59 protein-coding genes, 1 tRNA gene and 3 pseudogenes (2 of these 63 only partly in view) are annotated in these 54,094 nt (G+C 62.7%); 40 read left to right on the top strand and 23 right to left on the bottom strand.

Annotated elements, in window-relative coordinates:
* From AC3CCE_RS28205 to AC3CCE_RS28225, 5 genes are all read right to left on the bottom strand, one after another.
* Positions 1-362 carry the beginning of a hypothetical protein gene (locus AC3CCE_RS28205; protein ID WP_155922473.1) on the bottom strand. 544 nt of this gene lie to the left of the window's left edge, so the window shows 362 of its 906 coding nt (coding positions 1-362); its start codon is at positions 360-362; its stop codon lies off the left edge, out of view.
* Between the two features lie 9 nt (positions 363-371).
* A complete protein-coding gene (locus AC3CCE_RS28210) occupies positions 372-1,535 on the bottom strand; it encodes an isovaleryl-CoA dehydrogenase (protein ID WP_352625974.1) in 1,164 nt (387 codons plus the stop codon).
* Positions 1,504-2,148 carry a TetR/AcrR family transcriptional regulator gene (locus tag AC3CCE_RS28215; protein ID WP_352512344.1) on the bottom strand — a complete coding sequence of 215 codons (645 nt, stop codon included), beginning with the start codon at positions 2,146-2,148 and terminating at the stop codon, positions 1,504-1,506. Before AC3CCE_RS28215 ends, AC3CCE_RS28210 begins: the two co-directional genes overlap by 32 nt.
* 69 nt (positions 2,149-2,217) lie before the next feature.
* On the bottom strand, positions 2,218-2,502 hold the full coding sequence (locus tag AC3CCE_RS28220; RefSeq protein WP_352625975.1) for an acylphosphatase: 285 nt from the start codon (positions 2,500-2,502) through the stop codon (positions 2,218-2,220).
* Positions 2,503-2,658: 156 nt separating this feature from the next.
* Positions 2,659-3,771, bottom strand: coding sequence for a pyridoxal phosphate-dependent aminotransferase (locus AC3CCE_RS28225; protein ID WP_023832462.1), 1,113 nt, complete (start codon positions 3,769-3,771; stop codon positions 2,659-2,661).
* Here AC3CCE_RS28225 and AC3CCE_RS28230 point away from each other — a divergent pair.
* Positions 3,770-3,952, top strand: coding sequence for a hypothetical protein (locus tag AC3CCE_RS28230; RefSeq protein ID WP_352512340.1), 183 nt, complete (start codon positions 3,770-3,772; stop codon positions 3,950-3,952). The genes AC3CCE_RS28225 and AC3CCE_RS28230 overlap by 2 nt on opposite strands.
* Before the next feature lie 76 nt (positions 3,953-4,028).
* On the opposite strand, the gene AC3CCE_RS28235 is transcribed toward AC3CCE_RS28230, so the two are convergent.
* Positions 4,029-5,204, bottom strand: coding sequence for a porin (locus AC3CCE_RS28235; protein ID WP_023743754.1), 1,176 nt, complete (start codon positions 5,202-5,204; stop codon positions 4,029-4,031).
* Between the two features lie 464 nt (positions 5,205-5,668).
* On the opposite strand from AC3CCE_RS28235, the gene AC3CCE_RS28240 reads away from it, so the two are divergent.
* The 4 genes from AC3CCE_RS28240 (at position 5,669) to AC3CCE_RS28255 (ending at position 8,881) form a co-directional block, all read left to right on the top strand.
* Positions 5,669-5,759 (top strand) — tRNA-Ser (locus tag AC3CCE_RS28240).
* Positions 5,760-6,027: 268 nt separating this feature from the next.
* Positions 6,028-6,270, top strand: coding sequence for a GIY-YIG nuclease family protein (locus AC3CCE_RS28245; protein ID WP_023747471.1), 243 nt, complete (start codon positions 6,028-6,030; stop codon positions 6,268-6,270).
* Between the two features lie 122 nt (positions 6,271-6,392).
* Positions 6,393-7,565 carry a porin gene (locus AC3CCE_RS28250; protein WP_352625976.1) on the top strand — a complete coding sequence of 391 codons (1,173 nt, stop codon included), beginning with the start codon at positions 6,393-6,395 and terminating at the stop codon, positions 7,563-7,565.
* A gap of 239 nt (positions 7,566-7,804) precedes the next feature.
* On the top strand, positions 7,805-8,881 hold the full coding sequence (locus AC3CCE_RS28255) for a tyrosine-type recombinase/integrase (protein WP_352625977.1): 1,077 nt from the start codon (positions 7,805-7,807) through the stop codon (positions 8,879-8,881).
* A gap of 59 nt (positions 8,882-8,940) precedes the next feature.
* Here the strand turns inward: AC3CCE_RS28255 and AC3CCE_RS28260 are convergent, their stop codons facing one another.
* Positions 8,941-9,843, bottom strand: a complete 903-nt coding sequence (locus AC3CCE_RS28260; protein WP_352625978.1) for an alpha/beta fold hydrolase — start codon at positions 9,841-9,843, stop codon at positions 8,941-8,943.
* Between the two features lie 311 nt (positions 9,844-10,154).
* Positions 10,155-12,188, bottom strand: coding sequence for a lytic transglycosylase domain-containing protein (locus AC3CCE_RS28265; protein ID WP_352625979.1), 2,034 nt, complete (start codon positions 12,186-12,188; stop codon positions 10,155-10,157).
* A 278-nt stretch (positions 12,189-12,466) separates the two neighbouring features.
* Between AC3CCE_RS28265 and dapA the strand changes: the two genes are divergently transcribed.
* From dapA to AC3CCE_RS28280, 3 genes are all read left to right on the top strand, one after another.
* The gene (gene dapA, locus AC3CCE_RS28270) at positions 12,467-13,348 is read left to right on the top strand and encodes a 4-hydroxy-tetrahydrodipicolinate synthase (protein WP_023832471.1); all 882 of its coding nucleotides are present in this window, start codon (positions 12,467-12,469) and stop codon (positions 13,346-13,348) included.
* A gap of 25 nt (positions 13,349-13,373) precedes the next feature.
* Positions 13,374-13,853: an SsrA-binding protein SmpB gene (smpB, locus tag AC3CCE_RS28275; protein WP_023670226.1), complete on the top strand. Its 480-nt coding sequence runs from the start codon at positions 13,374-13,376 to the stop codon at positions 13,851-13,853.
* A 72-nt stretch (positions 13,854-13,925) separates the two neighbouring features.
* The gene (locus AC3CCE_RS28280; RefSeq protein ID WP_352625980.1) at positions 13,926-14,666 is read left to right on the top strand and encodes a glycoside hydrolase family 25 protein; all 741 of its coding nucleotides are present in this window, start codon (positions 13,926-13,928) and stop codon (positions 14,664-14,666) included.
* Positions 14,667-14,702: 36 nt separating this feature from the next.
* Here the strand turns inward: AC3CCE_RS28280 and AC3CCE_RS28285 are convergent, their stop codons facing one another.
* Positions 14,703-15,602 (bottom strand): DMT family transporter, encoded by a 900-nt coding sequence (locus tag AC3CCE_RS28285; protein WP_245274224.1) that lies wholly within the window; start codon positions 15,600-15,602, stop codon positions 14,703-14,705.
* Between the two features lie 146 nt (positions 15,603-15,748).
* On the opposite strand from AC3CCE_RS28285, the gene AC3CCE_RS28290 reads away from it, so the two are divergent.
* Positions 15,749-16,228 (top strand): Lrp/AsnC family transcriptional regulator, encoded by a 480-nt coding sequence (locus AC3CCE_RS28290; protein ID WP_031246857.1) that lies wholly within the window; start codon positions 15,749-15,751, stop codon positions 16,226-16,228.
* 40 nt (positions 16,229-16,268) lie between these two features.
* Here AC3CCE_RS28290 and AC3CCE_RS28295 read toward each other — a convergent pair.
* Positions 16,269-16,424: pseudogene (locus tag AC3CCE_RS28295) on the bottom strand (winged helix-turn-helix transcriptional regulator); the annotation flags it as partial.
* An 8-nt stretch (positions 16,425-16,432) separates the two neighbouring features.
* On the opposite strand from AC3CCE_RS28295, the pseudogene AC3CCE_RS28300 reads away from it, so the two are divergent.
* Positions 16,433-16,896, top strand: a pseudogene (locus AC3CCE_RS28300) (zinc-binding dehydrogenase); the annotation flags it as partial.
* Between the two features lie 10 nt (positions 16,897-16,906).
* Here the strand turns inward: AC3CCE_RS28300 and AC3CCE_RS28305 are convergent.
* Both AC3CCE_RS28305 and AC3CCE_RS28310 read right to left on the bottom strand, forming a co-directional pair.
* Complete coding sequence (locus tag AC3CCE_RS28305) at positions 16,907-17,572, bottom strand: uracil-DNA glycosylase (protein ID WP_023731417.1); 666 nt, start codon at positions 17,570-17,572, stop codon at positions 16,907-16,909.
* The gene (locus AC3CCE_RS28310) at positions 17,569-18,150 is read right to left on the bottom strand and encodes a LabA-like NYN domain-containing protein (RefSeq protein ID WP_023670234.1); all 582 of its coding nucleotides are present in this window, start codon (positions 18,148-18,150) and stop codon (positions 17,569-17,571) included. The genes AC3CCE_RS28305 and AC3CCE_RS28310 overlap by 4 nt, the downstream gene beginning before the upstream one ends.
* Positions 18,151-18,479: 329 nt before the next feature.
* Between AC3CCE_RS28310 and rpoZ the strand changes: the two genes are divergently transcribed.
* From rpoZ to recO, 11 genes are all read left to right on the top strand, one after another.
* A complete protein-coding gene (gene rpoZ, locus AC3CCE_RS28315) occupies positions 18,480-18,881 on the top strand; it encodes a DNA-directed RNA polymerase subunit omega (RefSeq protein WP_023670235.1) in 402 nt (133 codons plus the stop codon).
* Positions 18,882-19,008: 127 nt separating this feature from the next.
* Positions 19,009-21,240: a RelA/SpoT family protein gene (locus AC3CCE_RS28320; protein ID WP_023743763.1), complete on the top strand. Its 2,232-nt coding sequence runs from the start codon at positions 19,009-19,011 to the stop codon at positions 21,238-21,240.
* Positions 21,241-21,355: 115 nt separating this feature from the next.
* A complete protein-coding gene (gene pyrE / locus AC3CCE_RS28325) occupies positions 21,356-21,934 on the top strand; it encodes an orotate phosphoribosyltransferase (RefSeq protein WP_352625981.1) in 579 nt (192 codons plus the stop codon).
* A gap of 11 nt (positions 21,935-21,945) precedes the next feature.
* Positions 21,946-22,326 (top strand): VOC family protein, encoded by a 381-nt coding sequence (locus tag AC3CCE_RS28330; protein WP_023731419.1) that lies wholly within the window; start codon positions 21,946-21,948, stop codon positions 22,324-22,326.
* Between the two features lie 274 nt (positions 22,327-22,600).
* Positions 22,601-23,185 carry a DUF2062 domain-containing protein gene (locus tag AC3CCE_RS28335; protein ID WP_023670239.1) on the top strand — a complete coding sequence of 195 codons (585 nt, stop codon included), beginning with the start codon at positions 22,601-22,603 and terminating at the stop codon, positions 23,183-23,185.
* Positions 23,182-23,595 (top strand): holo-ACP synthase, encoded by a 414-nt coding sequence (acpS, locus tag AC3CCE_RS28340; protein ID WP_023670240.1) that lies wholly within the window; start codon positions 23,182-23,184, stop codon positions 23,593-23,595. The genes AC3CCE_RS28335 and acpS overlap by 4 nt, the downstream gene beginning before the upstream one ends.
* Before the next feature lie 90 nt (positions 23,596-23,685).
* On the top strand, positions 23,686-24,435 hold the full coding sequence (gene lepB, locus AC3CCE_RS28345) for a signal peptidase I (RefSeq protein ID WP_023670241.1): 750 nt from the start codon (positions 23,686-23,688) through the stop codon (positions 24,433-24,435).
* A complete protein-coding gene (gene rnc, locus AC3CCE_RS28350) occupies positions 24,435-25,151 on the top strand; it encodes a ribonuclease III (protein ID WP_023692856.1) in 717 nt (238 codons plus the stop codon). Before lepB ends, rnc begins: the two co-directional genes overlap by 1 nt.
* Positions 25,148-26,074, top strand: a complete 927-nt coding sequence (gene era, locus AC3CCE_RS28355; RefSeq protein WP_023670243.1) for a GTPase Era — start codon at positions 25,148-25,150, stop codon at positions 26,072-26,074. Before rnc ends, era begins: the two co-directional genes overlap by 4 nt.
* Before the next feature lie 44 nt (positions 26,075-26,118).
* Positions 26,119-27,012, top strand: a complete 894-nt coding sequence (locus AC3CCE_RS28360; protein WP_352625982.1) for an aminoglycoside phosphotransferase family protein — start codon at positions 26,119-26,121, stop codon at positions 27,010-27,012.
* A 102-nt stretch (positions 27,013-27,114) separates the two neighbouring features.
* Positions 27,115-27,906 (top strand): DNA repair protein RecO, encoded by a 792-nt coding sequence (gene recO / locus AC3CCE_RS28365; RefSeq protein ID WP_352512328.1) that lies wholly within the window; start codon positions 27,115-27,117, stop codon positions 27,904-27,906.
* Positions 27,907-28,007: 101 nt separating this feature from the next.
* Here the strand turns inward: recO and AC3CCE_RS28370 are convergent, their stop codons facing one another.
* Complete coding sequence (locus AC3CCE_RS28370) at positions 28,008-28,472, bottom strand: NUDIX hydrolase (protein ID WP_023687287.1); 465 nt, start codon at positions 28,470-28,472, stop codon at positions 28,008-28,010.
* Positions 28,473-28,718: 246 nt separating this feature from the next.
* Here AC3CCE_RS28370 and AC3CCE_RS28375 point away from each other — a divergent pair, with 246 nt between their 5' ends.
* From AC3CCE_RS28375 to AC3CCE_RS28410, 8 genes are all read left to right on the top strand, one after another.
* On the top strand, positions 28,719-31,493 hold the full coding sequence (locus AC3CCE_RS28375) for a DUF2339 domain-containing protein (protein WP_352512326.1): 2,775 nt from the start codon (positions 28,719-28,721) through the stop codon (positions 31,491-31,493).
* 47 nt (positions 31,494-31,540) lie between these two features.
* A complete protein-coding gene (locus tag AC3CCE_RS28380) occupies positions 31,541-31,783 on the top strand; it encodes a type II toxin-antitoxin system VapB family antitoxin (protein WP_023705392.1) in 243 nt (80 codons plus the stop codon).
* Positions 31,783-32,199: a type II toxin-antitoxin system VapC family toxin gene (locus tag AC3CCE_RS28385; RefSeq protein ID WP_023692861.1), complete on the top strand. Its 417-nt coding sequence runs from the start codon at positions 31,783-31,785 to the stop codon at positions 32,197-32,199. The genes AC3CCE_RS28380 and AC3CCE_RS28385 overlap by 1 nt, the downstream gene beginning before the upstream one ends.
* A 162-nt stretch (positions 32,200-32,361) precedes the next feature.
* Positions 32,362-32,880, top strand: coding sequence for a sigma-70 family RNA polymerase sigma factor (locus AC3CCE_RS28390; protein ID WP_352512324.1), 519 nt, complete (start codon positions 32,362-32,364; stop codon positions 32,878-32,880).
* Positions 32,877-33,668, top strand: a complete 792-nt coding sequence (locus AC3CCE_RS28395; RefSeq protein ID WP_023709777.1) for an anti-sigma factor family protein — start codon at positions 32,877-32,879, stop codon at positions 33,666-33,668. Before AC3CCE_RS28390 ends, AC3CCE_RS28395 begins: the two co-directional genes overlap by 4 nt.
* A 159-nt stretch (positions 33,669-33,827) precedes the next feature.
* Entirely contained in the window at positions 33,828-34,925 is a 1,098-nt protein-coding gene (locus tag AC3CCE_RS28400) for a peptidase C39 family protein (protein ID WP_352512323.1), read from the top strand.
* 5 nt (positions 34,926-34,930) lie between these two features.
* The gene (locus AC3CCE_RS28405) at positions 34,931-36,394 is read left to right on the top strand and encodes a RimK family ATP-grasp domain-containing protein (RefSeq protein ID WP_352512321.1); all 1,464 of its coding nucleotides are present in this window, start codon (positions 34,931-34,933) and stop codon (positions 36,392-36,394) included.
* 38 nt (positions 36,395-36,432) lie between these two features.
* Positions 36,433-36,705, top strand: a complete 273-nt coding sequence (locus AC3CCE_RS28410; RefSeq protein ID WP_352512320.1) for a DUF3303 domain-containing protein — start codon at positions 36,433-36,435, stop codon at positions 36,703-36,705.
* A 13-nt stretch (positions 36,706-36,718) separates the two neighbouring features.
* Here AC3CCE_RS28410 and AC3CCE_RS28415 read toward each other — a convergent pair whose 3' ends face one another.
* Positions 36,719-37,618, bottom strand: a complete 900-nt coding sequence (locus AC3CCE_RS28415; RefSeq protein ID WP_352625983.1) for a LysR substrate-binding domain-containing protein — start codon at positions 37,616-37,618, stop codon at positions 36,719-36,721.
* Between the two features lie 313 nt (positions 37,619-37,931).
* On the opposite strand from AC3CCE_RS28415, the pseudogene AC3CCE_RS28420 reads away from it, so the two are divergent.
* Positions 37,932-38,620, top strand: a pseudogene (locus tag AC3CCE_RS28420) (fatty acid desaturase).
* 12 nt (positions 38,621-38,632) lie between these two features.
* Here the strand turns inward: AC3CCE_RS28420 and AC3CCE_RS28425 are convergent.
* Positions 38,633-39,799 carry an amidohydrolase gene (locus tag AC3CCE_RS28425; RefSeq protein WP_023827494.1) on the bottom strand — a complete coding sequence of 389 codons (1,167 nt, stop codon included), beginning with the start codon at positions 39,797-39,799 and terminating at the stop codon, positions 38,633-38,635.
* Between the two features lie 91 nt (positions 39,800-39,890).
* Here AC3CCE_RS28425 and AC3CCE_RS28430 point away from each other — a divergent pair, with 91 nt between their 5' ends.
* The gene (locus tag AC3CCE_RS28430; RefSeq protein ID WP_031197387.1) at positions 39,891-40,739 is read left to right on the top strand and encodes an AraC family transcriptional regulator; all 849 of its coding nucleotides are present in this window, start codon (positions 39,891-39,893) and stop codon (positions 40,737-40,739) included.
* Here the strand turns inward: AC3CCE_RS28430 and AC3CCE_RS28435 are convergent.
* The 3 genes from AC3CCE_RS28435 to ygfZ form a co-directional block, all read right to left on the bottom strand.
* Positions 40,708-42,840, bottom strand: coding sequence for an EAL domain-containing protein (locus AC3CCE_RS28435; protein WP_031197386.1), 2,133 nt, complete (start codon positions 42,838-42,840; stop codon positions 40,708-40,710). The two genes, AC3CCE_RS28430 and AC3CCE_RS28435, sit on opposite strands and share 32 nt — an antisense overlap.
* Before the next feature lie 67 nt (positions 42,841-42,907).
* A complete protein-coding gene (locus AC3CCE_RS28440) occupies positions 42,908-43,546 on the bottom strand; it encodes an HD domain-containing protein (protein WP_023670260.1) in 639 nt (212 codons plus the stop codon).
* Positions 43,546-44,406, bottom strand: a complete 861-nt coding sequence (gene ygfZ, locus AC3CCE_RS28445) for a CAF17-like 4Fe-4S cluster assembly/insertion protein YgfZ (protein WP_352625984.1) — start codon at positions 44,404-44,406, stop codon at positions 43,546-43,548. Before ygfZ ends, AC3CCE_RS28440 begins: the two co-directional genes overlap by 1 nt.
* An 82-nt stretch (positions 44,407-44,488) precedes the next feature.
* Here ygfZ and AC3CCE_RS28450 point away from each other — a divergent pair, with 82 nt between their 5' ends.
* The 3 genes from AC3CCE_RS28450 to AC3CCE_RS28460 all read left to right on the top strand — a co-directional run bounded on the left by AC3CCE_RS28450 (position 44,489) and on the right by AC3CCE_RS28460 (position 46,893).
* Positions 44,489-45,820 (top strand): dihydroorotase, encoded by a 1,332-nt coding sequence (locus AC3CCE_RS28450; protein WP_023673560.1) that lies wholly within the window; start codon positions 44,489-44,491, stop codon positions 45,818-45,820.
* A 54-nt stretch (positions 45,821-45,874) separates the two neighbouring features.
* On the top strand, positions 45,875-46,102 hold the full coding sequence (locus AC3CCE_RS28455; RefSeq protein ID WP_027049982.1) for a hypothetical protein: 228 nt from the start codon (positions 45,875-45,877) through the stop codon (positions 46,100-46,102).
* Between the two features lie 62 nt (positions 46,103-46,164).
* A complete protein-coding gene (locus AC3CCE_RS28460) occupies positions 46,165-46,893 on the top strand; it encodes a nucleotidyl transferase AbiEii/AbiGii toxin family protein (protein ID WP_023684480.1) in 729 nt (242 codons plus the stop codon).
* Between the two features lie 21 nt (positions 46,894-46,914).
* On the opposite strand, the gene AC3CCE_RS28465 is transcribed toward AC3CCE_RS28460, so the two are convergent.
* From AC3CCE_RS28465 to AC3CCE_RS28480, 4 genes are all read right to left on the bottom strand, one after another.
* Positions 46,915-47,718, bottom strand: a complete 804-nt coding sequence (locus tag AC3CCE_RS28465; protein WP_352625985.1) for a hypothetical protein — start codon at positions 47,716-47,718, stop codon at positions 46,915-46,917.
* A 106-nt stretch (positions 47,719-47,824) separates the two neighbouring features.
* Complete coding sequence (locus AC3CCE_RS28470) at positions 47,825-48,082, bottom strand: hypothetical protein (protein WP_023673564.1); 258 nt, start codon at positions 48,080-48,082, stop codon at positions 47,825-47,827.
* A 328-nt stretch (positions 48,083-48,410) separates the two neighbouring features.
* Entirely contained in the window at positions 48,411-48,788 is a 378-nt protein-coding gene (locus AC3CCE_RS28475) for a TIGR02301 family protein (RefSeq protein ID WP_023698666.1), read from the bottom strand.
* A 67-nt stretch (positions 48,789-48,855) separates the two neighbouring features.
* Positions 48,856-49,263 carry an NUDIX hydrolase gene (locus tag AC3CCE_RS28480; protein ID WP_023698665.1) on the bottom strand — a complete coding sequence of 136 codons (408 nt, stop codon included), beginning with the start codon at positions 49,261-49,263 and terminating at the stop codon, positions 48,856-48,858.
* Between the two features lie 123 nt (positions 49,264-49,386).
* On the opposite strand from AC3CCE_RS28480, the gene AC3CCE_RS28485 reads away from it, so the two are divergent.
* Positions 49,387-50,145: an SOS response-associated peptidase gene (locus AC3CCE_RS28485; protein ID WP_023698664.1), complete on the top strand. Its 759-nt coding sequence runs from the start codon at positions 49,387-49,389 to the stop codon at positions 50,143-50,145.
* Positions 50,146-50,283: 138 nt separating this feature from the next.
* On the opposite strand, the gene AC3CCE_RS28490 is transcribed toward AC3CCE_RS28485, so the two are convergent.
* The gene (locus tag AC3CCE_RS28490) at positions 50,284-50,439 is read right to left on the bottom strand and encodes a hypothetical protein (protein ID WP_023673568.1); all 156 of its coding nucleotides are present in this window, start codon (positions 50,437-50,439) and stop codon (positions 50,284-50,286) included.
* A 390-nt stretch (positions 50,440-50,829) separates the two neighbouring features.
* On the opposite strand from AC3CCE_RS28490, the gene cysS reads away from it, so the two are divergent.
* From cysS to AC3CCE_RS28515, 5 genes are all read left to right on the top strand, one after another.
* Positions 50,830-52,263, top strand: coding sequence for a cysteine--tRNA ligase (gene cysS, locus AC3CCE_RS28495; RefSeq protein ID WP_023673570.1), 1,434 nt, complete (start codon positions 50,830-50,832; stop codon positions 52,261-52,263).
* Positions 52,264-52,546: 283 nt separating this feature from the next.
* Positions 52,547-52,951: an endonuclease domain-containing protein gene (locus AC3CCE_RS28500; RefSeq protein ID WP_023673571.1), complete on the top strand. Its 405-nt coding sequence runs from the start codon at positions 52,547-52,549 to the stop codon at positions 52,949-52,951.
* Positions 52,948-53,334, top strand: a complete 387-nt coding sequence (locus tag AC3CCE_RS28505) for a VOC family protein (protein WP_023673572.1) — start codon at positions 52,948-52,950, stop codon at positions 53,332-53,334. The genes AC3CCE_RS28500 and AC3CCE_RS28505 overlap by 4 nt, the downstream gene beginning before the upstream one ends.
* Before the next feature lie 22 nt (positions 53,335-53,356).
* The gene (locus AC3CCE_RS28510; protein WP_023705379.1) at positions 53,357-53,863 is read left to right on the top strand and encodes a GFA family protein; all 507 of its coding nucleotides are present in this window, start codon (positions 53,357-53,359) and stop codon (positions 53,861-53,863) included.
* On the top strand, positions 53,860-54,094 hold the beginning of the coding sequence (locus AC3CCE_RS28515) for a GFA family protein (RefSeq protein ID WP_023684470.1). 242 nt of this gene lie beyond the right edge of the window; the window shows 235 of its 477 coding nt (coding positions 1-235); its start codon is at positions 53,860-53,862; its stop codon lies off the right edge, out of view. The genes AC3CCE_RS28510 and AC3CCE_RS28515 overlap by 4 nt, the downstream gene beginning before the upstream one ends.

The following is a 54,094-nucleotide window of genomic DNA, read 5'->3' on the forward strand; positions in this document are numbered from 1 at the left end:
AAGCCGCTTTCGCTATCGCTGAGCACGAGCGTGGTTAGAAAACGTTCGATTTCGGTTTCCGCCTCTCCCGCCGGCAGGTCGCGAATGCGGCCTAGCAGGTTCGTAACGTCCACCTGAAGATGAATATCCTTGCCGGTAGAACCGACCCTGGTTACGTCAAGACGCGCCGGATCGGCGGGGTTGGGAATTGCTTGCTTGACTCGGCTGTCAGCCTTCAGGCGGGAAATGACTTCAACCCGCAGTGCTGCAACGTCTCGAAATTGCGGCATATCTGAAGAGGCGGCATTCGCAAATCCCGACAATGGGATCAATGCGACGATAGTCCGTGCTAATACTCCAAGGTATTTTGGCAAACCAGGCATTGAAATCGCTCACACCCCTTCCGCCATGATCTCGCGCCCGATCAGCCAGCGGCGGATTTCGCTGGTCCCGGCGCCGATCTCGTAGAGCTTGGCGTCGCGCAACAGCCGGCCGGTCGGATACTCGTTGGTATAGCCGTTGCCGCCAAGCAGCTGGATGGCGTCGAGCGCCATCAGCGTCGCTTTTTCGGCGGCAAACAGCACGCAGCCGGCGGCATCCTTGCGTGTCGTCTGGCCGCGATCGCAGGCAGCCGCGACAGCATAAACGTAAGCGCGCGCGGCATTCGTCGTCGAATACATATCGGCAAGTTTACCCTGCACGAGCTGGAACTCGCCGATCGGCTGGCCGAACTGCTTGCGCTCATGCACATAGGGGATCGCCACGTCGAGACAGGCCGCCATGAGCCCGAGCGGGCCGCCGGCGAGCACGGTGCGCTCGTAGTCGAGGCCCGACATCAGGACCTCGACGCCGCGGCCCTCCTCATGCAGCACATTGTCATAGGGCACCTCGACATTGTCGAACACCAGTTCGCCGGTGTTGGAGCCGCGCATGCCGAGCTTGTCGAGCTTTGGCGATGCCGAGAAGCCGGCCATGGTCTTTTCGACGATGAAGGCGGTGATGCCGCGCGATTTCCGCTCCGGATCGGTCTTGGCGTAGACCACCAGCGTTTCGGCGTCGGGGCCGTTGGTGATCCACATTTTCGAGCCGTTGAGCACATAGCGGTCGTTGCGCTTTTCGGCGCGCAGCTTGAGCGAGACGACGTCGGAGCCGGCGCCCGATTCCGACATGGCCAGCGCACCTGCCCTTTCGCCCGAGCACAATGCCGGCAGGAATTTCTCCTTCTGCGCCGGCGTCGCCCAGCGGTTGATCTGGTTGACGCAGAGGTTCGAATGGGCGCCGTAGGAGAGACCAACCGAGGCCGAGGCGCGCGAAATCTCTTCCACCGCAATGACGTGGGCAAGATAGCCCATGCCGCTGCCGCCGAAATCGGGATCGGCGGTGATGCCGAGAAGGCCGAGCGCGCCGAGCTCTTTCCACAGATGCGTGGGGAATTGATTGCTGCGGTCGATCTCGGCAGCGATCGGCGCTATTTTCTCCTGGGCAAAGCGGCGCACCAGATCGCGCAGCGCCTCGATGTCCTCGTCATGCCCGAAGCTGAGTGTGTTCGTGTACATGCCGTTCCTCCCCGATTTCGATCTTCGCGCCAACCAGGCGCATTGTCATTGAAAGATATGTCGCCGTGACTTTAGCCATCGACAGCCGCTCGCCCGGCCGGAACCAGACGATGACGCCGGTCATCATCTGGATCAGGGCCATGGCAGTGAGCCCCGTGTCATCGACACTGAAGGCGCCGGCCTCCGCGCCGTCGCGCAGGATGGCGCGCAACTCCTTCTCATAGGCGGTGCGCATGCGCAGTATCTGCGTCAGCCGGTCATGCGACAGGCTGCGCAATTCCATGTTCGAGACATGGGTGGAGTGGCGGCGCTCGATGTGGAAAGCGATGTGGTTTTCGACATAGGCGGCAAGCCGCGTTGCCGGATCGGCAGCGTCGGGGCGTGCGGCGTCCCACGCTTCGATCAGCCCTTCCATATGTTCGCGCATCAGCGTGAACAGCAGGTCTTCCTTGGTCGGAAAATAGCGGTAGAGCGCGGCGGCCTGGACGCCGACCTCGGCGGCAAGCTGCCGCATCGACATTGCCTCGTAGCCGAAGCGGGCGATCAGGCTGACCGCAGCCTCCCGGACGGCCGCTTCAGTTTTTTCGCCGTCGGATCCCGTTGTGCGTGCCATGAACGTCTCCCGATACCTAGTAATAAAACGAACGTTCAATTAATTCAAGCGGCAATAAAGTGGTTCCGTCTAGACGATGATCCGAAAGTCGATGGGCGCGTCGAGGAGTTCGAATTCCTCGGTCTCCACCTTCGAAACCGAAGCTCCCCTTGGCTCTTGCCGGAGCTGTTCGATCATTGTGGAAACCGCAGCATCGGCACCGGCAATCCAGGCCGTCACGGTGCCGTCTCGTTCATTGCGTACCCAACCTACGAGGCCAAGCCCTGTCGCTTCGCCTCGCGCCCACATCCGGTAGCCGACGCCTTGCACCTTGCCATGCACACGCGCCTGCACTGCCCTTTGCCGGTTATCCATCGTTGCCTCCCATGCACAGAAACTGGCGCGGAATCGGACGAAAGCAACAGGCTTGAGTGTCGGATTGCTGCTGGATCGACGGAGTCGGGGTCGCGGCTGATTCTGTTTTGGCCTTGGCGGCCTCGGCAGGCTCTGTTGCGATGGCAATTGGCGGGGCTAGTTTCCCCGCGCAGCGGCGAGTGCGCCGGGCAGTTCCTCGGCAAAGATGTCGAGTTCATGATCGAGGCCGACGCTGACCCTTATGCAACGTTCGAGCCTTGGCGCCATCGGCTTGCGGATGAAAACGTCGCGCGACAAAAGGTTTTGCAGCACTTTCAGCGCGAAGGCGCCGTCCTGGCCGCAGTCGATGGTGACGAAATTGGTCGCCGATGGCAGCGGCTTCAGCCCGTTCGTCTCCGCAATCCCGGCTATACGTGTGCGGCCGGCAGCAACTCGCGCCACCACGCTGTGCAGCCAGTCCTGGTCGGCCAGCGCCTCGACGCCGGCGATCTGCGCCATGCGGCTGACGCCGTAATGGTTGCGGATCTTCTCGAAATCGCGGATCACCTCAGCCTCGGCCACCGCGTAGCCGCAGCGTATGCCGGCCAGCCCGTATGCCTTGGAGAAGGTGCGCATGCGGATGACGTTGGGCCGCGCGACATCGATCGGCGGCAGCGCCGAGGCCGGCCCCAATTCGCCATAGGCCTCGTCGAGCACCAGCATGGTGGTTTCCGGCAACGCTTCGACGAAGCGGGTGATATCTCCTGCTTCCCACCAGCTGCCCATCGGATTGTCCGGATTGGAGAGATAGACCAGCGGCGCCTTCTCCTTGATGACTGCCTTGAGCAGGCCGTCCAGGCTTTCCTTGTCGTTCTCGTAAGGCACCGTGACCAGCCGGCCGCCGACGCCGGCAATGTGGAAGTTGAAGGTCGGATAGGCGCCGAGCGAGGTGACCACTGCGTCGCCCGGCGCGACATACATGCGCGCCACCAGGCTGAGCAGCCCGTCTATGCCTTCGCCGACCACGACGTTTTCGGCGCCGACGCCGAGATGGCGGGCCGCAGCCTGCTTCAGATCGTAATTGTCGGGATCGCAATACATCCATTGGTCACGCGCGACGCGCTCCATACGGGCGATAACGCGCGGCGAAGGCCCGAAGCTGCTTTCATTGGCGCCGATGCGGGCGCGAAAAGCACGTCCGCGCTCGCGCTCCTGCGCTTCCGGTCCGACAAACGGCACCGTCGAGGGAAGCGCGCCGACAAGCGGCGTGAGGGCAGGGCGCTGGCGCATGGCAAAGGCTCACGAGAAGATGGGCCTTCTTGCTAGCGTGCCCGATAGGACGGCGCAAGTTCTGGCGCGGCTGGAAATAGTGGCCATGACGCCCGTGATGAAATCGGCGCGGGTGGCCACGCTCTACGGCCTGACCGCCGGTAGGCGGCAGCCTTTTGAAGGCCAGCACTGCAGCCAATGACTATGGCGACGGATGCTTCAAAAAGAAAAACCCGGCGGTTGCCCGCCGGGTTCGATTTTCAGCCAGGCTCTGCCGGTTAGAACGAGCGCTGGAAGCGGAGGAGACCGCCAATGCTGCTCTTCTTGTCGGCGTTGGTGAAGTTGGAGAAGTTGGCGTCGTCGAACTTGCCTGCGTTGAGGTAGTCGACTTCGGCCGTGACCGTGAAGCCGGGAACAACGTCGTAGGCGATGTTCGCAGCGACGCCGAGGTTCTTCCATTCGTCATACGAGACCTGAGCATTGAACGAGGTCTTCTCGTTGATGGTGTAGGTGCCACCACCCCAGAAAGCCCAGTTGCCGCCCCACTGCTTGTAGAAGCCGCGGCCGCCAGCGTCGATCGCATAGCTCGAGTCCGTCAAATTGTCGTCGGTGCCGTAGCCGCCCATGATGAAGAGCGACAGGTTCTGCATCGGGGTGATGTCCAAACGAACTTTGCCGGCGACTTCTTCGTAGTTGCTGTCATAAGCGACGACGCCGGTGATGGCGCCCCAGCCCTGCGTGTACTTCACGCCGCCGACGACATGCGGAACGTAGCTGTCGATGGTGCCAACGGTTCCGGAGCCTTCTTCGAGAGAGACCACGGCCGAGAAGCCGTTGCCCGCATCGAAGTAGTACTGGACGACGTTGGTATCGAAATCGCCGTAGGGAACGAGCGTATCCTGGAGGACGTTGCCGGCGTAGCCGATGAACGTGTCGAAGGCCGATTCGTCCTTACCGACGCGCAGGCCACCGAGCTGGATCCAGGCGAAGTTCAGCGAAACGTTCTTGTTGCCGGCAGGGTTGGAGTTGAACTCGTCTGCTTCGGTCGTCGGATCGTCTGCCGAGGGGTAGCCGTTGCGGTTGCCGAAGTTGAAGCGGGTCTCGGTGTAGGTCTTCAAGGTGCCGAGTTCGGTTTCCTGGCCGGTCCAGGTCTTCAGCGTGAAACGGGCGTTCTTGTAGAAGGTATCCTGCTCGTCGCCATCCTTATGGTCGAAGGACCTCGCACCATCGAACGAACCCACGTCGCCGGCACCGATGTCGTAACGGACATAGCCGCCGATGCGCAGGCAGGTTTCGGTGCCGGGAATGTAGAAGTAGCCGGCGCCGTAGACGTCGCAAATCTTGACGTATTCAGCCGGTTCCGGCTCGGCGACGACGACGGCGTCGGCGGCACGCGCACCGGAAACTGCGATCAGGGCCGCAGCGGAGCCGAGGAGAAGGCTCTTAATGTTCATTTTCTGACCTCCAGTCAAAAGTTAAAAAACGGGTCTGGGTATTCTTTGCTGAAGGACAGCGTTCCCTGCCCCATCCCCACTACCGAAAAAGATGCGCACCGCGCCGCTCCTTCGAAATCGACATTACCCATGAGGCGGCGGCGTTCAACCACGATCGTACCGGCGAAAGGGCTATGCGGGCGCTATCCCCATGCGTTGTTGCACAAATGACACGATTTGGCCTCAGTCAGAAAGCTCTCATTAACTATCGAAGGGCCCGCAAGCCTTATCCAGCGCCGCGCAATGCGGCCGAATCCGGCGATGGCCGGCCAGAATTGCGGCCATGTCGCCGACTCGCCAGCCAGGGAACTGCCGTAGAATCGCCGCATGCAAAAGGCGCCGCTGCGGCCGAATGCGGATTTTTCAACGATTATCGCGCCGGCTTGTTGATTGTGCCGGCGCTTTTCTCTATCCAGCGGCGCAACGGAGAGGTGGCCGAGTGGTCGAAGGCGCTCCCCTGCTAAGGGAGTAGAGGTCAAAAGCTTCTCGTGGGTTCGAATCCCATCCTCTCCGCCATCCTGCTTCGCTCTTCGAGCTTCGCAGGACAAGCCCAACCCTCAGCGCGAAGCAGGATGGCGGAGAGGATGCCCTCCGAAGCCTTGGCGTAGAAGGGCCGGACCGTGTGGTGTGCTACGTGCCGCACAGCGTAAGCCCAGACAATCCCTTGCAAAATTCGATTGGCAGTCCTGCTTCGCTCTTCGAGCTTCGCAGGACAAGCCCACCTCAGCGCGAAGCAGGATGGCGGAGAGGATGCCCTTCGACGCCCGGCAAAGGAGAGCAGCTCATGTGGTATGTGTATCTTCTGGAGAGTGCGGCTGCCGAACGCGAACGCTATATCGGCATAACGACGGACCTGAAACGACGGCTTGTCGAGCACAATGCGGGGAAATCCAGCCATACATCCAAGTTTCTGCCGTGGCGGATCGTCACCTATATGGCCTTTTCGAACCAGGGCAAGGCAGCTTCATTCGAGCGCTATCTCAAATCCGGTTCAGGGCATGCTTCCGCAAACAAGCGCCTGTGGTGATGGCCGCATCACCCGCAGCAAAGTTCCATTTTTCAATAGACCTCAACAAAAACAACTGATTACAGCGAAAACGCCTGTCGCCGGCTTCACTGTCTTGTTCGATTCTGACTGGAGGTCAGAAAATGAACATTAAGAGCCTTCTCCTCGGCTCCGCTGCGGCCCTGATCGCAGTTTCCGGTGCGCGCGCCGCCGACGCCGTCGTCGTCGCCGAGCCGGAACCGGCTGAATACGTCAAGATTTGCGACGTTTACGGCTCGGGCTACTTCTACATTCCCGGCACCGAAACCTGCCTGCGCATCGGCGGCTATGTCCGCTACGATATCGGCGCCGGCGACGTCGGCGCATTCACGGGTGCGGAGTCGCTCGACCACGAAGATGGTGACGCGCAGGACACCTGGTACAAGAATGCCCGCGCCACCTTCAAGACCTGGACCGGCCAGGAAACCGAACTTGGCACCTTGAAGACCTACACCGAGACCCGCTTCAACTTCGGCAACAACAATCGGTACGCCACCAACATCGCTGATGATCCGGCCACACCCCTCGTCGATGAAACCGCTTTCGATAGCAATCCGGCCGGCATGAAGAGCGTTTCGCTGAACTTCGCCTGGATCCAGCTCGGTGGCTTGCGCGTTGGTAAGGACGAATCGGCCTTCAATACGTTCATCGGCTATGCCGGCAACGTCATCCAGGATACGCTGGTCCCCTACGGCGGCTTCGACACCAACGTCATCCAGTACTATTTCGATGCGGGCAACGGCTTCTCCGCCGTCCTCTCGCTCGAAGAAGGCGCTGGCGTCGTCGGCACCATCGACAGCTATGTTCCGCATGTCGTCGGCGGTCTGAAGTATACGCAGGGCTGGGGCGCCATCACCGGCGTCATTGCTTACGACAGCAACTATGAAGAAGTAGCCGGCAAGGTGCGTTTGGACGTCACCCCGATGCAGAACCTGTCGCTGTTCATCATTGGCGGCTACGGCACCGACGACAATCTGTCGGATCCGACCTGGGCAATCCCGGCCGGCGGCCGCGGCTTCTACAAGCAGTGGGGCGGCAACTGGGCAGTCTGGGGTGGTGGCACCTACACCATCAACGAGAAGACCTCGTTCAACGTCCAGCTTTCGTATGACGAGGACAAGAACTTCGGCGCCGCGGCGAACATCGCCTATGACGTCGTCCCCGGCTTCACGGTCACGGCCGAAGTCGACTACATCAACGTTGGCGACTCCGATTGGACCGATGCCCGCGATGACGACGCCATTGGCGGCATGCTCCGCTTCCAGCGCTCGTTCTAAGGGCTAGCTTTAAACAGGTGAATACCAGCCCGGGCGATTCAACGCCCGGGCTGTTTTGTTTCGTGACTGGGTCAAGACAAGCAGAAGGAACAGGGGGAATCGGCAGCTGAACAGTCCGTAGGGTGAGTTCGTGGGATCCGCTGATGGTGGATGAATTCACAACTGCGTGATTAAATCTCTTGAAAGGACGCTTCCAAGCGGGTAGGTCTGACTCTATCCACTCGGGGGTGTGGCAATTTATGACCATCGAAGCGATACAAGAGGGCGACCCCTCCGAACATTTCTCAATGTTCTCTTCTCAAAATGCGAAGATAAAATACAGCTACAACAAGATCAGAGAAGTAAAGTCGCACCGGGTCGGAGAGCTTTTTTCAGCGTACCGAGACATACTCTGGGATGATGGGCGACATAAGTACAATGTCAGCTCCTTCATCGGCGAAATAGACGAGATTCTCCTCGGAGAACGGTTCAGCGCCTTCGACCAGAGCACCCTTGACAACCTTATCGGCACCTTGCGCCAGCGCGGCAACAGCAACGCAACCATCAATCGAAAGATGGCTGCCCTCAGCAAACTGCTGCGCAAGGCTTACAAGATGGGGGATATCCACAGCCTGCCCGAGTTCCGCCGCCAGAAGGAGCGGGCGGGACGGATACGTTTCCTCGAAAGGGACGAAGAAGCAAGGCTGTTCGCCGCCATCAGGACCCGCAGCGAGGATGCCTACCGTCTTTCATGCTTTCTCGTGGACACCGGATGCCGTCTCGGCGAGGCGCTCGGACTGATCTGGAACGACATCCAGGAACACCGCGTCTCGTTCTGGATCACCAAATCCGGCCGCAGCCGCACCATCCCGATGACCGAGCGGGTCAAAGAGGTGATCAAACTGCCGCCCTCAGAGGGCCGCCGGCCCAAAGGTCCGTTCACCAAACTCAGCCAGGCGCAGTTTCGCGCCATCTGGAACGATGCCAAGGCCGAGGTCGGCCTCGGCGCCGACGACCAGGTGGTGCCGCACATCTTGCGTCACACCTGCGCCTCACGTCTGGTCCAGGGCGGCATCGACATCCGGCGCGTGCAGATGTGGCTCGGCCACCAGACGCTTTCGATGACCATGCGCTATGCGCATCTGGCCACCAACGATCTCGACGGCTGCGTCGTCGTGCTGGAAACGCCCCGCGGCGAAGGGCTGTCCGGTGATGGAAAAAACTCCGCCTTCGCATCGCCGCTGACCACGGCCTCAGTGCCAACGCCTGCCCAAAAGAGCAAAACGGCAGCGGCGAAGGCACCCAAGACGCCCCGGAAAAGCTCGAAAGCCAAATAGTTACCCAAGGCTTTCATATACTGCCATGGCAACCCCAGGATCATATTTGATCTTGAGGTTTACTTATCCTGGGCCGTATTTAGTACTCCATCAAGGAAGGCCGCGATAGCGCCCGGCAGGTTGCCTGTCTCCAGGAAGGGGGCATGGCCTTGGCCCTCGACGGTGGTCGCTTCCATGCCGGGATGACGCTTTTGCATCTCGTCGAGTGTGTCGGCCGACAAGAGTTTCGAGTTGGCGCCGCGAATGGCAAGCAAAGGTATCGCCGCCAGCGCCTCGAACTGTGGCCACAGATCCGGCAACGGCTTGCTGAGGTCGAGGCCCGCCACCGTCTCGACCAGTTGGGGGTCGAAATCCGGCAACAGGAGGCCTTCGTCCGTCTCGCGGTAGAGGGCCGACACCATCCGCTCCCAATCCGCCGCGGTCAGAGCGGGAAAATCCGCGCCGTGCGCGACGCGTTGCGCATCGATCGCCTCATGGCGGCTCTTCGGTTTCGGTGCCGGGTCGAGACAGGTTTGGATATGGGCCAGCCCCGCGGCCTCGATCACGGGTCCGATGTCGTTCAGCACTATGGCTTTCAGTATGGCTGGCCGCAGCGCGCCGAGCACGTGGATGATCAGTCCGCCACGCGATGTGCCGATGAAGGCCGCTTCCTCGACGTCCAGGGCAGCCAGCCCGGCGAGGACATCGCCGGCCTCGATGCCGATAGTGTAGTGGCCGATATCAGGGTCGTAAGCGGACTGGCCGCGGCCACGGTAGTCGAAGGCGATGACCTTGCGCGGATTGTCGGCCCGCTGTGACAAATAAAGCGCCAACTCATGAAAGTCGCGCGCGTTGCGGGTCAGGCCGGGCAGGCAGACCACCGGCCAGTTTCCCGAGTTTGTCTCACCGTAGATGCGAGCGTGAAGTCTGAGGCCGTCCGGCGCTGTGTAGAAGAAATCGGAAAAGCCGTCGGTGCTCGACATATTGAAAGGACTCCCTGGCCGGATTGTCTCCGTCTGCTACAGGCGAGGGTGGGAGCGGTCAAATCGAGGGTTGTCGGCAAGCTGACACTCTTGGAAATGTCGGAGGGACAGCGCCCCCCTCTGTCCTGCCGGACATCTCCCCCACGAGGGGGGAGATTGGCGGTTCAGGCGCTACGCCCTTCCTTCGACGTTGGAGATTGGCGAAATCGGCAACGACAGCTGATCTCCCCACTCGTGGGGGAGATGGCCGGCAGGCCAGAAGGGGGCGCGAATGATCGCCAACGTCTGCCCATGGCGACAGCTCTGCCGCCTCAACCCCGCCCGTTCACCAAATCCCCAACGATGTCGTACTTCCCCGAAATACGCATCTTGTAGACCTCGTAATTCTCCATCACGCGCTGCACGTAACTTCTTGTTTCGGTGTAGGGAATCCGCTCGATCCAGTCGACGACGGCGTCGATGCCCTTGCCGCGCGGGTCGCCGTACTTGGCTACCCATTGGCTGGCGCGGTTGGGGCCGGCATTGTAGCCGGCGAAGGTCAGCACATAGGAGCCGCCGAAGCGGTCGAGCTGCTCGCCGAGGAAGGCAGCCCCCAACGTCGCATTGTAGCCGGCATCGCTGGTCAGCCGATCCTGGGAAAAGCTCAGTCCTGCCTTCTTCGCCAATTGCTTGGCGGTGCCCGGCATCAGCTGCAGCAGGCCGCGCGCGCCGGCGCTGGAGACGGCGCCGACATTGAATTCGCTTTCCTGGCGGGCGATCGCATAGGCCAGCGCCTTGCCCGAGCCGGATATGTCGGCGGTGTCGGGAATGACGCCCAGCGGATGCGACAGCGCGCCGACATCGATGCCGCGCGCGCCGGCGATCTTGCCGATCTTCAGCGCCATGAAATGATTGCCCTGCTTTTCCGCCAGCACCGCAAGCAGCGCCAGCTCGCCGGGGCTGGTCAACTGCCCGGCGAGGTCGCGGTAAAGCGTCTCGGCATAGCGGTCGTAGCCCGCCTCCTGCAGCCGCTTGATGGCGCTGACGGCTTCGCGGCCGTCAAAGCTTTGGCGGTCGGCAGTGCTTGGCTCGGGATAGACGATGTTCAGCGTGCGCAAGCCAACCCGTTCCGCCGCCAACTGCCCGTAGAAAGTGGTGCCATAGGCTGCCGCCTTGGTGAAATAATCCTTCGCATTGCCGGGACCGCCGACTTCCGCCGCGCGGCCAAGCCAGTAATAGGCGCGTGACAGCGACATCGGTCCCTGCGCGAGATCGGCGATGCGGGCAAAATGGGTCGAGGCCGTCGCAGGATCGTTGAGGCCGCGCAACGCATACCAGCCGGCGTGGAATTCGGCCTCGGCGGCGCTGGCGGGGCTTTCGGCGGCATGCGCGGCAACGATCTTGTAGGCGGTCTTCCAGTCGCCCTGGTCGACCAGTGCGCGCGACAGCACGCGGCGCTCGACCCACCAGGCATCGGGATCGACCAGCGCGTCGCGGCTCGTTGGCGCTTTCATCATCACCGCGGCGGCGTCCGCAAACTTCCGCTGCTTGCGCAGATATTCGGCTTGCGCGAAGAAATAGCCGGCCGATTGCTGCGCGGCAGGCACCGCTTTCAACAGCTTGGCCGCGTTCTTGTCGCCACGCGAGGCGGCGGCCCAGGCATCGGCCAGCGGTTGCCCGCCGGCAAGTGCTGCGACCCGCAGTGCCGAATTCTCCCGGTCGGCATAAAACATCCGTTCCATGCGGAAACGATGGTCGGCAGCCGGAATGATGGCGCCAAACTCCTTGCTGACGGCCGCCTCGTCCCTGGCTTCCAGCTTCTCGGTGCGCCAGAATGGCGACAGCACGGAAAGCGCAGCCTTGGTGTTGCCAAGAGCTACATAAGAACGGGCAAGGATGACCACGCCTTGAAAGGTCAGCGGCTGGCTGCCGTCAAAGGCTTTCACCACGGTCTGCGGCGAGGGGTTTTCGCGATAAAGCGCGCGCTCGCTGTTCTTGCGCAGAGCGATGGTGCCCGGCCAATTCGGCAACATCTTTGCGGTATCGGCAATCTCGCTGCTCGGCACACGGTCGCCGCCATAGAGCGCGATCGCCCAGGCCAGGATATGGCGGTCCAGCGAACTGGCCGGCAATGTTTCGCGCACCGCTCGTGCCGCGGCGATATCGCCGGTCGCCAACGCGTCGAGACTGCCTTTCAACACGGCGATATTGGCGGAGGGCGCATCGGTCTGCGCTCCATCTTGCATGTCAGGCATCGGGATCGATGAGGTCGTCTGCTCGTCGACGCTCTCGTTTGCCGCCGTTCCCACTATCAGCAGGGCAACGGCGCCAAGCAATATGAAGCGGAGTGGCCGACTGGCCGGCATGATCCTGATCTTTCCCTGTTGCGGCACTTTAGATGGCAAGCCCAGGTGCCCGAGAGCCTAGACTTAGGTCGTGAAGAGCTCGTAAACAAAGGGTTATCGAGGCCGTTCGAATTGCGCTTGCTGGCACCATCGGCATGCTTGCCGCGCAACAGTGTCGAGACTATGGTGCGCGGCTTCGCTTTCGGCTAGAAGGCGCCCGATGCATGTCGCCCAAAAGCGGGAACCGGTTTTGGGACGATGACACGCATAAACAAACAAGTTCCAAGGAGTTGGACGACATGCTGAGAGGCTCGCTTACTGCGCTCGTGACGCCGTTCGAAAAGAGCGGACGTTTCGACGAGAAAGCCTTTCGCGCCTTCGTCGAATGGCAACTTGGCGAGGGCACGACGGGCCTCGTCCCGGTCGGCACCACCGGAGAGTCGCCGACGCTGTCGCATGACGAGCATCGCCATGTCGTCAAGGTCTGCATCGATGTGGCCAAGGGCCGCGCTCCGGTCGTCGCCGGCGCCGGCTCCAACAACACCGCTGAAGCGGTCGGTCTGGTGCAGTACGCCGAGCAGGCGGGCGCCGACGCCGCTCTGGTCGTCACGCCTTATTACAACAAGCCAACACAGCGCGGCTTGTACGAGCATTTCGCTGCCGTCGCCAGGGCGACCAAGCTGCCGATCATCATTTACAACATCCCGCCGCGCTCGGTGATCGACATGATGCCGGAGACGATGGGCAGGCTGGCGCACGACTTCAAGAACATCGTCGGCGTCAAGGATGCCACCGGCAAGGTCGAGCGCGTGTCCGAACAGCGCGCCACCTGCGGCAAGGATTTCATCCAGCTTTCAGGGGAGGATGCCTCGGCGCTCGGCTTCAACGCCCATGGCGGCGTCGGCTGCATCTCGGTGACGTCGAATGTCGCGCCGCGGCTGTGCGCCGAATTCCAGGAAGCCACACTGTCCGGTGACAGCGCCAAGGCGCTGGAATTGCAGGACCGTCTGCTGCCGCTGCACAAGGCGATCTTCCTTGAGCCCGGCCTGTGCGGCGTCAAATACGCGCTGTCGAAGATTGGCAAGGTCGAGAACGTGGTGCGCTCGCCGCTGGTGACCATCGAGGCGTCGACCGCCGAGAAGATCGATGCGGCGATGAAACACGCCGGCTTGATAAATTAAGGATGAGGCGCCACCTCTCCGCATCATGAACCAGGTCAGAAAAGCCGATCCCAACAACAAGACCGTTGCGGAAAACCGCAAGGCGCGGTTCTCCTATGAGGTGCTCGACACGGTCGAGGCCGGCCTTGTGCTGACCGGCACCGAGGTCAAGTCGCTGCGCCAGGGCCAGGCCAACATCCAGGACAGCTACGCCTCGGTGGAGGGCGGCGAGATCTGGCTGATCAATTCCTATCTGCCGGAATACCTGCAGGCCAACCGCTTCAACCATGAGCCCAGACGGCGCCGCAAGCTGCTGCTCAACAAGCGCGAGATGGCAAAACTGGCGCAGAGCATCGACCGCGAAGGCATGACGCTGGTGCCGCTGAAAATCTACTTCAACGACCAGGGCCGTGCCAAGCTGCTGCTCGCCGTCGGCCGCGGCAAGAAACTGCACGACAAGCGCGAGACAGAAAAGCAGCGCGACTGGTCGCGCGAAAAGGGCCGGCTCATGAAGGAACGGGGCTAAGAACCTCGAGCCACAGCCCCAGAAAAGCCACATCGGCTTTCAAGTTTCCAGCGACATACGATGGGGAAAGGCTTGAAGAACCGGATCATTCTCTGGGGTGCGGCCAGTCTGGTCTTCCCCGGCATCGTCGCCGCAGGTGGCATCTTCTATTTCCGGACGTTCTCGCCGGATCGTGACAGCTATCCGGTCAGGGGTATCGACGTTTCCCATCATCAGGGTGAGATCGACTGGCGGCGCGTTGCCGCCGACGATGTCGCCTTCGCGGTCATCAAGGCGACCGAGGGCGGCGACCATGTCGACGATGCCTTCGCCAAAAACCTGCGCGAGGCGCGCGCGGCCGGGCTTGCGGTCGGCGCCTATCACTTCTTCACCTTCTGCCGGCCGGGCGCCGACCAGGCGAAAAATTTCATCGCGGTGGTGCCGCACGACCAGCCGCTGCTGCCACCGGTCGTCGACATCGAATTCGGCGGCAACTGCCCGCAACGCCCGTCGCCGGAGCAGCTGAGCGCGGAACTCCAGGCCTTCCTCGGACCGGTTGAAGCTGCGTTCGGCAAGCCGGCGATCATCTACCTGACCGACGAGGCCGAGGACGCCTATGCCGGGAAAATCGACGTTCGCCCGCTCTGGCGTCGCTCGTTGCTCCTGGAGCCAGGTCGCAACGACTGGATCTACTGGCAGTACCACAATATGGGCCGCGTCGACGGGATCGAGGGCGATGTCGATCTCAACGTCCTGCAGGGTGGGCAGCAAACGCTGGCCGAGCTATTTGCTGCACCCGCATCGCTCTCTTCGCAAAAGCCTCCATCGCCTTGAACGAATCAGCTGGCCTTGAGTTTGGCATCCGCAGTCTTACGCAGGCTTGGGAACAGGCCTGGAAAGAGCCGAAAAAGCCATCCCCGCGGCCATGATCAGTACGGCGGCGAACTGGGCGCCGGTCGGCGTCTCGCCGAGCACCGTCATCGCGATCAGCACGGTTGCGATCGGCACGCATGGCATGAACAGCGATGCCGCCTGCGACCCCAGCTGCCGGACGATATAGGTGTACAGGAACATGGCGGCCGCACCCGCCAAAAACCCTTGAATGACGATCTGGCTGGCAATCTCGGCCACTGATGCCGCGCGGAGGCCGCTTGGGGCAAAGAAATAGAGCAACGGCAGCGGCACGCATGACAGCAGCACCACCGTTGCGGTCGCCGCAACCGGATCGACGCGCCAGCGCCGCACGAGAACGGCATAGGCGGCAAACATCGCGCCGGATCCGACGAACAGAAGATCGCCGAAGAGGACATCCTTCATGCCGCCGCCAGTGCGCACGGGTGCAATGAACAGGATCAGCCCGGCGATGATGGCTGCGACGCCGATGGTTCGCTGGTGCGAGGTTTTCTCCCTCGTGGCGATGCGCGACAGCACGAATGAGAAGAACACGATCGAGGCAGGGCAAAGTGCGGCACCATGCGCTGCCGGCGCATAGGTCAGTCCCCAATTGATGATGATAGGGTAGGGCAGTCCGGCCAGTGCCGCCAGCGTCAAGGCACGCCGCCAGCCCAACGCTTTGCTGGCTGACAGGCCGCCGCGCCAGACAACCGGCAGCATGACCAGTCCGGCACCGACAAAGCGCAAGGTCGCGACATCCGTCGCCGTAAGATGCTCCCGCAGGCTAAAGCGGGCTGCGACGAACTGCACGGCGTAAATGCCGATCATGGCGAGGCCCGCAAGAATTGCCGGCTTTGTGTTTCGGTCCTCTGTCACGCGCATTCTTGTCCCGCTCGATTCTGCCAGCGGAGGATTCCTCCTCCAGACGGCTCTCGTTGAAAGCGCAGCCTATTGTTGAGAATGGTGCGACAAAATAGGCTGCTTTCGCGAGCTGGGCGTGAATCTCACACAATAGAGGAGCCATGAACGTGAATCATGAATCCGACCAACTTGATGCCATCGACCGCAGCCTGCTGCGGTTGTTGCAGGAGGATGGGCGTCGCACCACACTCGATCTCGCCGCCCGTGTCGGCCTGTCGCCGACCGGCACCAGCCAGCGCGTGAAGCGCCTTTTCCGTGAGGGTTTCATCACCGCGGTCCGGGCCGTGCTCAATCCGCAAAAGATCGGCCGTGGCACGCTTGTCTTCATCGAAGTCAGGCTCGACCAGGCGGCGCCGCATGTGTTCGACCGTTTCGCCGAAGCGGTAGCAAAGGCCCCCGAAGTGCTGGAGTGCCATATGGTCGTGGGCGGCTTCGACTATCTGGTGAAAGCGCGCATTTCGGAAATGGCCGCCTATCAGGATTTTTTGAAGCGCGTGATCCTGCCGCTGCCGGGTGTCAGGGAAACGCACACCTATGCGTCGATATCGGACGTGAAGCCGGACGCGCTGCTGCCGGTGTGAGACGGGCCGGACCAACGCAAGCCGTTGCCACGCCTCCGCTTCAAGCGGCCTGGGAAACCTCCGGCGCCAGCGTCACATTCGCATCGCCCCAGACCTTCAGCGCGGTGATCACGGGCTCCAGGCTTCGGCCACGAGGCGTCGGGCTGTACTCGACCTTCGGCGGCATCTGCGCATAGACCTTGCGGGCGATGAGCCCAGTCTGGCTCGCTCGGCTATGCGCAGGCGGCAGCACTGCCGACGACGGCGATCACCGCCTTTGAGGCGCTGTTCGACCGCCTCGATGTGAAGAAGCTAGTCATCGGCGCCGCGAACACCATCCTGATCGTCGGCGGCGCCGGCGGCGTCGGGTCGATCGCGGTCCAGCTCGCGCGCCAGCTGACCGATCTGACGGTGATCGCCACCGCATCGCGGCCCGAAACCCGCGACTGGGTCGCAAGAGCGTTTCGGTCCACTGGGAGCCGATGTTCACCCGCTCGCTGTATGAAACGCCCGATATGGCCGCGCAGGGCGAACATCTCAACGAACTGGCGCGCCTTGTCGACGCCGGCACCATCCGCACCACGCTGGGCGAGACGTTCGGCCCAATCAATGCCGCCAATCTGAAGCGCGCCCATGCGCTGATCGAGACCGGCAAGGCCAAGGGCAAGATCGTGCTCGAGGGATTTTGAGAGGCAGCGTCTAGTTCCGCAGGAACGACGCGATCTCGCTGAATACCTTGACGAACATCGCTTCGGTCAGCACCCCAGTGTTGGTGTTGTAGCGCGAGCAGTGATAGCTGGAAAACAGCGTGACGCCGCCGGCCGGCAACTGACCGCCGTGCTTGAACGGATAGGCGGCGACGCGCTGGCCCAGCGCCCTGACGGTCGACTGGTGGGCGATGGAGCCCAGCGCCAGCAGGGCGCGCAGTTTGGGAAAGCGTGCAATCGTCGGCACCAGAAAGCTGCGGCAAGTGGCGATCTCGGCGCCGACCGGCTTGTTTTCAGGCGGCACGCAGCGCACCGCATTGGTGATCGCGGTGCCGATCAGTTCGAGCCCGTCATCCGGCCGCGCCTTGAACTCGCCGCGGGCAAGACCGTGAGCGATCATCGTTGAGTAGAGCAGGTCGCCGGCATAGTCGCCGGTGAACGGTCGCCCGGTGCGGTTGGCGCCGCGCAGGCCGGGCGCCAGCCCGACGATCAGCAGCTCGACGGCGTCCTCGCCATCAGGCGGCAGGAAAGTCGGCACCGGCGCATTGAACCACGACGGCTCGCGCTGCCGCCAGTCTGCGATGAAATCATGCAGGCGCGGGCAGAGCGGGCAGTCGCGGTCGGGTTCGGGAGCGGCGTCCAAGGCCGCCGCCGTCAATAGTCTTCCTCTTCGACTTCGGCCGGCTCGGGCCTGCGCACCGGCCGTTCGGAGGGATCGCGGCCGACCTCGTTCTTCAGCGAGGTCAAATCGATGAAATGGTCGGCCTGGCGGCGCAGATCGTCCGAGATCATCGGTGGTTGCGAGGCCATGGTGGAGACGATCGAGACCTTGCGGCCGCGCCGCTGCAGCGCTTCGACCAGTGTGCGGAAGTCGCCGTCGCCGGAGAAGATGACATAGTGATCGACAACATCGGCAAGTTCGAGCGCATCGACGGTCAGTTCGATGTCCATATTGCCCTTGATCTTGCGGCGGCCGGTCGAGTCGGTGAATTCCTTGGCCGGCTTGGTCACCACCTTGAAGCCATTGTAGTCGAGCCAGTCGATCAAAGGGCGGATCGAAGAGTATTCCTGATCCTCGACCAGAGCGGTGTAGTAATAGGCGCGCAGCAAATAGCCGCGCTTCTGGAAGCTGGACAGCAGTTTGCGGTAGTCTATGTCGAAGCCGAGTGCGCGCGAGGTGGCGTAGAGATTGGCGCCGTCTATGAAAAGAGCGATTTTTTCACGGGGGTCGAACATGGCAATATTCCTTTTTCGAAATAGGTGGCGGACTAATCGAAATGGGTCGTTATATCGGTCGGCTCGTAAATAAACCGGCTGACCTTTCGTAACCGAGATAGCGCCAGTTTTACGGCAATCCAAGGGTGCCGGGGCGCACTGCAAGCAATTGTGATCGGAGCCGTGTCGTCGCCGGTAGGCGGGCTTTGCCGGCAAGGCATTCACCGGCGCCAGAGACTGGCATTCGCCAGCCGATGGGGCCACGGCGCCATAATGCTTGTATTTTGGCGGCGTTCGGGTTATGGACCGCGCCTGTTTTCCATCAAATCCAGGCATGAAAGGGGCAATCAATGGCCCGCGTAACCGTTGAAGACTGCATCGACAAGGTCGACAACCGCTTCGAGCTCGTGCTGCTCGCCGGCCACCGTGCCCGCCAGATCAGCCAGGGCGCGCCGATCACCGTGCCCCGCGACAACGACAAGAACCCGGTCGTAGCGCTGCGCGAGATCGCCGACGAGACGCTGTCGCCCGACGACCTCAAGGAAGATCTGATCCACTCGCTGCAGAAGCATGTCGAGGTCGACGAGCCCGAGGCCGACGGCGAGGCGATCGCCGACCAGACCGGCAACGCAGTTGCAGCTACCGACGCCGACGACGCCGAAGAAAACGTCACCTTCGATCGCATGACCGAGGAAGACCTTTTGGCCGGCATCGAGGGCCTGGTTCCCCCGGAAAAGAGCGACGACTACTAATCGCTGCCCTGGACCTGCCGGGAATATGGTTCCGGCACTTCCGTCCCGTGAGTTTCGTGGCTATCTATGAGATGCGCCGTACATCAGTGCGGCGCATCAATCATTTCAGCACCGTGAGAACCCGCCCATGATGCGTCAGTATGAGCTTGTCGAGCGCGTTGCGCGCTACAAGCCTGACGTCAACGAGGCGTTGCTCAACAAGGCCTATGTCTACGCCATGCAGAAGCATGGCCACCAGAAGCGCGCTTCCGGCGATCCCTATTTCTCGCATCCGCTCGAAGTCGCCGCCATCCTCACCGAAATGCACATGGACGAGGCGACGATCGCCGTCGCCTTGCTGCATGACACGATCGAGGACACCACCGCGACGCGGGCCGAGATCGACGATCTGTTCGGCCCCGAAATGGGCAAGCTGGTCGAAGGCCTGACCAAGCTGAAGAAGCTCGATCTCGTCTCCAAGAAGGCCGAGCAGGCGGAAAACCTGCGCAAGCTGTTGCTGGCCATCTCGGAGGATGTCCGCGTTCTGCTGGTCAAGCTCGCCGACCGTCTGCACAACATGCGCACCCTCGACCACATGCCCGAGGCCAAGCGCCTGCGCATCGCCGAGGAGACGATGGACATCTATGCGCCGCTCGCCGGGCGCATGGGCATGCAAGGCATGCGCGAGGAACTGGAAGAGATCGCCTTCCGCTTCATCAATCCGGAAGCCTATCGCGCCGTCACCGCGCGGCTTGCCGAGATATTCGAGCGCAACAAGGGCGTGCTGACCGACATCGAAAAGGCGCTGTCGGCGCTGTTCGAAAAGCATGCCATCAACGCCGGCGTGAAGAGCCGGCAGAAGAAGCCGTGGTCGGTGTTCCGCAAGATGGAGGCCAAGGCGCTGTCCTTCGAGCAGCTCTCGGACATCTTCGGCTTCCGCGTCGTCCTCGACAGCGTCGAAGACTGTTACCGCGCGCTCGGCGCCATCCACACCACATGGTCGATGGTGCCTGGCCGCTTCAAGGATTACATCTCGACGCCCAAGCAGAACGACTACCGTTCGATCCACACCACCATTGTCGGCCCCTCGCGCCAGCGCGTCGAACTGCAGATCCGTACCCGCGAGATGAACAAGATCGCCGAATATGGCGTCGCCGCCCATTCGATCTACAAGGACACCGGCGGCAAGACGAACGGCGCCGCCCATGCGATCTCGAAGGAGACCAACGCCTATGCCTGGCTGCGGCGCACCATCGAGCAACTGGCAGAAGGCGACAACCCGGAAGACTTCCTCGAAAATACCAAGCTGGAGCTGTTCCAGGACCAGGTATTCTGCTTCACGCCCAAGGGCATGCTGATCGCTCTGCCGCGCGGCGCCACGCCCATCGACTTCGCCTATGCCGTGCACACCGATGTCGGCGACACCTGCGTCGGCGCCAAGGTCAACGGCCGCATCATGCCGCTGATGACGGAACTTAAGAACGGCGACGAGGTCGAGATCATCCGCTCCAAGGCGCAAGTGCCGCCGGCGGCGTGGGAGTCGGTGGTGGTCACCGGCAAGGCGCGTTCAGCCATCCGCCGCGCCACCAAGAACGCCATTCGCAAGCAATATTCAGGTCTTGGTGCCCGCATTCTCGAGCGCGCCTTCGAGCGCGCCGGCAAGACTTTCACCAAGGAAAGCCTGAAGCCGGTGCTGCACCGGCTGGCGCGCAAGGACATCGAGGATGTCCTGGCCTCGGTCGGGCGCGGCGAACTTGCCTCGACCGACGTCATGAAGGCGGTCTTCCCAGACTACAAGGACGAGCGTGTCACTGTCAGCGCCCCCAAGCAGCGCGAGGAGGGCTGGTCGAAGATCCGCAACGCCGCCGGCATGCTGTTCCAGATGCCCGGCACCCGAGCCGCGCGCAAGGACAAGGACCAGCCGCGCGATGGCGCGGTGCCGATCCGCGGCGTGCGCGGCGACCTGCCGGTGCGTTTCGCGCCGGAAGGGGCCGTGCCTGGCGACCGCATCGTCGGCATCGTCCAGCCGGGCACCGGCATCACCATCTATCCCATCCAGTCGCCGGCGCTGCAGGCCTTCGACGACCAGCCGGAGCGCTGGATCGACGTGCGCTGGGACATTGACGAGCAGACCAAGGAGCGCTTTCCGGCGCGCGTCTCGGTCACCGCCATCAACGCGCCGGGCTCGCTCGCCGACATCGCCCAGGTCGTTGCCTCCAACGACGCCAACATTCATACGCTGTCGATGGTGCGCACCGCGCCCGACTTCACCGAAATGCTGATCGATCTCGAAGTCTGGGATCTGAAGCACCTCAACCGGCTGCTGTCGCAGCTCAAGGATAATTCGAGCGTCAGCGATGCGCGGCGTGTGAATGGGTGAATAGTGAATAGTGAATAGTGAATAGTGAATAGTGAATAGTGAAAGAAGGCGTTCTCACTACCATTCACCATTCACCATTCACCATTCACCATTCACCATGGACATGGGGTGAGTTATGAATACCGATGAAGTTCTGGCCATTTTCCGCGAGGCAGGCGCTGTTCTGGAGGGACATTTCATCCTGACGTCGGGTCTGCGCAGCCCGGTCTTCCTGCAGAAGGCGCGCGTCTTCATGCACGCCGACAAGACCGAGCGGCTTTGCAAGGCGCTGGCCGAAAAGATCCGCAAGGCGGTGCCGGGCAAGATCGACTACGTCGTCGGCCCGGCGATCGGCGGCCTGATCCCGGCCTATGAGACGTCGCGCCATCTCGGTGTGCCAGCAATCTGGGTGGAGCGCGAAGGCGGCGAGTTCAGGCTGCGCCGCTTCGAGATCGCGCCGGGATCGCGCGTCGTCATCGTCGAGGACATCGTCACCACTGGTCTCTCGATCCGCGAAACCATCGACTGCCTGCGCGCGATTGGCGCCGAGGTCGTGGCGGCGGCCTGCATCATCGACCGCTCGGCCGGCAAGACCAATGTCGGCGTGCCGCTGATCGCGCTTGCCGAATATGAGGTGCCGGCCTATCCCGCCGACCGCCTGCCGCCGGAACTTGCCGCCATCCCGGCGATCAAGCCGGGTAGCCGCAACATTTAGGGGACATCACCATGATCGCCGGCATCGATCATTTCGTGCTGACGGTCCGCTCGGTGGAGGACAGCTGCGCCTTCTACCAGCGGGTGCTTGGCCTCAAGCGCCTCGACGAGCCGGAGCGGCCGACGGCGTTGCTGTTCGGATCGCAGAAGATCAATCTGCATCAGGCAACGCACACTTTTGAACCGAAAGCCAAGATGCCGATGCCTGGCTCCGGCGATTTCTGCCTGATCGCCGCAAGGCCGCTTGCCGAGATTTGCGCCAGTCTGGAAGCCAATGGCGTTGCCATCGAAGTCGGTCCGGTCGAGCGCACCGGCGCCCGCGGTAAGATGATGTCGGTCTATTTCCGCGATCCGGACAGCAATTTGGTCGAAGTCAGCGAATATCGGGAATAGTCTATCCGCCTCGGCGTCGTCTTCCCGGGCAGGCCTGATCGTCGTCATGAAAGTCTCGCTTGGATGTTGTGTTGTCCTCAGTTTCGCCCCAATGGCGCTCTTGTTACCCGCCTGCGGCAGACCATCGCGGCGGCGTTTCATTGTTCCGCCGCAAGGCAGTCGCTATATCAAAGTCGTTGTTGCCTTTCTGCGCCCTCGAAGCGCAAGATGGAGCGACCGCGCCCGGCCAGGGATGGTTGCAATTTGGGCGTGACGAACCGGGAACTGGAACAGAGTGCTTTTTCGACGCCGAAAGCCTGATGGCATTCTGGAGCGGGTGCGTACCTATCTGTGGCCGCGCCGCTCGTTTTCGCGCTCGTTGCAATATTTCTCCAAGCGCATCCTGCGGCTGAAGGCGACACCGCATGCGGTCGCGGCCGGCGTCGCGGCCGGCGTTTTCGCCTCCTTCTTTCCGCTCGGCTTCCATTTCGCCGTCGCCGCCGTGCTCTGCTGGGTGGTCGCCGGCAATCTGGTGGCCGCCGCCCTCGGCGCGGTATTCTTCGGCAATCCGCTGACTTTCCCGCTGCTGTGGGGAGCGTCCTGGGAAGTCGGCAAGCTGATCCTGCATGAACGCCTGCCCAAGAACGGACCGCCTGCGCATCTTGGTGAGATGATGCACACGCTGTCGTTTGCAAAACTGTGGCATCCGGTGCTCGAGCCGATGCTGATCGGCGCTGTGCCGCTCGGCCTGATCTTCGGGCTGATCTTCTACGGTATCACCCGCTGGGGGATGACAGCCTTTCGCGAGCAGCGCAGGAAGCGCATGGCAGAGCGGGCGCATAAGGCCGGGCACCGCGGACGGGAAGTTCCGGCGGAATGATCATCGGCATCGGCAGCGACCTGATCGACATCAGACGCATCGAAAAGTCGCTGGAACGGCATGGTCAGCGCTTCATCCAGCGCATCTACACCGAGGTCGAACAGGTCCGCTCGGAAGGCCGCAAGGGCCGCGCAGCCTCCTATGCCAAGCGCTTCGCCGCCAAGGAGGCCTGCGCCAAGGCGCTTGGCACCGGCCTGGCGCAGGGCGTGTTCTGGCGCGACATGGGGGTCGCCAACCTGCCCAGCGGCGCGCCGACGATGGCGCTGACCGGGGGAGCGGCAGCACGGCTGGCCAAAATCCTGCCACAGGGGCATAGAGCGGCGATCCACCTCACAATCACCGATGATTTCCCGCTTGCTCAAGCCTTTGTGATCATCGAGGCGTTGCCCGCCGAACAAGCGCCACATTGATTGCATCAGACGACCGCTATCTAACGCCGACTTGACGTTGCCCAGCGCGCGCCGAGACTCTATACCATCCAACGCACAATCGAGGACGACATGAGCGTGGCTGAAAAATCCGAGAAGAAATCCGGCGGGCTTGGCGAAATCGTCAGCGTCATCATCCAGGCTTTGCTGCTGGCCATGGTCATCCGCACCTTGCTGTTCCAGCCCTTCTCGATCCCGTCCGGCTCTATGCGGCCGACCTTGCTCGAAGGCGACTATCTGTTCGTCACCAAATGGTCCTACGGCTTCTCGCGTTATTCGCTGCCATTCGGCCCCGACATCTTTTCCGGCCGCATCTGGGGTTCCGATCCGAAGCGCGGCGACGTGGTGGTCTTCAAGTTCCCGCCGGATCCGTCGCTCGACTACATCAAGCGCGTCGTCGGCCTGCCGGGGGACAAGATCCAGATGAAGGACGGCCAATTGTTCATCAACGGCCAGGGCGTGCCTCGTGTGAAAACCGGCCAGATCCAAAATCCTGATATCACGGAAGTGCCTGAGCCGGTCGACGTCTATCGCGAGACCCTGCCCAACGGCGTCAGCTACGACACGCTCGACCTGACACCGAATTCGATCACCGACAACACCCGCGAGTTCGTCGTGCCCCCCGGCAACTATTTCATGATGGGCGACAACCGCGACAATTCCTCCGACAGCCGCCTCAGCGTCGGCTACGTGCCGGCGGAGAACCTTGTCGGCCGCGCTAACATCGTCTTCTTCTCGATCGCCGGGAAGGCGAGCCCGCTCGAGATCTGGAAATGGCCGTCGCTGGTGCGCCTGTCGCGCCTGTTCCATTTCGTGAATTGATGGCTTTGAAGCGCCCGACGGGTGAAACTCTGGCCGATTTGGTGACAGCCAAAACCGGCCATTCCTTCCGGGATGTCCGTTTGCTCGAGACCGCGCTGACCCATTCCAGTGCGGTAAAGGCAAGCAGCAACAACCAGCGCCTCGAATTCCTTGGCGACCGCGTGCTCGGCCTGATCGTTGCCGACCTGCTTTTCGAAAAGTTTCCTGAGGCGCCGGAAGGTGAAATCGCCCCGCGCTTCAATGCCCTGGTCGATGCGCGGACATGCTCCGAGATCGGCATTGAAATGCAGCTCGAAGATCTGGTTCGGGCCGACGCTGCCTTGAAGGCGCGCTCGCGCGGCTCGGGCGGAAACTATCTGGCGGATGCGGTCGAGGCGCTGATCGCGGCGGTCTATATCGACGGCGGCCTCGATGCCGCAAGGCAATTCGTCCTGCGTTACTGGGAGCCGCGCTCGCAAAAGGTGGTGGCCAAGCCGCCCAATCCGAAATCCGACCTGCAGGAATGGATCGCCAAGACCAGCGATGTCAGGCCCGAATACGCGATCGAGAAACGCGAGGGACCTGAACATCAACCGGTTTTCACGGTGTCCGTGAAGGTCGGCGGTTTTGCGCCGGCAAGCGGCACGGGCGGCTCTCGCCGCGCAGCCGAAGAAGCGGCGGCATCGGCGTTTCTTATGCGCGAGGGCATCTGGGCCAACCAAGGGAGTGCGGCGTGACCGGCAGCGAAGATCTCCCTCCGGCAGCGGAGGCCACGCATTCCGGCTTCGTTGCCCTGATTGGGGCGCCCAATGCCGGCAAGTCGACGCTGGTCAACCAACTGGTCGGCGCCAAGGTGTCGATCGTCACCCACAAGGTGCAGACCACCCGCGCCATCGTGCGCGGCATCGCCACGCATGACAACGCGCAGATCGTCTTTGTCGATACGCCCGGCATCTTCAAGCCGAAGCGCCGGCTCGACACCGCGATGGTGACCACCGCCTGGGGTGGCGCCAAGGACGCCGATATCGTGCTTCTGCTGATCGATGCCGAGCGCGGCATCAGGGGTGACGCCGACGCCATCCTCGAGCGGCTGAAGGACGTCCGCCAGCCGATGGTGCTGATCCTCAACAAGGTCGACCGGGTCAAGCACGAGGCGCTGCTGGCCCTGGCTGCGGCAGCAAACGAAAAGGTGCCGTTCAAGCGCACCTTCATGGTCTCGGCGCTGACCGGCTCCGGCTGCAAGGATTTGCTCGACTATCTCGCGCAAGCGCTGCCGGTCGGCCCCTGGTACTATCCGGAAGACCAGATCTCGGACCTGCCGATGCGCCAACTGGCCGCCGAGATCACCCGCGAGAAGCTGTATCTGCGGCTGCATCAGGAGTTGCCCTATTCCTCGCATATCGAGACCGAGAAATGGGAAGAGAAACCGGACGGCTCGGTGCGCATCGACCAGACCATCTATGTCGAGCGCGACAGCCAGAAGAAGATCGTGCTCGGCCACAAGGGCGAGACCATCCGCGCCATCGGCCAGTCGGCGCGCATGGAAATAGCCGGCATTCTCGAGCAGAAAGTGCACCTGTTCTTGTTCGTCAAGGTGCGTGAAAACTGGGGCGACGACCCCGAGCGCTACCGCGAGATGGGGCTTGAGTTTCCCCATTGAGCTTCATCGTCTAGAAATGCCGCCCGGCAGTTTGAGACGATGACATGCCTGATCCAAAACCGACCATCGATACCGATCTCGTGCGCCGGTTGATCGCCGCGCAATTTCCGCAATGGCGGCATCTGCCGGTGAGGCCGGTGGCGTTTGGCGGCTGGGACAACCGAACCTTCCACCTCGGCAATGATATGACTGTGCGGCTGCCGAGTGCCGCACCATATGCCTTGCAGGTCGAAAAAGAGCACCGCTGGCTGCCCAGGCTGGCGCCGCTTCTGCCGCTGCCGATCCCGGTTCCACTGGCGATGGGCGAGCCTGGGGAGGACTACCCCTGGCAATGGTCCGTCTACCGCTGGATCGACGGCGAAACAGCCAAGACCGCCGAAATCGCCGATAGCCGACAGTTCGCGGTCGATCTGGCCAAGTTCCTCATTGCGCTCCGGCGGATCGATCCGGCGGGCGGGCCGCCCGCGGGCCAGCACAATTTCTTCCGCGGCGGATCGCTGAGCGTGTATGACAACCAGACAAGGGAAGCACTCCAGGCGCTGGAGGGGCAGATCGACACCCAGGCGGCCACCGCTGTCTGGTATGCGGCCCTTGCCGCCACCTGGCAAGGGTCGCCCGTCTGGTTCCACGGAGACGTCGCTTGGGGCAACCTTCTGGTCCAAAACGGCCGTTTGAGCGCCGTCATCGACTTCGGCACCTCCGGGATCGGCGATCCCTCTTGCGACCTGGCGATCGCCTGGACGTTCTTCCAGGGCGAGAGCCGGGAGGCGTTCCGTGCCGCCATCGACGTCGATGAAGCGACCTGGGCGCGCGGCCGCGGCTGGACGCTGTGGAAGGCGCTGATCACCGTTGCCGGACACGACGCCAACCAAGCCGAAGCCGAGCGATCGCGCCGCGTCATCGACGACGTCCTGGCCGATCACCGGGAATTCGTGTGATCAGAGCCTTTCGACGATGTGTGGGGATCCAATGTCAGCACAGATCGCACGCGGCGCGCCAAAATCTTGATTTCGCCACGCAACCGGTGACAAGCTCCTGCCATGGAATGGCGCGACGAGGGAATCATACTCGGCACCCGCAAGCATGGCGAAACCAGCGCCATTCTCGAGGTAATGACGCGTGCGCATGGCCGCCATCTCGGCCTGGTGCGCGGCGGGCGCTCGCGCAAGCAGCAGCCGGTGCTGCAGCCCGGCAACCGCGTCGACCTTTTGTGGCGGGCACGCCTCGACGAGCATCTCGGCACCTTCCAGGCCGAGGCGATCGAGATGAATGCCGCCCGGTTGATGGACAGCGCAGTCGCCGTCTACGGCCTGCAGACCATGGCCGCGCATCTCAGGCTCCTGCCGGAGCGCGACGCCCATGGCGGCCTGTATGAGACGCTTGCCGTGATGATCGCCCATCTGGACGATTCGGATGCCGCCGGCGAACTGGTGGCGCGCTTCGAACTGCTCATCCTCGACGAACTCGGCTTCGGCCTCGATCTCAGCCAATGCGCGGCGACGGGCGCCAGGCAGGATCTGGCCTATGTCTCGCCGAAATCCGGCCGTGCCGTGTCGCGAGCCGCCGGTGCGCCGTGGCGCGACAAGATGCTGGCGCTGCCGGCCTTCCTGCGGCGCGGCTCCGGCTTGCGGGCGGACCACGCGGCACTCGAGGACGCCTTCCATCTGACCGGTTTCTTTTTCACCCGCCATGTCTACGAGCCGCGCGGCATCGAACAGCCCGATGCCCGTGCCGGCTTCCTCGCCGCCTTGCGCAAGCATCATTCGGGCGGCAAGGCCGCCCTTACGGCAGACGCTGCGCCAGAAGGGGGAGGGAGACTCGGTGGGTGCTGACCTCCGCAAACCGTCCAGGTTCACACCACAAGCTGCATGCGGCAGCATTCCCTCCCCCTTGTGGGGAGCGTTAGGGTGGCGGTACTCGTAGGGCAAGAGCCTCAGCCGGCTTTGCGATGCTCCATGAAATCATCGAGGATGGCGCGCTGACCGCCGAGGATCTTGAGGCTGGCCTCGGCGAAGGAAAACCAGCCGGCCCTGTCGATTTCGGGAAATTCCCTCGTCACGCCTGACCTGGGCGGCCATTCCATCGTGAACATGTTGCTTTTAACGGCATCGGGATCGAAATCGGCTTCGACACTCCAGGCGATGACGATCTTGCCGCCGGCTTGCCGATAGCTGCCGACAGGCTCGAAATCACCCTCGATGCTGACTCCGAGTTCTTCCCCAGCCTCGCGCCGGGCGGCGGCCAACTCATCTTCATTGTCCTCGACGAGGCCCTTGGGGATCGACCAAGCGCCTTCATCCTTCCTTGCCCAGAACGGGCCGCCGGGATGGACGAGCAGAAATTCGAGAATGCCGGCCCTTGTTCGGTGGATCAGCAGCCCTGCACTTCGTTTCGGCATTCGATTTCCTCACAGTTCATCCGAGGATAGCATGGCTCCTGGGCAAGTGGCGGCGGCATGCCATTCCTGGCTATCTCAGATGATGGATGAGGATAAAGACCGTAGGCCGCTGGAAGTTGCCGACGAAACATGCTCGATAACTTCTTTTCGGCACCATTGCGGTGGCGTGACTTGAATAGCCGTCTGGGGTGGCCGTGTGGCCGCCGCAATTGTCAGTGAAAACTGGCCTGGTTTGGGGGAACCGCCATGTTTGAAAGCCTGATTGGCGCCGTCGTCGTTATCGTGCTTTTTGTCCTCGTCTTGCGCCAGCAGGGCCGCGTCAGTCTGATCGAGCGCGAGCTCGGAGCGCTGCGCAGCCTGGTTCTGTCCGGCGTGCATACGACACCGCCCGTTACCAAACCGGTCGAGCAGGCTGCAAGCGCACCGGCGGATGCCGCTCACGCTAGCGCACCAGTTGCCAACATAGCTTCGCCAACAACAGCCGACGCGGCACATGCCCAGGCACCGGCCGCCGAAGCCGAAGCGGCCACCAGCGAGGCCGTGCCAGAGCTGTCGCCTGCAGCCAAGGCGGCATTCACCGGATCCGCGCATGCCGCCACGGCGAAGGCAGCTCGCCAGTCCGAGGTCGAAACCGCGCTCGGCACCCGTTGGGCGGTCTGGGTCGGCGGCGTCGCATTGGCTTTGGGCGGCCTGTTCCTGATCCGCTACACCATCGAGGCCGGCATTTTCGGCCCCGAAGTACGGCTGTCCCTGGCGGCGCTGCTCGGCCTGGTGCTGATCGGCGGCGGCGAGTTCATCCGCCGCACCGGCTTCAAGGTGCCGGTGCAAGGGGCTGCAGGCGCCTATATTCCGGCGATCCTGACGGCTGCCGGCGCCTTCATCCTGTTCGGTACGGTCTATGCCGCGCATGCCATTTACGGTTTCGTCGGGCCGGCCTTCGCCTTCACCGTGCTCGGCGCCATCGGCGTGGCGACCATTGTCGCCGCCCTCGTCCACGGCCAGGCCCTGGCCGGCATCGGTCTCGTCGGCTCGATGGCGACCCCGGCGCTTGTGTCATCGCAGGCGCCCAACCCCTGGGCGCTGTTCGTTTATCTCGCGATCGTGCTTGCCGCCACAGCCATGATCGCCCGCATACGCGACTGGAAATTTCTGATCGCGGCCGCCTTCTTCGGCACCGGCGCCTGGACCATCGTCTACATGATGAGCACGCTCGTCGCCGACCTTGCCGTCATCCTGTTCATCGACGCGGTGACGCTGGCGGTGCTTGCCTTTGTCTGGCTGGGCACACGTGACAGCGAAGCGGAGACGGCGAAGACCGGCTTCGACTGGCCCTCGATCGTGCCAGGCGTTTTCGTTGCGTTTTCAGCGCTAGGCCTGTCCGTCGACACGACGCTGGTCGCCGCCGGCGGCGCCTTGCCGGGCGCCTTCATCCTCGTCGCCCTTGTCGCCACCGCACTCTACCGGCCGCGCGCGCTGCCGCTGCTGCATGCCGCCGGCGTGGTGAGCGTGATGATCCATCTCGGCATCATTCCGCCCACCACCATCGGCTCCGACATAACCCAGGGGAATATCGGCTTTGACGGCATGCCGGTGGCGGCCGGAAATCCGTTGACGCTGCGCATCGGCATTGGCCTCGGCCTGGTTTTCATCGGCGCCGGCTTCTGGGCCGCACGCCGCTTCGCCGCCTCAGCACGGGTCCGCGCGGCATGCTGGGCGGCATGGGGCGTCGCTGCGCCGCTGCTTATTCTGCTGACGCTGTGGCTCGCCTACGGCAATCTCGACCGCGACCTTGTCTACGCAGCGATAGCTGCCCTTCTGGTCGTCGTCTTCGCCGCCGGCGGCGAATGGATTGCGCGCGCCGAACAGCCGCCGCTCAAGGGCGACGTCGCCGTCTCCTTCGCGCTTTGCGGCTCGGCTCTGGCCGGCCTGCTGATGCTGCACATGGCCTTCGGATCCGGCTGGACGACCATTCTTGCCGGCGTTGCCGCCATCGTGCCGGCGCTGGCGACGCGGTGGCGCAGCTATCCGGTGCTTGGCTGGATTTCGGTCGGCGCGGTCGTCGCCGTGCTCGGCCGCGTCGCCTTCGATCCGACCATCGTCGGCGCCGAGTTCCTGACGACGACGCGGGTGTTCAACTGGCTGCTGCCGGGATACGGCGTACCGGCGCTAGCCTTCGGCTTTGCCGCCTGGCAACTCGCGCGTACCACCCCCGCACTACCAACAACTGGCAATGGCCGGCCGCGCCTTGCGATGGAGGCGGGTGCAGCCCTGTTTGCGCTGCTCACCGTCGCCATGCTGGTGCGCCACGCCATGCATGGCGGCGTCATCGACACCGGCCCGGTGACGCTCGCCGAACAGGCGATCTATACGCTGATCGCCATCGGTGCCGGCGCGATACTGGTGGCCATCGACATGCGCTCGCCAAGCTCTGTGCTGCGCTACGGCTCGATGGCCGCCGGCGTGCTCTCGATCGCCTTCATCGTCCTCCAGCATTTCCTGGTGCTCAATCCGCTGTTCACCGACGAATCGACCGGCCAGATCCCGGTGTTCAACCTCTTGTTCCTGGCTTACCTGTTGCCGGCCATAGCCGCCGCCGGGCTGGCGCTCTATGCCAGGGACAAGCGGCCGCCATGGTATGCGCAGATGCTGGCGGTAGTGGCGGCATTGCTTGTCTTCGCCTACGCCACACTGTCGGTCAGGCGCGTGTTCAAGGGCGAGTTCATCGGCCTGTGGAGCGGCCTCGGGCAGCTTGAGACCTACACCTATTCGGCGCTCTGGCTGATCATCGGCGTCGTGCTGCTGACCGCCGGCGTCTGGCTGAAGTCGCAGGTGCTGCGCATTGCCTCGGCGGCGCTGATCGCGATTGCCGTGGTAAAAGTCTTCCTGTTCGACATGTCGGAACTGGAAGGCGTGCTCAGGGCGCTGTCCTTCATCGGTCTTGGCGCCGTGCTGATCGGCATCGGCCTGTTCTACCAGCGGCTGCTGACGCGGGCGGCGAGGGAGGCCAACGCTGCAACTTGAAGTGATATACGAGATGGAATATATGAATATCCAACGGAGGATATTCGATGCCGCTCTATATCCGCGACGACGAAGTGGATGCGCTGGCCAGCAGATTGCAACGTGAGACGAACGCTCCGAGCAAAACGGAAGCGGTGCGGGTCGCGCTCGTGCACGAACTTGAGCGCAATCGGGCGAAGGTGCCGCTGCGCGATCGGATCGCCAGTCTTCAGGACAGGGCCAGGAAGCTTGGCCTGCCCAATCCCGATTTCGATATGAAGAAGTTCACCGACGAGATGTGGCAAGACTGATGTTTGTCGACGCGTCGGTGATCGTCGCCATTCTCAACCAGGAACCTGGGTGGGAGGAATTGCTGAAGCAGCTATCCGGTTTTTCCGGGCAGGTCTGGGTTTCTCCGTTGGTTCACTTCGAAGCAACACAGGCATTGGCACGGGCCGGCGCCGGCCCGCGCAGACCCAGCGCTGAAGCCCTTCTCCATGCCCGCGATCTGATCGATGAGTTCATTGTGGAGATCATGGGAGAGAGTCTGGCCATTGACGACAACATCGGCTCTCGGGCCATTGACGCGAGTGCCCGCTACGGCAAAGCCGTTGGCCACAAGGCGGATCTGAATCTCGGGGACTGTTTTGCTTACGCCTGCGCGAAAAGCCGCGATCTTCCACTGCTGTACAAAGGCCATGATTTCGCACTGACCGATTTAGGATAATTCGGCCCTTTTGTTGATTGCGGGGAATAATTTAGCCGATCAACTCGTTATCTCACTGCTTGGGTGACCGGGGCGGCAGACCGCTTCGCGCTGGCCGCTTGCGCCGCGCCGGGAAGGCGCGTTCAATCGGGTTAAACAAGGGCGACCTCAGAACCAGCGGTCATGGACGAAAAGAAGGCAGCAATCCTTGGCGAAATACCGCGCCTGCGCCGCTACGCACGCTCGCTTCTGCGCGACCGCGAATCCGCTGACGATCTCGTCCAGGATTGCCTCGAACGAGCGCTCTTGCGGCTTGAAAGCTGGCAGACGGGAGAAAGCCCCCGGAGGTGGCTGTTTACGATCATGCATCATTTGTTCATCGATCAGATGCGCAAGGTGAACCGGCGCGGTGAGGCGGCGATCCTACCGCTTGACGCAAACGAGGCGCAGGCAGTCCCCGCCGAGCAGGCGGAGAACGCCACCTCGCGCGAGATCATCGACGCATTGCAGGCGATCAGCCCCGACCGTCGCGCCGCACTCGTCATGGTCGCCATCGAAGGATTCTCCTATGCCGAAGCCGCCAACATTCTCGGCGTGCCCGCCGGCACGCTGATGTCGCGCATAGCGCGCGGACGCGAGGAGCTGCGCAGCCTGCTCGATGACACGGCGCGCCGTCGCTCGATAAGGATCGTCGAGAAATGACCCGCCGCGATTTTTCCGAACGCGATATCCACATGGCTCTCGACGGCGAGCTGCCGGGCGACGAGCGCGCCGCCTACGACGCCTGGATCGACGCCAATCCCGAAATGAAGGCCAAAAGCGCCCGCTACACCGCCGACCGCACCGCGTTGCGCGCCGCCTTTGCCGGTGTGCTCGACGAGCCCGTGCCGGTGCTGTTCAAGCAGATCGTTAGCGGTGAAGGCGCGACCAAGGCGGCGGCGCGGCAGTCGCGCTGGTGGCTTGCGCCCGCGGCGGCCGCAGTGCTCGTCATCGGCGGTCTTGGCGGCTATTTTGCCGGCATCGACGGCATCGGCAGGGAAGATGGCGCCGATGACCAACTGGCCGAAGAGGCGATCGCCGCCCATGTCATCTATGCCGCCGAACAGCGCCATGCGGTGGAAGTGCCGGCAAGCGACAAGGATCACCTGCAGACCTGGCTGTCCAACCGCGTCGGCCTGAAACTGGTGGCGCCGGATCTGGTGGCGGAAGGCTTCCAGCTGGTTGGCGGCCGGCTGCTGCCGGCCGGCCAGGGCAAGGCAGCGATGCTGCTTTACGAGGACGCCAAGGGTCAGCGCATCTCCTTGTTCGTTACCGCTGATTCCTCAGCCAAGTCCAAGGGCACCTACATGGCCGAGGCCGACGGCCCCGAGGCGGTCTACTGGCTGGACAAGGGCTATGCCTGCGCCGTCGTCGGCTCGCTGCCGCGCGAGCAACTGGCTGCGGTCGCCAAGCGGGCCTACGGTCAGCTTCTGGCTGGTATCGCCAGTTAAGCGCATTCCGTTTCGGGAATGCGCCGGGGTAGAAAGTGTCACAATTCGGCCCTATTCGAAGTGCGATAGCGCTTGATGGATATCGGCGTTTCGGCTGATGTTTGCGACGTTTTTGACCGCGGCCTTTTCCTCCACCCAATCGAGGTTTTCCAAACCCGCATGCCTGCCGAGATTCGCAAGGCCCGCGCGTCCGACGTCGATGACCTCGCCGCCATCGAGAAGGCGGTCTTTTCCAGTGACCGCATTTCCCGGCGCTCCTTCCGCCTGTTGATCGAACGCGAGACAGCCGAGATGCTGGTCGCCGAAAGCGATGGTCGTGTCGCCGGCTACGCCATCGTGCTGTTTCGCAAGGGCAGCGGCGTCGCCCGGCTCTATTCGCTTGCCACCAGCCCGTTTTTCAGCGGCCGCGGCATTGGCCGCATGCTGCTTGCAGCGGCCGAAGAAGCTGCCTTCGAGCACGACCGCATGATGTTGCGTCTCGAAGTGCGCGAGGACAATCTTCGCGCCATTGGCATCTATGAGCAGAGCGGCTACCACAAGATCGGTCGCGAGCCTCACTATTACGAGGATGGCGCCACCGCGCTGCGCTACGAAAAGACCTTGCGCGGCGATATTCCGGTCGCCACCAAGGTCCCGTTCTACCAGCAGACCTGCGAGTTCACCTGCGGTCCATGCTGCCTGATGATGGCGATGGCCAATTTCGATTCCGGCTTCGTGCCCGATCCGGTCATGGAAATCCGCCTATGGCGCGAGGCAACGACCGTGTTCATGATGTCCGGCCCAGGCGGCTGCGAGCCCTTCGGCCTTGCGGTTTCCGGCTACGAAAGCGGGCTTGCGGCGGAAATCTTCGTGTCCTTCTATGGCGCGCTGTTCTTGCAATCGGTGCGCAGCGACGACAAGCGCCGGGTGATGGAACTTGCCCAGGTGGACTTTCGCCGCCGCGCGGAACTTTACGGCATCCCGGTGAATTACCGTCCATTCACCATCGACGATATCCGCGGCGCCCTGGCTCAGGGAAAACTGGTGCTGGTGCTGATCAGCGGCTTCCTGATGTTCGGCAAGAAGGTGCCGCATTGGGTGCTGGCTATCGGCGACGATGGCGACCACATCCTGATCCACGATCCCTGGGTCGAGGACGAAAGACAGGAGACCATCCTCGATGCCGCCAACATTCCCGTGCCGCACGGCATCTTCATGAACATGGCGCAATTCGGCCGCGACGGACTGCGTGCTGCCATCACTCTTGGGAAACGCTGATAACAATGACCTGGGTCATCCTCACCGGCCGTCAGAACGATCTCGACCCGGCGGCGACGCCGCACAAGATCATCACCAACCGTGACTATCTTGCGCATCCGGCGCTGTTTCGCGGCCAGCAGCCGAAGGTTATCAACCTGTCGAACAATTACGCCTACCAGAGCCGCGGCTATTATGCCTCTCTGCTCGCCGGTTCGCGCGGCCACAAGGTCATCCCGACGGTCGAGACGATGATCGACCTGTCCGAGCGCAAGCTCTACGAGCACGCGCTGCCGGAACTGGAGCTGGCGCTCAACAAATGCCGCAAGGATCTCGGTGGCGTTTTCCCGCAAAAAATCTGCATCTTCTTCGGCATCGGACCGTCGAAGGTCTGGGACCGCTTCGCCAAGCTTTTGTTCGACTGGTTCCGCGCTCCGGCGCTTGAGGTTCACATCAAGGACAGCGCCGAATGGGCTTCGATCCGCAAGATCGGATTCCTGCCGCTGGCCAGGATGGCCGAGGAGGAAGAAGCCTTATTCGTGCAGGCGCTCGAGACGTACACCAACCGCGAGTGGCGCGACACCAAGGGCCGCACCCCGGCACGCTACACCTTCGCCACGCTGGTCGATCCGCATGAGGAACTGCCGCCGTCGGAGATTTCCTCGCTGCGTTACTGGGCCAAGATCGCCGAAAAGATGGGCGTCGAAATCGAGCCGATCACCAGGAAGGACTTGGCCAAGCTAGCCAATTACGACGCGCTGTTCATCCGCGAGACCACCTCGATCTCAAACCACACCTACCGCTTCGCGCGCCGCGCCCAGCAGGAAGGCATGCCGGTGATCGACGACCCGCTGTCGATGATCCGCTGCACCAACAAGGTCTATCTCAACGAACTGATGGCCTACAACAAGGTGCCGGTGCCGCCGACGGTGATGATAGCCGGCATCTCGGACCTCGAACTGGCGGCGCAGACGCTGGGCTTTCCGCTGGTGCTGAAGATCCCGGATTCATCGTTCTCGCGCGGCGTCAAGAAATGCGGCAACTTCGAAGAACTGAAGACGCTCGCCACCGAGTGGCTGGAGGATTCCGATCTTCTGATCGCGCAGAAATTCATCCCGACCGAATATGACTGGCGCGTCGGCGTGCTCGGCGGGCAGCCGCTGTTTGCCGTGCATTATTTGATGGCGAAAAAACACTGGCAGATCGTCAACCACAAGGCCAGCGGCAAGCCCGACCAGGGCGGCATCAAGACCTTCACGCTAAAAGAGACGCCGCCGCATGTCGTCGACACCGCGGTGAAGGCGGCGCGCTGCATCGGCGACGGGCTTTACGGCGTCGATCTCAAGGAAACCAAGGATGGCGTCTTCGTCATCGAGGTCAACGACAACCCGAACCTCGACCATGGCTGGGAGGATTCCGGCGAAAAGGACGAAGTCTGGGTGCGGCTGACGCAATGGTTCCTGGAGCGGCTGGACCGTCCCGGGCGTTAGTTTGCCGTCCCGGGCGGTAATTCAACCGAGGGGGAAAAATGCAGTTCATCGTCATCGAGGATTTCACCGGCTGCGACCGCAAGGAGATCTACCGCCGTTTCGGCGAGCGCGGCCGATTGAAGCCGGACGCGCTTGTCGTGCACCACTCCTGGATCGCGGCTGATATGAGCCGCTGCTTCCTTTTGGTCGAAGCCGATGACGTCACGCTGCTGCAGCGCTGGGTTATCGAATGGGCTGACCTGGTGGAGTTCGAGATCATTCCCGTGGCGACGAACAAGGACATGGTCGCCGCACTGGCCGGCCATCTCTGAGCAGCTCGGGCCATCAGCCGAGCACCGGCGAACCCACCGACCGCCGGCATTCCTCAATCAGCCAATTGCGAAACGCCGCCACCAGGTCGCGCCTTGCACTGCGTTCCGGGATCGTCAGGCAATAGGGCTGACGCAGCGCGATCGATAGGGCATTAGCCCGGACCAAACGGCCCAATTCCAGCGCCCCGGCGCAATAAATGCCTTGCGCCAGCGCCACGCCCAGCCCTGAAATGGCAAGGTCGAGCGCTGCCCGCGACGAGTTCGCCGACAGGCCGCGCTGCACTGTGCGGCCGGGCTCTATGCCCGCCGCCTCGAACCATGTGCGCCAAGACGGAAACGACGCGCCGGTCGGTCCCCAGTCGGTGTGAATCAGTGGCAGACCGGCGAGGCTGTCGGTTTTGGCGGTGAGTTCTGGCGCGCAGACGGGGTAGACGGCGTCCCTGACGATCTCCTCGCTCGGGTGTTCACGATAGTGCGGGCCGAAGGAAAGCCGGATGTCGATCAGTTCGCGGTCGAACGGCACCGGATCGTCATCGCCGCGCAGGGATATGTCGACGGCGCTGTGGCTGGCGACAAAGCCGGCGAGGCGTTCGGAAAGCCAGCCCATCGCCATGGACGGCGGCACCGATACGACAAGCCGCGGGCGGAAGGCATCGCTGCCACGCGCGATGCTGCCGATCTCCCGAAAAGCCAGGGTCAGCCGGGGCAGCATCTCGACGCCGGCTTCCGTCAGCACCACGCGGCGGTTGACGCGATGGAACACTTTTCGACCCATCTGCTCCTCGACGGTGCGAATGAGCTGGCTGACCGCAGCCGCCGCGATCGAGAGCTCATCCGCCGCTGCGGCGAAACTCCCCGAGCGCGCCGCCGCCCCGAAGGCTTGAAGTCCTCTCAGGGAAGGAAGCGCGGTCATGGGCTATCCGATAGTAAGGTAAGCTTATCTATGTCGCAGAAATCCTCGTTTTTCGAAAGCTTTCTTATTCGAGTAGCTTGGCGCCATGACCGTATCGGCCCAGTTTGAACCCAGAGACCATCGCGACGTCGTCGCGTCTCTGACCAATGAGCAGCGCAGCCGCCTGACCGGCAAGTCGGACGGGCCGGGTCTGGTCCAACTCGCCTTCCATCTCGGCGCGATTGTGGCTATCGGCGGGCTGATTGCGGCCAAGGTGCCGTACTGGCCGCTGTTGATGTTGCCGCAAGGCATTCTCATCGTCTTCCTGTTCACGTTGCTGCATGAGACGGTGCACAGGACGGCGTTCGAGACGCAGTGGCTCAACGATGCCGCCGCAAGGGTCTGCAGCCTGGCGATCGCGCTGCCCGCCGACTGGTTTCGCTATTTCCACTTCGCCCATCACCGTTTCACCAGGATCCAGAGAACGATCCGGAACTCGCCTTCCCGAAACCGGAGACGATGCGGCAATACATCGTCCACGTCTCGGGCCTGCCGGTGTGGTGGGGGCATTTGCAGACACTCTACACCAACGCGATTGGCGGCTGCCACGACAGCTACGTGCCGCCGAAAGGCCTGCCCAAGGTGCGCACTGAAGCCCGCGCCATGATCGCTTTCTATGTCGTGGTCGCCGCGCTAGCCCTGTGGTTCGAGGCAAGTGTACTGCTCTATGTCTGGATCGTGCCGGCGCTGCTCGGCCAGCCCTTCCTCAGGCTCTATCTGCTGGCCGAGCATGGCCGCTGCCCGCTTGTCGCCAACATGCTGGAAAACACCCGCACCACGCTGACCAACTGGCTGGTGCGCAAAGTCGCCTGGAACATGCCGTATCACGCCGAGCACCACGCCAATCCCGGCGTGCCCTTCCATCAGCTGCCGGCCTTCCACCAGCTGATCGAGCGCCATCTCAAAGTCGTCGAACCCGGCTATGTCAGCTTCCACGAGAAATACGTCGAGACCTTGCGCTGAGGCGCTCGGCCGTCAGCGTAGCGTCTGCTCAACGAGCGTGACGAAATAGCGGAGCACGGTGGGGACGATGGCGTCGTTGAAGACATAGCGATCGCCGTGCAGCCCTTCGCCCAGTCTGACCGCTCCTGCGCCGACCCAGGCATAGCAGCCGCCGGCTTCGCGGACCATGTAGGCAAAATCCTCGCAGCCGAGGCTCGGGTTGAATGCGGTCTCGACCTGCTCGCGGCCGACAACCGCGGTTGCCGCCTGGACGGCTTGGGCCGTCGCGGCTGACGTGTTGACCAGCGGCGGGTAGCCTTTCTTGTAGGCGAGCTTGGCGGTGAGGGCATGCGCCGAGGCAATGCCTTGCGCGATGTCGCCGATCAGCCCTTCGCAATGGTCCGACAAAGCGGGCTCGAAGAAGCGGCAGGTTCCCTGCAGCCAGACCTTGCCCGGCACGATGTTGCCGACATTGCCGCCATGGATCTGCGTAATCGAGACGACCAGCGCCGCCTGCGGGTCGACCGAACGGCTGACGATACGCTGAACGGCTTGAACGAAGGCGCTGGCCGCAAGCACGGGATCGTCGCCAAGCTGCGGCATGGCGGCATGCGCGCCGGTCCCCTCGAAGCTCAGTTCGAAAGTGTCGACGGCCGCCATCATCGACCCGGCCCGGGCCGCGATCTTTCCGAGCGGCAGCCCCGGCCAGTTGTGGACGGCGTAGACGGCTTCCACGGGGAAGCGCTCGAACAGTCCGTCCTCGATCATCCGCATGCTGCCGCCTTCATTTTCTTCCGCCGGCTGGAAGATGAAACAGACGGTGCCGTCGAAGGCTCTGTTGTCGGCGAGCAGCTTGGCGGCGCCGAGCAGCATCGCGGTGTGGCCATCGTGGCCGCAGGCATGCATCACGCCGTCTTTTTTCGACGCGTAGGACAGTCCGGTCTTTTCCAGCACGGGCAAGGCATCGAGTTCGGCCCGAAGCCCGATGGCGCGCACGCCTGGCTGTCCCCTGAGAACGCCGACGACGCCGGTGCCGCCTATGCCTTCATGAACCTCGTCGAGCCCGAAGGTGCGCAGCTTGTCGGCAACGAAGCGCGCGGTCTCATACTCCTGGAAACCGAGTTCGGGGTTGGCGTGGATGTGATGCCGCCATTCCACCACCTGCGGGGTTAGGGCGGCGATGGGGTCGTTGTGCAGCATTGCGCTCTCCTTGCCGGCTATCGTAAATTCGGCCTTGTCGATGCCAGCACGTAGAGGATTTGCGCCGGCGGCGTCTTGAACAGGATTGACCGTGTCTGGAATTCAACAGCCTCAGGAGACGACGCAGTTCTGGCGTCATCCGCGCTTTCGCGATCTTGGCATGCTCAAGGCGCGCTTCACGCGGCATCGCTACCAGCTGCACACGCACCCCACCTATGTCGTCGCCCTGATCACGCAAGGGTGCGAGCGGGTCCGCATCGGCAACGAGACTGTCCTCGCGCCGTCGGGCACGGTTCTGCTCGTCAATCCGGAGATATGGCATGACGGCGAGGCGGGTGCCGACCAGGGTTGGGTTTACCGCACCTTCTATCCGTCGGCCTCGCTCATGGGTGCGATCGCGGACGAACTCGGGCAGGATCGCCCGCCGTTGTTTTCGCAAGCGATCGTCGATGATGCCGATCTCGTCCAGGCAGTAGGCGTCGCGCACTTGGCTTCGACATCGGGTGATGCCACGAGCGCCGAAACATCCATGCTGATCGCCTTGCGCAAGCTCATCCTGCGCCATGGCGATTGGGGCGGCCGGCGGCGCGAGGCGGTCGAAAGCTTCGGATCGAAAAGCCGGCTCCGGGTCTATGAACAGGTCATCGAAGACCATCTGAACTCGGACCTCGATTTGCAGCGGCTCGCTGAAGCCGCAGGCGTGACGCGCTTTCAAGTTATCCGCGATTTCAGGAAAGTGCTGGGTCTCACCCCTGCTGCCTTCATCCGTGACCGCAGGCTGCGCCGTGCCGATCTGCTGATCCGGCAAGGTTCAGATCTCGCCGGTGCCGCCTTTGCGGCCGGCTTCTGCGACCAAAGCCATCTCTCGCGCACCTTCCGCGCCGCGCATGGAATGACGCCGGGGATGTTCAGGCGCGCCGGGACGCTGCCCTCGTCTTGAGAAGTCGAGCCATGTCGGCGGCCTTTGACGGCATGCCGATCAGAAAGCCCTGCGCCTCGACGCAGCCAGCCTTGCGCAATATGTCGAGCTGCGCTTCGGTCTCGACGCCTTCGGCGGTGACAGTGATGCCAAGTTCGGCACCAAGCCCGATGATCGTGCGCACGATCGCCGCCGTGTCCTTGTTGTCGATATCGTGGATGAAGGAGCGGTCGATCTTGATCTTGTCGACGGGAAAACGCCTGAGATAGCCGAGCGACGAATAGCCGGTGCCGAAATCGTCGAGCGCGATGCGGATACCGAGTTCGCGCAGCTGTCTCAGCGTCTTCAGCACCGTCTCGCTCTCATCCATCAGCACGGTCTCGGTGATTTCCAGTTCGAGCCGGCTGGCCGGCACGCCGGAAACGGCCAGCGCCGAAATTACGCTGCGGGCAAAGTCGGCGCTTCTGATCTGCACTGCCGAGACATTGACGGCGATGCGCATTACAGGCGGCCAGCCGGCGGCCACGCTGCAGGCCTGTTTCAGCGCCCATTCGCCCAGCGGAACGATCAGCCCGCTGTCTTCGGCGGCTGCGATGAAATCGTCGGGCGCCACCAGGCCGCGCGTCGGTGAATTCCACCGCATCAACGCTTCGGCGCCGACGATCTTGCCCGACGCGATGTTGGTGATCGGCTGGAACTCCAGCACGAACTCCCGCCGTTTCAGTGCCGTCTCGAGATCGGTTTCGAGCGCCAGGCGCGCCCGCACCAAGGCATCCATGCCGGGCTCGAAAAAGCGGTAGACGTTGCGGCCTTCGCTCTTGCCGCTGTAAAGCGCCATGTCGGCGTTCTTCAAAAGCGTGTCGGCGTCCTTGCCGTCACCGGGATACAGCGCGATGCCAAGGCTGATGCCGACATGCATGTCGCGGCCCTTGTCGCGAAACGGCTGGCTGACGACAGCGACGATGCGTTTTGCCAGTTGTTCCGCATCGGTGGCGCCTTTGGGATTGAACTGCAGGATGGCGAACTCGTCGCCACCGAGGCGGGCGACCACATCGGTGTCGCTGCGCAGGCTGTGCCGCAACCGCTCCGCCACGCATTTCAGCAGCCAGTCACCGGCCGGGTGTCCCCAGGTGTCGTTAACGGCCTTGAAGCGATCGAGGTCGAGCGAGAAGATCGCCAACGGTGTATCGCCGGCCATCGCCTGGTCGAGCCGTTCGCGAAACATCGAGCGGTTGGGCAGGTCGGTCAGCGTGTCGTAATGGGCAAGGTGGCTCATGCGCTCTTCGGCGCGCCGGCGCTCGGTGATGTCTTCGAAGGTCGCCACCCAGCCGCCACCGGCAAGCGGCCGGCGCGCAACCAGCAGCGTTCGGCCATCGGCAAGGCTGCGGTCTGTCGAACGCTCCTCACCGGCCTGCAGGCTGGCTCTGGTGTTGGCGATCTCGCCGTCGATGTCCATCGACGGATAGATGCGCAGTCGCACCATCTGTTCGAGCAGGGCGCGCTGGCTCATGCCGAGCGGGAAGTCGTCAGGCGTGACCTTGTAGAGGTCGAGGAAGCGCTGGTTGCGCACGATCAGCGTGCCTTCGGCGTCGTACATCAACAGGCCTTGCGACATGTTGGCGAGCGCCGCATCGAAGCGGCGGTGCTGCTCCTTCAGTTCCTGCTCGGCCCGCCTTTGCTCCGTAATGTCCTCATAGATCGACACCCAGCCGCCTGAGGCCAGCGGCCGGTGCGTGATGGAAACGATACGTCCGTCCGACAGTATTTCCTCGTAGGTCGAGGCTTGCGCGCGCTCGATATAGGGCTTGCGGATGGCATACAGGTCTTCGGCGCTCTGTGAGGCGACACCGATGTCGACGCTGTGCTTTAGAATGTCCAGGAACGCGATGCCGGGCCGCACGATCTTCGCGTCGAGGGAGAAGATGCTGATATAGTTGCCGTTGCAGATGATCATCCGCTCGTCGGCGTCGAACATGCACAGCCCATGCGACATATTCTCGACGGCCGCGGAAAAGCGTTCGTTCTGGTGGCGCAGTTCGTCGGCGATCTGCCGTGGCGCGGCGACGCCTCCGGCTCCCCGTCTGCGGACGGGCGAACCACCCTTGACGTGCGCAACGGACATGAGGCGTGCCTGCTGACCGTGATCGAAACCCGGTACTGTGGTTACCGCTGGTTAATTTAGCGTATGTTCACTGCGCCGAATGCACGGCAACCGTTGCCTGGCGTTGCTTTTCAAGCGTTGCGTAGCGTTTGAGGAAGGCAGCTTGCGCCGAGGTCACCGAGTGCGGCTTAAAGTCGAAGCGGTCGGCATTGAACCCGCGCGGCCGGCCGAAGAACTCGGTTGCTTCCGCGGTCGAGAAACCGGCAAGCAGCGTCGCCTCGTAATAGGCGGCGATCTGGTCGGCGCGCTTGATCTCCTTGCGCAAGCCGACGCCGAGTTCGGGCGGCAGCGAAAAGCGCTGATGGATGGCGCGCTGGAGACGCAGCTCACACTCCTTGTAGGAGCCGCCCATTACCGATTTGAACGGCGAGATCATGTCGCCGATGACATATTCCGGCGCGTCATGCAGCAGTGCTGCCAACTGAGCATTGGCCGAGGCGTCCGGCTGCAACTCGCTGAACAGCGCCTCGACCAGCAGCGAATGCTGGGCGACCGAAAAGGCGTGATCGCCGCGGGTCTGCCCGTTCCAGCGGGCGACGCGGGCAAGCCCGTGGGCGATGTCGGAGATTTCGATGTCGAGCGGCGAGGGATCTAGCAGGTCGAGCCGCCGTCCCGACAGCATGCGCTGCCACGCGCGCGGTGGCGCTCCGACGCGATCGGCAGCCATCAGGCGTCCTCCGCGCCGATGGCTTCCCTGGGAAAGCTGAACTTCGCCCAGGACGGGATGGCGAGCGAGACGGTGACATCACCGGCCAGTACCGGCTGGCCAGCGTCGAGCGCCGCCTTGACCCGGTCGATGCGGGCAATGGCGAGTCCGGCCGTGCCCGCGCTGGAACCGAGCGTGCCGACCGGCCGCCCCGCAACCGTCAGCTCCGTGCCGGGCGCGGGTAAGGCGCGGTCGGCCGAAACGATCAGCACGCGGCGCCTGGCGGTGCCGCGATGCTGCATGCGCGAGACCACTTCCTGGCCGACATAGCAGCCTTTCTTGAAGCCGACGCCGCCGGTCTCGTCGAGCAGCACGTCGTGAGGGAAGGCATCGCCGAGCTGATAATCGGAACCGCTTTCGGCAATGCCTTTGGCGATGCGGAGCGCCTTCCACGCAGCCGGGTCGCCACCTGCGGATGCGCCGCCATAGGAACGGCTCACAACCACATCGCGGAAGCGGACATCGGCAAGTGTCGTTGAATCAGAAGGTGAGGCGCTTGAATCATCGCCCCAGGCAACCGTCACAAGCACTTGATCCTGCCTAGCAATCTCGGCCTTGGCGCGCAGCTTGTAAAGCATCAGCCGGCGCAGGAAGTCGTCTGCGATGTCGGCACGGCAATCCAGCCGGAATGCGTCTTCGCCGCTACGCGAGATCAGGAAATCAAACAGGATCTTGCCTTGCGGCGAAAGCAGCGCACCGGGCTTTGCCGCGTCGACGGCCAGCGTGTCGAGGTCGGTGGTGAGGATGTTCTGCAAAAAATGCTCGGCATCCGGGCCTGACACGGAAATGAGAGCGCGGTCTTTGAGCAGGGCAAAAGGCATGGGCGGCAAAGAACCTGATCTTGCAAAACGGTCGGCCTTTACGTAAGCCGACGATACTCCCCCCGCAAGAGACCGAACGCCCATGGCCACCACCTACGACCTCATCCTGACAGGCGGCACGGTGGTCAACCATGATGGCGAGGGCGCGCGCGATGTCGGCGTCAAGGGTGGTCGCATCGTCGCAATGGGCGATCTTCGCCAAGCTTCGGCCGGCGAAGCGATCGACTGTCGCGGGCTGCACGTCCTGCCCGGCGTCGTTGACAGCCAGGTGCATTTTCGCGAGCCGGGGCTGGAGCACAAGGAAGATCTCGAGAGTGGATCTCGCGCCGCTGTTCTGGGCGGGGTCACCGCCGTCTTCGAAATGCCCAACACCAATCCGCTGACCACCAGCGAGGCGGCGCTTGCCGACAAGGTGCGCCGCGCCACCAGCCGGATGCATTGCGACTTCGCCTTCTGGGTTGGCGGCACACGCGAGAATGCCAATGATGTCGGTGAGCTCGAGCGGCTGCCGGGTGCTGCCGGGATAAAGGTGTTCATGGGCTCGTCCACCGGCGACCTGCTAGTCGAGGACGACGAGGGTGTCGCATCGATCCTGCGCAACACCCGCCGCCGCGCCGCCTTTCACTCGGAGGACGAGTTCCGGCTGCGCGAGCGCCTGGGCCTGCGCGTCGAGGGCGACCCGTCCTCACACCCCGTCTGGCGCGACGAGATCGCGGCCTTGCGCTGCACCGAGCGGCTGGTGCGCATCGCGCGCAGCACCCGCGCCCGCATCCATGTCCTGCACATCTCCACTGCCGAAGAGATCGTGTTCCTCGAACAGCACAAGGATGTCGCCACCTGCGAGGCGACGCCGCACCATTTGACGCTCACCGCCGACGACTATGCGCGGCTGGGCACGCTGATCCAGATGAATCCGCCGGTTCGCGCGGCCCGCCATCGCGACGGCGTCTGGCACGGCATTGCGCAAGGCATTGTCGATGTGCTCGGCTCCGACCACGCCCCCCACACGCTGGCCGAAAAGGCAAAGCCCTATCCGGCCTCACCGTCTGGCATGACCGGGGTGCAGACGCTGGTGCCGATCATGCTCGACCACGTCAATTCAGGCCTGCTGACCCTGCAGCGCTTCGTCGACCTCTCCAGCCACGGCCCGCAGCGCATCTTCGGCATGGCCCGGAAAGGCCGTATCGCCGCAGGCTATGACGCCGATTTCACCGTTGTCGACATGAAGTGCCGCGAGACCATCACCAATGCGCAGGCCGGCTCCAAGGCCGGCTGGACGCCCTATGACGGCAAGGAAGTCACCGGCTGGCCGGTCGGCACCATCGTGCGCGGTCGTCGCGTGATGTGGGAAGGCGAGATCGTCACGCCCGGGCAGGGCAGGCCGGTAGAGTTTTCCGAGGCGCTGCCGGCTTAGCGGTTTCTTGCTGCGTTGGATTTTTTAAGCGCTATCCACTACGTTAAGGGCATTATGAACGCAGATATCGCGCCCATGATTGTCCCTGCGGAGTTTCCGGAGCTCCAGGCGCTCGCCTGGAACCGCGATGCGGCACGCCCGATTCCGGCCGAAGAGGCATTTGCGCTGTATGAGCGTAATTGGCGGTTTGTCGATCAAAAGCGTCTTACTGTGCGTGAGAAGATGCTTATCCAAAGTTTGGCAGACAAATTCGGTCACGGCGTGCTCTTGACCGCCGGCTGATTTCCCTCACCTGATCGTTCCTCGCAGCCGGAATATCAACAGGACACACCGCGAGCGTCATGATGGAATTCAAGAGGCCCGAGCACCAGATCATTGCCGAAGCGCTCGGATTGATGGATCGCCATTTCCTGACCGCAAACCAGTGCTGGTTCGGCGGTGGCACTGCGATCGTTATGAAATTCGGGGAATATCGCCGCTCACTGGATGTGGACTTCCTGTGTGCCGACAGTGATGGCTATCGCGAATTGCGGACCTCCGCAGCCGAACGTGGCGTCAGAGCATTCTTTCCTGAGCCGGTCGAGGCTGTTCGGGACTTCCAGATCGATCAATATGGCTTGCGGACGATCGTGCGGTTGAAAGGCCAAACGATCAAGTTTGAAGTCATCCGCGAAGGCCGCATAAAACTGCGAGGCCATTTCGACGACGATCTGAATGTATCCGCCCTGGTCCCGGCGGATATGTTTGCCGAGAAGTTGCTGGCGAACGCGGATCGATGTCAGGACCGTGCAATTGCATATCGCGATGCCATCGATCTTGGAGTGCTGGTTGGCATCTATAAGGAAATCCCGAGCGACGCTGTTGGCAAGGCGAAGGCGGCCTATGGCGTGGATATCGAGCGCAAGGTGGCTTGGGTGGTAAACAGGCTGCGGGACAAGGAAGAATTGCGGCATGCCGCCGAGGTGCTGCAAATGGATCCCAACGCGGCGGTCGAAGCGATTTCGGCCCTTCGAAATGAAGGTATCCGCATATGGCCTGACACAGGCCTCGAGCTTTCTAGCCCTAGCCAGTAGCCATCCCAGGGGAACCGCCGTTCAATCCCCGGCGACGAAAAACGTCCACTGCCCGGTGGGCGTAATGCCGACGCGGTAGAAGATGTAGGCTCCGAACTGCTTCATGTCGTCATAGTCGCCGGCGGTGACGATCTTGAACAGTTCGACCCGCTGCCTGGCGTTGAGCTTGTCCAGCGGCAGGGCGAAGAAATATGGCCAGACATAGAGTTCCTGCGGTGTGCCGACGTCTACATGGACATAGCCGGCATTGAGCACCTCTTCCAGGATAGCGAGGATTTCCTGACCTTCCTTGTCGCCCGATAGCCCTTTCAGGAAGGCGATCGGGTCGCCCTCGATTTCGCCCAGCGACAATTGGGTCATGGTGTCGCCCTTGCCGATCAGCGGCCGCAGCTTCTCGATGTCGCCGCTGACGCAGGCCTCGACCATCAGATCGCGCATGCGCCTGACGGGCTCGGGCAATTTGGAAAGGTCATAGACGACTTCGGGCACCGGCGCTTCTGGATCGGCACGCGGGTTGGCCACGCCGCCATCGTTGGCGGGGGCTTCCGGTTGGCTTTGTTCGGGCTCCGTGGGCGATTTCGGCTGGCTGGCGGCCGGTGGCGCCGTGCGGGGCAGATCGGGCATTGGCACTGAATTTTCAGACGGCGCCGTCTCACCATTGGCTGGTGGCCCGGCAGGAGCTGGAAGCTCCTCGCGCTTGATCTCGCTCAGCGCATAGGCAGGGTTGCTGGTCAGGACAAGCGCCAGCGGAACCGCGGCGCAGGAAGCGGCAAGCCAGATGCTGAGGACCACGCCGCGAGGCCGGCCTGACATCGAAAAATTCACCGCTTGCCTCTCCTCGGGCCTAGGCTCTTCAGGCATGATGCCCAAACGACTCGCCGTCGTCAAAGAACCGGTAAGCTGGCAGTGCACCCTCTGAGACGCGCGACGCCTAGTGCCGAAACCGCTCCGGCTCGAAGGCGCCGGCGATCACCTTTTCACGCATGCGATCGAGCAGGGCAAGGGCCGAGGTTTCGCCATTGGCTCGCAGCATCTCGCCGAACGCGGTTTCAAGCGCTGCCTCGGCGATGATTTCAGGTTCTATGCCGGCCGACAGACCTTCCGCCCAGGCCTCGCTATGGCTTTCCACCGCGGTCAGGCGCTTTTCTTCCCTGACCAGCGCGTCGATGTCGTTGACGCCATGTTCCATTTGCGATGTCCACCTTTTCAAGCGGCGGTCCGACGGGTCGGATCCGGCTTGGGCTGCCCCTATCTCACGCAGGCTAAGTAAGTATCTGTAAATACGACATTTTTTTGATCATCTTTACAAACTTCGTCGCCTGCGTTCGGTCCGATTCAAACTTAGCCGATTAGACCGGTGAGCGGGATGAAAACCTTCAGTTTGAGTTAATTCCGCATTCGCGCGCTAACGTTTCGTTAATACTGTTGCGCAAGTGCAACACCAAGATTGCATCAACGTGCCGTGGATACAAGGCGGGTGCTCGAAAAGGCGTTAGCTAAACGCCGTCTGGCGCTCGTCAGTTGCCGTAACGCGAGGCGATGTCGCGCGACAGCGTCTCGCCTTCCTTCATGTAGCGGCTGATGGCTTCGGTCGCTGACGGCGTGCATTGGGTATAGGTGCCGCCGAAGGAACGGTAACCGCGGTTGAAGCTGGCGATGAAGCGGGCACGCCGCTCCGGATCGGGATTTTCCGAATCGATCAGCTTTTCCATCTCGGTGCGCCACTGGTCGCCCTTTTCGCCGCACAGATTGCGCAGGAAATGCAGCGACCCCAGCACCTCGGCCAGTCGCATCAGCCCGGGCTCGAACGGCGACTCGGCGGCCAGCGCCGGCTGCACGGCAAAAGCCGTGGCGGTGGCGATGCATGCGGCAAGGAACAGCGAGGCGCGGGTCATAAGTCTATCTGACGAAACATTTTGTCGCCTGCAAGGCGATTCTCGGAGCGGCAGATATGGGCCTGCTTCAGGCCAAAAGCTCTTCAGCCACCTCCATGACGTCACCCGCGAGCGGCAGCGTCGCCATTTCATCAAGACTATAGAAGGCGGCGGTCTCGGCATCGTCGCTGGCCGTCGCTTCGCCGCCGGCATAAACGGCGCCGAACACGGTCAGCAGATAGTCGACCGGGTGATTCTCGCCGCTGCCGTCGATGTGGATGTCGCGAAGCGGACGATAGTCCTGCGCCCGCAGCCCGGTTTCCTCCAGCAATTCGCGCACTGCTGCTTCTTGCAGCGTCTCGCCGGGCTCGACCTTGCCGCCGGGAAAGGCATAAAGCCCCTGCGACGGCGGCCGCGCCCGTTTGACCAGCAGCACCGTCCTGCCGCGCACGACGGCGACCGAGACTGCGGGAAGTGTCTTGCGCTGCTCGTTCATCGATATCGATTCGCTTATGTGAGGCCCACCCTGTGGACCGGCTGGCAGCGAGCAGCTTTAGCGGTTGCGCAGCGCCGGTTCCATCGCCACGTTCGCGATCGGATCAATTCATCGAGCTTGCCAATGTGCGGACGCTTTGCCCTGACCGCGACGCCCGACCAGACCGCCGCCTTGCTCGGCCTGGCGGAGCTGGACGATTTTCCGGCCCGCTACAACATCGCGCCGACGCAGCCGGTGCTGATGGCGCTGTCGGGACCGCCGCGCATGCCGGGCTCGAATTTCCCGGATCGCCAGGCGATGCTGGTGCGCTGGGGGCTGATCCCCACCTGGGTCAAGGACACCAGGGAATTTCCGTTGCTCATCAACGCGCGTTCGGAAGGCGCTATTGAAAAAGCCTCGTTCAAAGCCGCCATGCGCCATCGCCGTGCCTTGGTGCCGGCCTCCGGCTTCTATGAGTGGCAGCAATCCGGCAGCGGCAAGAAGGGCCAGCCCTACTGGATACGGCCGAGGCATGGCGGGTTGATCGCCTTTGCCGGGCTGATTGAAACCTATGCCGAGCCGGGCGGTTCGGAAATGGACACCGGCGCCATTCTTACCATCAACGCCAATGCCGGCATCGCCCATATCCATGACCGGATGCCGGTGGTGATCGCGCCTGAAGATTTTGCCCGCTGGCTGGACTGCCGCACGCTCGAGCCGCGCGATGTGGCCGACCTGCTCAAACCCGCGCTGCCCGATTTCTTCGAGGCAATTCCGGTCTCCGACCTCGTCAACAAGGTCGCCAACACCGGGCCGGAGATACAGGACATGGGCATCGTCGAGCCCGGCAAGGTCAGGCGCCAGAAGCCCGGCGCGGACGACAGTCAGATGACGCTGTTTTAGAGCGCGCTCCCAAGAAGCCAGGTCCGGTCTTCGGGAAGAACCTGCTCAATAGGAAGAGCTGTTGTTTTCAGGCGCGCTATGGGCGCCTCAGCCTTCCGTTCCGGCGCACGCCTTGTCGGCGGCCGGCACGATGCCTGTTCAGGCAGCGCGGGGCGAAGTGATTTTCGGCGCCGGCTTTTTATTCTTCGCGGTATGGAGAAGGGCGGCGACGATCGCGGCCGGGCCGATCGCACGGTAGTGGTTGGCGAGCGCCGGTTGCTTGGCGCGGCTCGATTCCTGCTTGGTTCGTGACATCGATCTCTTCCCTGGTAACATTTCCGTGTCTGCGTTTGCCGGCCGAATCTGACCGAATCGTGACCTATGGTGGACTAGCCGGCGAATGTTTCATGACTGTGCCGACATGTTTAATAAAATGTTTCAGCGGCTCCTGACCTATGATCCAGCGACGCTTTTGCCGGAAGTTGCGACTTGACGGCAACACCGGCCAAGGCGATAAAGCCGCCGATGAAAACGTTTTCCGCCATTTGTGGCATTTGCATTATTGGCTAGCTTCGCGCTGGTCCGGACGTTTTCGCCTCATCTTTCCCCAGAGTGGACAAACGCCCCGGCCAGCAGGCTGGAGCCGATTTGTGCCTTGGCACAGGTTAGACTCCATCCAGAACTTAACGGGCCGGAAGGGCACGCATGTCTGACGCATCGAAGGGTCTCAGCCTCTACAACACGCTAACGCGGACGAAGGACGTGTTCCTCCCGATCGACCCGTCGAATGTGCGCATGTATGTCTGCGGCCCAACCGTCTACGACTTTGCCCACATCGGCAATGCGCGTCCGGCGATCGTCTTCGACGTGCTGTTCCGTTTGCTGCGTCACCTCTATGGCGAGGCTGGTGTCACGTATGTGCGCAACATCACAGATGTCGACGACAAGATAAACGCCCGCGCGCTGCGCGATTTCGGCGCCGAGATCGCGTCGGGAAGCCTGACGCTCAACGAGGCGATCCGCCGCGTCACCGAAAAAACCGCCGATCAGTACCACAAGGATGTCACCGCACTCGGCTGCTTGCCGCCCACGGTCGAGCCACGCGCCACCGAGTTCGTCGCGCGCCGCGCCGACGGCAAGGTTGACATGATCACCCTCATCGAACGTTTGATCGAACGCGGCCACGCCTATGTCGCCGCCGGCGAAGTGCTGTTCGACACCGCCTCGATGCCGGATTATGGCGAGCTGTCGAAGCGCAATCTCGACGAACAGCAGGCCGGTGCGCGAATTGCCGTCGACGCTCACAAGAGGAGCCCAGGGGATTTCGTGCTGTGGAAATTGTCGTCACCGGAGGAGCCCGGCTGGGACAGCCCATGGGGCAGGGGCCGGCCCGGTTGGCATATCGAGTGCTCGGCCATGTCGGCCGCCTATCTCGGCGACGTCTTCGACATCCATGGCGGCGGCCTCGACCTGATCTTCCCGCACCATGAGAACGAGATCGCCCAGTCGCGTTGCGCCCACGGCACCGACGTCATGGCCAATGTCTGGATGCACAACGGCTTCCTGCAGGTCGAGGGCCAGAAAATGTCGAAGAGCGTCGGCAATTTCTACGCCATCGCCGAACTGCTGGAAACCGACACTTTCGGCGGCCGCAAATGGCCGGGCGAGGTGCTGCGGCTGGCGATGCTGATGACGCATTACCGCGAGCCGATCGATTTTTCCGTACGCAAGCTGGAAGAGGCCGAGAATACGCTGCGCAAATGGAAGCGCGCCGCCGATCTCTCCCCGTCGGCAGGGCAAGTTCCGGCGGAGGTTGTGGCGGCGCTGTCTGACGACCTCGCCACCTATGCCGCCTTCCAGCAGCTCACGCAGCTTGCCGGTGAGGCCGCGGAGGGCAACGAAGCGGCCGCATCGCTGAAGGCATCGCTGTCGTTCCTCGGCTTCGATATCGGCGCGGCCAAGGTCGACGAGGCAGCGATCGCCAAGGCGATCGCCAAGCGCTTGGAACTGATCGCAGCGAAAAACTGGGCCGAGGCCGACCGCATCCGCGACGAGCTTCTGGAGCAAGGCGTGCAGCTGAAGGACGGCAAGGATCCTGTCACCAACGAACGCGTGACGACGTGGGAGGTGAAGCGGTGAGGGTGGCGCGAGACACCGTTGTAAGATTGGCGAAGGCGGCAGCGACAGCCAATCTCCCCCCTTGCGGGGGAGATGTCCGGCAGGACAGAGGGGGGTTCGAAGAAACGCCAGCGTTCCTTCTTGCCCACTTTCATTTCGGCCATTTTCTGAGAACGCAATGGCTGCCGGTTGAGACGCTGGCGGGACAGCACCCCCCTCTGTCCTGCCGGACATCTCCCCCGCAAGGGGGGAGATCAGCCCTCGCCTCGGTTTTCGCTAATCGCCAGCGCGGAGTGGCCTGAGCATGGGTCACGACCTCGTTCCATCGCGTCAGCGCAAGAATGCAAAGTCCATGCGTCGCGTCATGGCCGATGCCGAGCTGAAACTGTGGAATGAGTTGCGGGCTCACCGGCTGATGGGGATGAGCTTTCGCCGACAGGTACCGATTGGACCCTACATTGTCGACTTCGCCTGTTCGGCCCATCACCTCGTAGTCGAGGTTGATGGCAGTCAGCATGCCGACGTAGAAGATGCAGAACGCGACAAGGCACGCAGCGCTCAATTGAGTGCCAGTGGCTGGACCATCCTGCGCTTCTGGAACGACGACGTCATCCGCGATATCGACAATGCCTGCCAGCACATCGTCATCGGGGCCGGCTTGGCCGGCGCCGACGTGCCGGCGCCAGCAAGGGAGGAGCTTGTTTCATGATCGACCATCTCGGCATCAATGTCGCCGACTTCGACGCGTCGAAAGCCTTTTATGACCAGGCGATAGCGCCGCTTGGCGCTTCGCTGATCTACATGGTGCCACTGGAATATACCGGCGGCGCCAAGGTCGGTGGCTATGGCCGCGACCGGCCGGTGTTCTGGCTGCAGGCCAGCGATGACAAGCCGAGGACCCATCAGCACGTCGCCTTCACCGCGCGCAGCCGCGCCGAGGTCGACGCCTTCCATGCCGCGGCGCTCGCCGCCGGCGGCAAGGACAATGGCGGGCCGGGGCTGCGCCCGCATTATCACCCGGACTATTACGGCGCCTTCGTCTTGGATCCCGACGGCAACAATGTCGAGGCCGTCTGCCATGCGCCCGAATGACTATGAAACGGAGTGAGACGCCATGAGCCTCGACAACCGGCCGATCTACACCGGCGGCTGCCAGTGCGGCGCGGTGCGCTTTCGCGTCGAGGGTGCGCTGGGTGACGCCTCGATCTGCCATTGCCGCATGTGCCAGAAGGCGTTCGGCTCATTTTACGCGCCCCTGGTCTCGGTGCGTGGCGCCAAACTCGACTGGACGCGCGGCGAACCGAAATATTTCGCCTCGTCCAGCCATGTCGATCGTGGCTTTTGCGCCAATTGCGGCACGCCGCTGACCTTTACCGCGCCCGACGGCATCGGCCTCGCCATTGGCGCCTTCGACAATCCGGCTGATATCGTGCCGCTGATCCAGTGGGGCACGGAGGCAAAACTTCCCTATGTCGATACCATCCCGCAATTGCCGGCCGAGGACACTATGGCCGACATGTCGTCGGCGCCTTATCTCGCCGAGCTCGTCTCCTACCAGCATCCCGACCATGACACCGACCAATGGGACACCGAACACCGGCCGCCAGAGGGAAAATCATGACGGATGAAGTTCGAACCGGCGGCTGCCAGTGCGGCGCCGTGCGTTTCCGCATCAAGGGCAAGCTCGGCCGGGCGTCCATCTGCCATTGCCGCATGTGCCAGAAACAGTTCGGGTCGTTTTTCGGCGCCCTGGTGACAGTGCCCAAGGATGGCGTCGAATGGGTGCGCGAGGAGCCGACCTACTTCCAGTCGTCGGTCAACATCGATCGCGGCTTCTGTGCCCGCTGCGGTA

This window comes from Mesorhizobium sp. P160187 (assembly GCF_057766425.1).

Coding starts and splice junctions, on each gene's coding strand:
- smpB (WP_023670226.1), top strand. CDS start 13,374: ATGAACCAGGTCAGAAAAGCCGATCCCAACAACAAGACCGTTGCGGAA.
- AC3CCE_RS28260 (WP_352625978.1), bottom strand. CDS start 9,843: ATGTCGAGCACCGACGGCTTTTCCGATTTCTTCTACACAGCGCCGGAC.
- rpoZ (WP_023670235.1), top strand. CDS start 18,480: ATGGCCCGCGTAACCGTTGAAGACTGCATCGACAAGGTCGACAACCGC.
- AC3CCE_RS28250 (WP_352625976.1), top strand. CDS start 6,393: ATGAACATTAAGAGCCTTCTCCTCGGCTCCGCTGCGGCCCTGATCGCA.
- AC3CCE_RS28230 (WP_352512340.1), top strand. CDS start 3,770: ATGGCAAAGGCTCACGAGAAGATGGGCCTTCTTGCTAGCGTGCCCGAT.
- AC3CCE_RS28290 (WP_031246857.1), top strand. CDS start 15,749: ATGAACGTGAATCATGAATCCGACCAACTTGATGCCATCGACCGCAGC.
- lepB (WP_023670241.1), top strand. CDS start 23,686: ATGAGCGTGGCTGAAAAATCCGAGAAGAAATCCGGCGGGCTTGGCGAA.
- AC3CCE_RS28215 (WP_352512344.1), bottom strand. CDS start 2,148: ATGGCACGCACAACGGGATCCGACGGCGAAAAAACTGAAGCGGCCGTC.
- AC3CCE_RS28460 (WP_023684480.1), top strand. CDS start 46,165: ATGGAATTCAAGAGGCCCGAGCACCAGATCATTGCCGAAGCGCTCGGA.
- AC3CCE_RS28505 (WP_023673572.1), top strand. CDS start 52,948: ATGATCGACCATCTCGGCATCAATGTCGCCGACTTCGACGCGTCGAAA.
- AC3CCE_RS28330 (WP_023731419.1), top strand. CDS start 21,946: ATGATCGCCGGCATCGATCATTTCGTGCTGACGGTCCGCTCGGTGGAG.
- AC3CCE_RS28450 (WP_023673560.1), top strand. CDS start 44,489: ATGGCCACCACCTACGACCTCATCCTGACAGGCGGCACGGTGGTCAAC.
- AC3CCE_RS28500 (WP_023673571.1), top strand. CDS start 52,547: ATGGGTCACGACCTCGTTCCATCGCGTCAGCGCAAGAATGCAAAGTCC.
- AC3CCE_RS28415 (WP_352625983.1), bottom strand. CDS start 37,618: ATGACCGCGCTTCCTTCCCTGAGAGGACTTCAAGCCTTCGGGGCGGCG.
- AC3CCE_RS28475 (WP_023698666.1), bottom strand. CDS start 48,788: ATGACCCGCGCCTCGCTGTTCCTTGCCGCATGCATCGCCACCGCCACG.
- AC3CCE_RS28255 (WP_352625977.1), top strand. CDS start 7,805: ATGACCATCGAAGCGATACAAGAGGGCGACCCCTCCGAACATTTCTCA.
- AC3CCE_RS28220 (WP_352625975.1), bottom strand. CDS start 2,502: ATGGATAACCGGCAAAGGGCAGTGCAGGCGCGTGTGCATGGCAAGGTG.
- dapA (WP_023832471.1), top strand. CDS start 12,467: ATGCTGAGAGGCTCGCTTACTGCGCTCGTGACGCCGTTCGAAAAGAGC.
- AC3CCE_RS28490 (WP_023673568.1), bottom strand. CDS start 50,439: ATGTCACGAACCAAGCAGGAATCGAGCCGCGCCAAGCAACCGGCGCTC.
- AC3CCE_RS28510 (WP_023705379.1), top strand. CDS start 53,357: ATGAGCCTCGACAACCGGCCGATCTACACCGGCGGCTGCCAGTGCGGC.
- AC3CCE_RS28440 (WP_023670260.1), bottom strand. CDS start 43,546: ATGGCTGCCGATCGCGTCGGAGCGCCACCGCGCGCGTGGCAGCGCATG.
- AC3CCE_RS28385 (WP_023692861.1), top strand. CDS start 31,783: ATGTTTGTCGACGCGTCGGTGATCGTCGCCATTCTCAACCAGGAACCT.
- AC3CCE_RS28480 (WP_023698665.1), bottom strand. CDS start 49,263: ATGAACGAGCAGCGCAAGACACTTCCCGCAGTCTCGGTCGCCGTCGTG.
- AC3CCE_RS28235 (WP_023743754.1), bottom strand. CDS start 5,204: ATGAACATTAAGAGCCTTCTCCTCGGCTCCGCTGCGGCCCTGATCGCA.
- cysS (WP_023673570.1), top strand. CDS start 50,830: ATGTCTGACGCATCGAAGGGTCTCAGCCTCTACAACACGCTAACGCGG.
- AC3CCE_RS28320 (WP_023743763.1), top strand. CDS start 19,009: ATGATGCGTCAGTATGAGCTTGTCGAGCGCGTTGCGCGCTACAAGCCT.
- AC3CCE_RS28425 (WP_023827494.1), bottom strand. CDS start 39,799: ATGCTGCACAACGACCCCATCGCCGCCCTAACCCCGCAGGTGGTGGAA.
- AC3CCE_RS28380 (WP_023705392.1), top strand. CDS start 31,541: ATGCCGCTCTATATCCGCGACGACGAAGTGGATGCGCTGGCCAGCAGA.
- AC3CCE_RS28210 (WP_352625974.1), bottom strand. CDS start 1,535: ATGTACACGAACACACTCAGCTTCGGGCATGACGAGGACATCGAGGCG.
- recO (WP_352512328.1), top strand. CDS start 27,115: ATGGAATGGCGCGACGAGGGAATCATACTCGGCACCCGCAAGCATGGC.
- AC3CCE_RS28400 (WP_352512323.1), top strand. CDS start 33,828: ATGCCTGCCGAGATTCGCAAGGCCCGCGCGTCCGACGTCGATGACCTC.
- AC3CCE_RS28485 (WP_023698664.1), top strand. CDS start 49,387: ATGTGCGGACGCTTTGCCCTGACCGCGACGCCCGACCAGACCGCCGCC.
- AC3CCE_RS28410 (WP_352512320.1), top strand. CDS start 36,433: ATGCAGTTCATCGTCATCGAGGATTTCACCGGCTGCGACCGCAAGGAG.
- AC3CCE_RS28395 (WP_023709777.1), top strand. CDS start 32,877: ATGACCCGCCGCGATTTTTCCGAACGCGATATCCACATGGCTCTCGAC.
- AC3CCE_RS28265 (WP_352625979.1), bottom strand. CDS start 12,188: ATGCCGGCCAGTCGGCCACTCCGCTTCATATTGCTTGGCGCCGTTGCC.
- AC3CCE_RS28310 (WP_023670234.1), bottom strand. CDS start 18,150: ATGTTCGACCCCCGTGAAAAAATCGCTCTTTTCATAGACGGCGCCAAT.
- AC3CCE_RS28405 (WP_352512321.1), top strand. CDS start 34,931: ATGACCTGGGTCATCCTCACCGGCCGTCAGAACGATCTCGACCCGGCG.
- acpS (WP_023670240.1), top strand. CDS start 23,182: ATGATCATCGGCATCGGCAGCGACCTGATCGACATCAGACGCATCGAA.
- AC3CCE_RS28455 (WP_027049982.1), top strand. CDS start 45,875: ATGAACGCAGATATCGCGCCCATGATTGTCCCTGCGGAGTTTCCGGAG.
- pyrE (WP_352625981.1), top strand. CDS start 21,356: ATGAATACCGATGAAGTTCTGGCCATTTTCCGCGAGGCAGGCGCTGTT.
- AC3CCE_RS28370 (WP_023687287.1), bottom strand. CDS start 28,472: ATGCCGAAACGAAGTGCAGGGCTGCTGATCCACCGAACAAGGGCCGGC.
- AC3CCE_RS28225 (WP_023832462.1), bottom strand. CDS start 3,771: ATGCGCCAGCGCCCTGCCCTCACGCCGCTTGTCGGCGCGCTTCCCTCG.
- AC3CCE_RS28470 (WP_023673564.1), bottom strand. CDS start 48,082: ATGGAACATGGCGTCAACGACATCGACGCGCTGGTCAGGGAAGAAAAG.
- AC3CCE_RS28245 (WP_023747471.1), top strand. CDS start 6,028: ATGTGGTATGTGTATCTTCTGGAGAGTGCGGCTGCCGAACGCGAACGC.
- rnc (WP_023692856.1), top strand. CDS start 24,435: ATGGCTTTGAAGCGCCCGACGGGTGAAACTCTGGCCGATTTGGTGACA.
- AC3CCE_RS28360 (WP_352625982.1), top strand. CDS start 26,119: ATGCCTGATCCAAAACCGACCATCGATACCGATCTCGTGCGCCGGTTG.
- AC3CCE_RS28375 (WP_352512326.1), top strand. CDS start 28,719: ATGTTTGAAAGCCTGATTGGCGCCGTCGTCGTTATCGTGCTTTTTGTC.
- AC3CCE_RS28390 (WP_352512324.1), top strand. CDS start 32,362: ATGGACGAAAAGAAGGCAGCAATCCTTGGCGAAATACCGCGCCTGCGC.
- ygfZ (WP_352625984.1), bottom strand. CDS start 44,406: ATGCCTTTTGCCCTGCTCAAAGACCGCGCTCTCATTTCCGTGTCAGGC.
- AC3CCE_RS28435 (WP_031197386.1), bottom strand. CDS start 42,840: ATGTCCGTTGCGCACGTCAAGGGTGGTTCGCCCGTCCGCAGACGGGGA.